At 65.2% G+C, this 57,671-nt stretch carries 29 protein-coding genes and 3 pseudogenes (1 of these 32 cut by a window edge); 8 read left to right on the forward strand and 24 right to left on the reverse strand.

Annotated elements, in window-relative coordinates; all coding sequences use genetic code 11:
- From AC1PK7_RS20805 to AC1PK7_RS20815, 3 genes are all read right to left on the reverse strand, one after another.
- A protein-coding gene (locus AC1PK7_RS20805) for a TonB-dependent receptor (protein WP_481099370.1) crosses the window boundary here: on the reverse strand, window positions 1–486 show its 5' end (the start). 2,226 nt of this gene lie to the left of the window's left edge; the window shows 486 of its 2,712 coding nt (coding positions 1–486); its start codon is at window positions 484–486; its stop codon lies beyond the left edge, outside the window.
- 323 nt (window positions 487–809) lie between these two features.
- Entirely contained in the window at window positions 810–2,666 is a 1,857-nt protein-coding gene (locus AC1PK7_RS20810; protein ID WP_481099371.1) for a sulfotransferase family protein, read from the reverse strand.
- Between the two features lie 120 nt (window positions 2,667–2,786).
- The gene (locus tag AC1PK7_RS20815; RefSeq protein ID WP_209030075.1) at window positions 2,787–6,218 is read right to left on the reverse strand and encodes a hybrid sensor histidine kinase/response regulator; all 3,432 of its coding nucleotides are present in this window, start codon (window positions 6,216–6,218) and stop codon (window positions 2,787–2,789) included.
- Between the two features lie 887 nt (window positions 6,219–7,105).
- Here AC1PK7_RS20815 and AC1PK7_RS20820 point away from each other — a divergent pair.
- Window positions 7,106–9,532 (forward strand): AAA family ATPase, encoded by a 2,427-nt coding sequence (locus AC1PK7_RS20820; protein WP_481099372.1) that lies wholly within the window; start codon window positions 7,106–7,108, stop codon window positions 9,530–9,532.
- Between the two features lie 214 nt (window positions 9,533–9,746).
- Window positions 9,747–10,292 carry a gluconokinase gene (locus tag AC1PK7_RS20825; protein WP_481099373.1) on the forward strand — a complete coding sequence of 182 codons (546 nt, stop codon included), beginning with the start codon at window positions 9,747–9,749 and terminating at the stop codon, window positions 10,290–10,292.
- 158 nt (window positions 10,293–10,450) lie between these two features.
- On the opposite strand, the gene AC1PK7_RS20830 is transcribed toward AC1PK7_RS20825, so the two are convergent.
- The 10 genes from AC1PK7_RS20830 to AC1PK7_RS20875 form a co-directional block, all read right to left on the reverse strand.
- Window positions 10,451–10,684: a DUF378 domain-containing protein gene (locus tag AC1PK7_RS20830; RefSeq protein ID WP_048492074.1), complete on the reverse strand. Its 234-nt coding sequence runs from the start codon at window positions 10,682–10,684 to the stop codon at window positions 10,451–10,453.
- Between the two features lie 631 nt (window positions 10,685–11,315).
- Window positions 11,316–11,930 (reverse strand): DNA-3-methyladenine glycosylase, encoded by a 615-nt coding sequence (locus tag AC1PK7_RS20835; protein ID WP_481099374.1) that lies wholly within the window; start codon window positions 11,928–11,930, stop codon window positions 11,316–11,318.
- Between the two features lie 337 nt (window positions 11,931–12,267).
- A complete protein-coding gene (locus AC1PK7_RS20840) occupies window positions 12,268–14,415 on the reverse strand; it encodes a S46 family peptidase (RefSeq protein WP_481099375.1) in 2,148 nt (715 codons plus the stop codon).
- Between the two features lie 273 nt (window positions 14,416–14,688).
- Window positions 14,689–15,126, reverse strand: coding sequence for a hypothetical protein (locus AC1PK7_RS20845; RefSeq protein WP_481099376.1), 438 nt, complete (start codon window positions 15,124–15,126; stop codon window positions 14,689–14,691).
- A gap of 23 nt (window positions 15,127–15,149) precedes the next feature.
- Window positions 15,150–16,052, reverse strand: a complete 903-nt coding sequence (locus AC1PK7_RS20850) for an RHS repeat domain-containing protein (protein ID WP_481099377.1) — start codon at window positions 16,050–16,052, stop codon at window positions 15,150–15,152.
- A gap of 143 nt (window positions 16,053–16,195) precedes the next feature.
- Window positions 16,196–16,432, reverse strand: a complete 237-nt coding sequence (locus AC1PK7_RS20855; protein ID WP_481099378.1) for a hypothetical protein — start codon at window positions 16,430–16,432, stop codon at window positions 16,196–16,198.
- A gap of 136 nt (window positions 16,433–16,568) precedes the next feature.
- Complete coding sequence (locus AC1PK7_RS20860; protein WP_420008331.1) at window positions 16,569–16,886, reverse strand: hypothetical protein; 318 nt, start codon at window positions 16,884–16,886, stop codon at window positions 16,569–16,571.
- Window positions 16,887–16,949: 63 nt separating this feature from the next.
- Window positions 16,950–21,101 carry an RHS repeat domain-containing protein gene (locus tag AC1PK7_RS20865; RefSeq protein WP_481099379.1) on the reverse strand — a complete coding sequence of 1,384 codons (4,152 nt, stop codon included), beginning with the start codon at window positions 21,099–21,101 and terminating at the stop codon, window positions 16,950–16,952.
- A gap of 578 nt (window positions 21,102–21,679) precedes the next feature.
- Window positions 21,680–25,519 carry a translocation/assembly module TamB domain-containing protein gene (locus AC1PK7_RS20870; protein ID WP_481099380.1) on the reverse strand — a complete coding sequence of 1,280 codons (3,840 nt, stop codon included), beginning with the start codon at window positions 25,517–25,519 and terminating at the stop codon, window positions 21,680–21,682.
- Window positions 25,516–27,297 (reverse strand): autotransporter assembly complex protein TamA, encoded by a 1,782-nt coding sequence (locus AC1PK7_RS20875; RefSeq protein WP_481099381.1) that lies wholly within the window; start codon window positions 27,295–27,297, stop codon window positions 25,516–25,518. Before AC1PK7_RS20875 ends, AC1PK7_RS20870 begins: the two co-directional genes overlap by 4 nt.
- Before the next feature lie 216 nt (window positions 27,298–27,513).
- Here AC1PK7_RS20875 and AC1PK7_RS20880 point away from each other — a divergent pair, with 216 nt between their 5' ends.
- Entirely contained in the window at window positions 27,514–28,050 is a 537-nt protein-coding gene (locus AC1PK7_RS20880; protein ID WP_481099382.1) for a GNAT family N-acetyltransferase, read from the forward strand.
- 2 nt (window positions 28,051–28,052) lie between these two features.
- The gene (locus tag AC1PK7_RS20885; protein WP_481099383.1) at window positions 28,053–28,595 is read left to right on the forward strand and encodes a DinB family protein; all 543 of its coding nucleotides are present in this window, start codon (window positions 28,053–28,055) and stop codon (window positions 28,593–28,595) included.
- Between the two features lie 222 nt (window positions 28,596–28,817).
- Here the strand turns inward: AC1PK7_RS20885 and AC1PK7_RS20890 are convergent, their stop codons facing one another.
- From AC1PK7_RS20890 to AC1PK7_RS20940, 11 genes and pseudogenes are all read right to left on the reverse strand, one after another.
- Window positions 28,818–29,468 (reverse strand): YceH family protein, encoded by a 651-nt coding sequence (locus tag AC1PK7_RS20890; protein WP_481099384.1) that lies wholly within the window; start codon window positions 29,466–29,468, stop codon window positions 28,818–28,820.
- Window positions 29,469–29,562: 94 nt separating this feature from the next.
- Window positions 29,563–29,790, reverse strand: a pseudogene (locus AC1PK7_RS20895) (hemagglutinin repeat-containing protein); the annotation flags it as partial.
- A 1,010-nt stretch (window positions 29,791–30,800) separates the two neighbouring features.
- Window positions 30,801–31,289 carry an integrase core domain-containing protein gene (locus tag AC1PK7_RS20900; protein WP_481099385.1) on the reverse strand — a complete coding sequence of 163 codons (489 nt, stop codon included), beginning with the start codon at window positions 31,287–31,289 and terminating at the stop codon, window positions 30,801–30,803.
- On the reverse strand, window positions 31,286–31,573 hold the full coding sequence (locus AC1PK7_RS20905) for a hypothetical protein (RefSeq protein ID WP_481099386.1): 288 nt from the start codon (window positions 31,571–31,573) through the stop codon (window positions 31,286–31,288). Before AC1PK7_RS20905 ends, AC1PK7_RS20900 begins: the two co-directional genes overlap by 4 nt.
- Before the next feature lie 78 nt (window positions 31,574–31,651).
- Window positions 31,652–32,008, reverse strand: a complete 357-nt coding sequence (locus AC1PK7_RS20910) for a hypothetical protein (RefSeq protein ID WP_481099387.1) — start codon at window positions 32,006–32,008, stop codon at window positions 31,652–31,654.
- The gene (locus AC1PK7_RS20915; protein WP_481100952.1) at window positions 32,005–33,018 is read right to left on the reverse strand and encodes a cysteine peptidase family C39 domain-containing protein; all 1,014 of its coding nucleotides are present in this window, start codon (window positions 33,016–33,018) and stop codon (window positions 32,005–32,007) included. The genes AC1PK7_RS20910 and AC1PK7_RS20915 overlap by 4 nt, the downstream gene beginning before the upstream one ends.
- A gap of 135 nt (window positions 33,019–33,153) precedes the next feature.
- Window positions 33,154–37,298, reverse strand: a pseudogene (locus AC1PK7_RS20920) (hemagglutinin repeat-containing protein); the annotation flags it as partial.
- A gap of 7 nt (window positions 37,299–37,305) precedes the next feature.
- A pseudogene (locus tag AC1PK7_RS20925) lies at window positions 37,306–37,440 on the reverse strand (S-layer family protein); the annotation flags it as partial.
- A gap of 88 nt (window positions 37,441–37,528) precedes the next feature.
- Window positions 37,529–38,050, reverse strand: coding sequence for a hypothetical protein (locus AC1PK7_RS20930; protein ID WP_481099388.1), 522 nt, complete (start codon window positions 38,048–38,050; stop codon window positions 37,529–37,531).
- Window positions 38,047–52,092, reverse strand: coding sequence for a hemagglutinin repeat-containing protein (locus AC1PK7_RS20935; protein WP_481099389.1), 14,046 nt, complete (start codon window positions 52,090–52,092; stop codon window positions 38,047–38,049). The genes AC1PK7_RS20930 and AC1PK7_RS20935 overlap by 4 nt, the downstream gene beginning before the upstream one ends.
- A gap of 79 nt (window positions 52,093–52,171) precedes the next feature.
- Window positions 52,172–53,812 carry a ShlB/FhaC/HecB family hemolysin secretion/activation protein gene (locus AC1PK7_RS20940; protein WP_481100953.1) on the reverse strand — a complete coding sequence of 547 codons (1,641 nt, stop codon included), beginning with the start codon at window positions 53,810–53,812 and terminating at the stop codon, window positions 52,172–52,174.
- A gap of 344 nt (window positions 53,813–54,156) precedes the next feature.
- On the opposite strand from AC1PK7_RS20940, the gene AC1PK7_RS20945 reads away from it, so the two are divergent.
- The 4 genes from AC1PK7_RS20945 (at window position 54,157) to AC1PK7_RS20960 (ending at window position 57,582) form a co-directional block, all read left to right on the forward strand.
- The gene (locus tag AC1PK7_RS20945) at window positions 54,157–54,780 is read left to right on the forward strand and encodes a hypothetical protein (RefSeq protein WP_481099390.1); all 624 of its coding nucleotides are present in this window, start codon (window positions 54,157–54,159) and stop codon (window positions 54,778–54,780) included.
- 95 nt (window positions 54,781–54,875) lie between these two features.
- Window positions 54,876–55,793 carry a 5'-nucleotidase, lipoprotein e(P4) family gene (locus tag AC1PK7_RS20950; RefSeq protein ID WP_481099391.1) on the forward strand — a complete coding sequence of 306 codons (918 nt, stop codon included), beginning with the start codon at window positions 54,876–54,878 and terminating at the stop codon, window positions 55,791–55,793.
- A complete protein-coding gene (gene pyrF, locus AC1PK7_RS20955) occupies window positions 55,790–56,524 on the forward strand; it encodes an orotidine-5'-phosphate decarboxylase (protein WP_481099392.1) in 735 nt (244 codons plus the stop codon). Before AC1PK7_RS20950 ends, pyrF begins: the two co-directional genes overlap by 4 nt.
- Window positions 56,525–57,042: 518 nt before the next feature.
- The gene (locus tag AC1PK7_RS20960) at window positions 57,043–57,582 is read left to right on the forward strand and encodes a hypothetical protein (RefSeq protein WP_371180977.1); all 540 of its coding nucleotides are present in this window, start codon (window positions 57,043–57,045) and stop codon (window positions 57,580–57,582) included.
- The last annotated feature ends 89 nt before the right edge of the window (window positions 57,583–57,671 follow it).

Below are 57,671 nucleotides of genomic sequence, written 5' to 3' on the forward strand. Positions count from 1 at the left end.
GACTTCGCCGCCTTCGAAATTCTTGCGCAGGATGAAGTTGACCACGCCGCCGATCGCGTCGGAGCCGTACATCGCCGAGGCGCCGACCTTCAGCACTTCGACGTGGTCGATCATGTTGGCCGGGATCGAGTTGACGTCGTTGTTCTGGATGCGGTGGCCGTCGATCAGGATCAGCGTGCGCTGGTCGCCGAGGCCGCGCAGGGAGATGGTCGAGGCGCCGTCGCCGCCGCCGTTGTTGACCTGCGGGTTGGTCGCGGCGCCGGCGATGCCGGGCAGCGCCTGCAGCAGGTCGCCCAGGGTCTGCTTGCCGCTCTGCTGGATCTGCTGGCGATCGACCACGGCGACCGGGCTGGCGGTCTCCACATCCACACGGCGCACCAGCGAACCGGTGACGGTGAGCTTGTCCAGCGTCACCGGCGCGTCGCCGGACGCGGACGCCGCCGGCGTGGCGCTCTGCGCATAGAGCGTGGCGGGAAGCGTCGCCATGGCCAGGCAAACGGCGTGAGCGAGTCTGTTCTTTGCTACGGACATCGGGAAGACCTCATGTGATGTGCGACAAGCGCCGGCTGCACGCAGGCGCGAACCATCCCGGGCGCCTCGACGGCGCGGCGGGTGAAATGGATGCCTCGGGCCTGCGGTTCATTACAGGACCGTCAGGCACTTGTTAGTTTTTTATAAGAAGGGTGTTGTTTCGGTGTGCCAGCGTGCGCCAGCGCCTGACAAAAACATCGCTTCAACCGCGGTACAGCGCGCGCGGCGTTTTGCCGTTCAACCCGCAGACGGGAACGGTTCAGACAAGCAGCACGCGCTCACGCGGCGCGATAGTCCCAGCGTTGCAGGAACGGTTGCAGCACCGGCAGCACCGGCGCGAACGCATCGCGATAGGCATGCCAGCGGTCCAGGGCCTTGCGGTTGATGCCTTCCACCACCTGCGCGTAGCTCGGCGTGCTGATGAAACCCTTGCCCTGCGCGTGCCGCTGGAACTCCAGCAGCCGCTCCGGCTGCTGCAGTTGCAGGAATTGCCCCAGCCGCGCCACCTGCGCCTGCGGGTCGGCCACCAGATCCTCGTAGCGCAACTCCAGCGTGCGCGGCTGCAGCAAGGTGGCGTGATACAGCCAGAAGTCCATCGCATCGGCATAGCCGCGCGCCAGCCGCGGCAGGCTGGCACACAGCAGGGCGAAGGCCGGCGAGCGGAACGCCTGCATGTAACAGCTCAGCAGCACGTCGCAGGGATGGCGCAGCGCCAGGATCACCGGCGCCTCCGGGAACAGGCGCCGGATCAGCGGCAGGCGCAGCAGGTTCAACGGGTTCTTGTCGACCAGGCGCTGGTCCGGCTGCAACTGCACCACCCCGCGCACCGCCTGCCAGTACTCGGCGCGCAGCGCGTCACAGGCGGCATCGTCGAGCTCGCCCAGTCCGTCCGGCCAGGCCACGCCGCGCGTCTCCAGGCGGTCGGCCAGCCCCTGCAGGAACGGCCGCTCGTCCATCGCCACCAGCTGCGGGTGGGCGTCGAGCATCTGTTCCAGCAAGGTGGTGCCCGAACGCGGGAAGCCGACCACGAAGATCGGCGAGTCCGCCATCGCCGGCGCGGTCACCGGCCGCGCCGCGGCGTGGCGCGCCGGATCCCAGCGGGCCTGCGCGACCGGCAATGGCGGTGCGTCCGCCGCCGCCAGTTCCGGCACCAATGCGGCCAGACCCTCGACCTGGCCGGCATGGCCCTGCGCGCAGGCGTCCAGCGCCTCGTCGTAACGGCCCAGGCGGTCGCAGACCCGCGCCAGGGCGAAGAACAGATTGCTCTGCTTGCGCCGGTCGACGGCGCTGCCGTCGGCCAGCAGCCCGCGCAGCAGCGCGTGCGCCTGCTGCCAGTGGCCCTCGCGCATGGCCAGCACCGCCAGCGCATTGGCGGCGTCCTGGCGCACGTCGGGGTCCTCGATCCGCTCCGGCGGCGGCAGCTGCGCGGCCGCGTCGCGCGCCTGCGGCAGGCGGTTGGCGCGTTCGAGCACCAGTACCAGCCGCGACCAGGCCCGCGCCGGCTGCGCCACCGGCCCCTCGGCGCAGGCGCGCAGCAGAGCGCAGGCGATGTCGGTCTCGCCGCCCTGCGACAGCAGCCAGGCCAGTTCCACGGTGGTGTCCGGATCCAGCGGCGGCCACTGCCGCCAGTCGGCGATCAGCGCCTGCACGCGCTGGAAGTCGCCGCATTCGTGGCAGGCCATCGCCGCATGCACGCACAGCGGCGGGGCCTGCGGCGCCAGCGCATGCGCGTCGAGCAGGTGTTCGCGGGCCGCGGCGTAGTCGCCGGCATCCATCGCCAGCAGGCCCAGGTTGTGGTGCGGCAGCGGATCGTCCGGCACCAGCGCGCGGGCGCGCAGATAGGCCTCGCCTGCCGGGCCGGGGTCGCCGGCCTCGCGCAGCGCCGTGCCGAGGTTGTTCCAGTGCGCCACCTCATGCGGCTCGCGCTCGGCGAGCCTGCGGTACACGGCGGCGGCCGGCGCCGGCTGGCCCTGCATCTGCAGGCTCATCGCCAGCAGGCTGCTGGCCAGGACATCGTCGGGGTGCTGCCGCAGGTAGGCGCGGGCACCGTGTTCGAGCGTCTGCGCCTGCCCGGCCTCCAGCGCCGCCAGCAGGTCCGGGAGCGAGGGCATCGCGGGGGTGTCCAGGGAGGTCATGCGCAGGCGGATCGTGGGGGCCCACCACCTTAGCCGCCCGCCCGCGCCGTGCGCCACGCCGGCCGCGCCGCGGCGTGCCACACGGCACATACATTGCCGTTACAAAGACGGGCGACGCCGCTAGATGGGATCGTGGTAGGCGGTGAGGAAGGCGCGCAGCGAGGCCGGCTTGACCGGCTTGGTCAGCAGCCGGTAGCCGCGCTCGCGCGCCTGCAGCTTCAATTCGTCGCGACCGTCGGCGGTGAGCAAGGCGCCGGCCACCGGCCCGGGCATCGCCGCACGCAGCGCATCCAGGGTCTCCAGGCCGTCGAGCCGGTCGTGCAGGTGGTAGTCGACCAGCATCACGTGCGGTGCGCAAGCGGCCTGCGCCAGCGCCGCGTCGACGGTGCTGGCGCAGATCACCTCCACCTGCCAGCGGCCGAGCAGCGCGCGCATGCCGTCGAGGATTTCCTGGTCGTTGTCCACGCACAGCACGCGCAGCCCGGCCAGCGAGTCGGCCGCCGCCGCCGCGCGCGGCGCGCGTTGCTGCGCCTGTGCCGGCGGCGCCGCCCGTGGCAGGGTGATGGAGAACATGCTGCCGTGGCCGACGCGGCTGCGCGCATCCAGGTCGTGGCCGAGCAGGCGCGAGATGCGCTGGCAGATCGACAGGCCCAGGCCCAGCCCCTGCTCGCCCCAGTCGAACGGCTGCTGGTAGCGCTGGAACTCGTCGAAGATCTGCTGCATGTGGTGCGGCGGGATGCCGGGGCCGGTGTCCCAGACCTGCAGTTCCAGCGCCGCACCGCGGCGGCGCATGCCGAGCACGATGCGGCCCTGGCGGGTATAGCGCAGCGCGTTGGCGAGGAAGTTCTGCAGCACGCGGCGCAGCAGGCGGCGATCGCTGCGCACCCACAGCGGCCGCGCGTACACGTGCAGGCGCAGGCCACGGCCGGCGGCGATCGGGCTGTACTGCGCGGCCAGTTCGCGCAGCAGCAGGCCGGCATCGATGTCCTCGATGGTCGGGCGCAGGCCACCGGCATCCAGCCGCGACACGTCTAGCAGGCCATCGAGCAGTTCCTCGGCCGCGCGCAACGAGGCGTCCACGCGCTCGGCCAGATGCCGCTGCTCCTCGTTCTGGTGCGCATCGCGCAAGGCCGAGGCGAACAGCCGCGCGGCGTTGAGCGGCTGCAGCACGTCGTGGCTGATCGCGGCCAGGAAGCGGGTCTTGGACTGCTGCGCGAGTTCCGCCTCGCGCGAACGCTCGGCCACGCGCTGCTCCAGGGTCTCGTTGGCCTCGAGCAGGGCCTGCTCGGCGCGCTTGTAGTCGGTGATGTCGTTGTAGCTGGTGACATAGCCGCCGCCCGGCAGCGGCTGGCCGCGCATCTCGATCACCTTGCCGTCGCTGCGGGTGCGTTCGAACACGTGCGGAGTGCCGGCGCGCATGTGCGCGATGCGGCGGGCGATCTGGTCTTCCACCTGGCCGCCACCCAGTTCGCCGCGCTCGGCGTTGTAGCGGATCAGGTCGGCGACCGGCCGGCCGACGTAGAGCATGCCGTCGGGATAGCCGAACATCTGCTGGTAGCGGCGGTTCCAGGCGGTCAGGCGCATCGCCGGATCGACCACGCTGACCCCGGCGCTGATGTTCTCCAGCGTGGTGGACAGGATCTCGCGGTTGAAGCGCAGTTCCTGCCCGGCCTCGTCGAGCACCGCCACCACCTCGCCCAGGTCCATGCCCGAGCCGCGCAGCAGGCTGGTCAGCACCAGGCGCGCGGAGGCCGCGCCGATCGAGGCGGCGAGCAGGCGTTCGGTGAACTGCACCCAGACGCGGTCGGCCACCGCGGTGGGCTGCGGCTCGCGGCCGAGCAATTGCGCCTGCTCGGCGAAGGCGCGGCGAGCGTGACGCTCGCCGACCATGCGCTCGGCCAGCGCCTGTAGGTCGACCACGCGTACCTGCCCAAGCCAGTCGCCGGCCACCGCCGGGCGCTGCGAGTACGGCTCCAGGAACGGCGCCGCGCGCAGGCGCTCGTCCAGGCCCGGGCGCCAGCGTGCCGACACCAGCATCATCGTGCCGACGTTGACCAGCAGCGACCAGAACGTGCCGTGCGCCAGCGGATCCCAGCCGCTCATGCCGAACAGCTGCTGCGGGCGCAGCCAGGAGATGCCGAACGGCCCGTCCAGCAGCCAGGCCGGCGCCAGCCAGCCGGCCTGGGTCAGCGCCGGCAGCAGCAGCGTGTAGATCCAGGTGGCGAAGCCCAGCACCATGCCGGTCTCCACGCCCTTGCGGCTGGCGCCGCGCCAGTACAGTCCACCGATCACGCCCGGTGCGAACTGCGCCACCGCGGCGAAGGCCATCAGCCCGTACGAGGCCAGCGTCGTGTCGTTGCTGCTGCTGCGGTAATAGCCGTAGGCGATCAGCGCCAGCAGCAGGATCGCCAGGCGGCGGATCCACAGCACCTTCGAGGCCACGTCGGCGCCGGCCGCCTGGTGCCCGCGGCGGCGCAGCAGCACCGGCATCACCAGGTCGTTGCTGATCATCGTCGCCAGCGCGATGCTGGAGACGATGACCATGCCGGTGGCGGCGGAGAACCCGCCCACATAGGCGACCAGCGCCAGCGCAGTGCGGCTTTCGGCCAGCGGCAGCGCCAGCACGATGCTGTCGTCGGCCACGTCGCCGCCGCCGAACAGCGCGATGCCGGCCGCGGCGATCGGCACCACCATCGCCGAGATCAGCACCAGGTACAGGCCGAACAGCCAGCGCGCCTTGCGGATGTCGCCGATGTCGCTGCATTCCACCACTGCCACGTGGAACTGCCGCGGCAGGCACACCAGCGCCAGGAAGCTGAGCAGGGTCTGCGAGATGAAGCCCACCGGCGGGGTGTTCTGGAACAGCGTGCGCGTGGACTGCAGCACCTGGCCGCCGTCGCGCGCGGACAGCCACACGTAGGCGAACACGCCCACCGCCACCATCGCCAGCAGCTTCACCACCGACTCCAGCGCGATCGCCAGCATCATGCCGTGGTGGTGCTCGGTGGCGTCGACCTGGCGGGTGCCGAACAGGGTGGCGAACAGCGCCATCCCCAAGGCCACGTACAGCGCCGGGTCGGCATAGAACGGCGCACCGGCACTGGACTGGCCGCTGAGCACCTGCAGGCTCATCGCCACCGCCTTGTACTGCAGCGCCAGGTACGGCACCACGCCGACCAGGGCGATCACCGCCACCAGCGCGGCCAGGCGCCGCGAGCGGCCGTAGCGCGAGGAGATGAAATCGGCGATGGACACGGTGTTCTCGCTGCGCGCGATCAGCGCCAGGCGCTCGACGATGCGCCAGCCGAACAGCAGCATCAGCAACGGGCCCAGGTAGATCGGCAGGTAGCCGGCGCCGTTGCGCACTGCGCTGCCGACCGCGCCATAGAACGTCCACGATGAGCAGTACACGGCCAGCGCCAGGCTGTACACCGCCGGCCTCAGCCACGGCCGCTCCGGGTACAGCGGACGGCGGTCGCCCCACCACGCCACCGCGAACAGCAGCGCCGCATAGCCGACCGATACCAGCAGCAGGATCCAACTGGAAACCAAAGGCGAGCTCCCTCGACGATGCGTGCAGTCTAGAGGGTGGGATGCGTTTCGGCGTAGTCGGGAGTTCGGCTCGCTGCGTCTCGCTTGGGCTGCGCGTGCACCGGGCTGGGCGTCGCGAGGCAGATGCGGCAACTGCGCCTACACGCAAGCGCTCCCCCCGCCGGCGAGCACGGCGCTTCTCGCCTCTTTTCCTGCGCCCCCCTTTGCACGCAGCCCAGTTAAGCAGAATCACCGCTCGGTTGCGGTGCGGCATCCAATGTCCGCGGCAGACGCAGGCATGCCGCAGGCTATGCTTCTGCTTTTGCTGGTGATTTGTAGGACCCTTTTGGCGCTGCAGCCACGGCAAGGCAAAGCTTTCGCCTTGCGGCGAGTTACTTTTCTTTGCTTGTGCAAAGAAAAGTAACCAAAAGAAATCACACCCTGCCTCGCGCCCTCCGCGCTGCGCGCTCCGGGTCCGCGTCCATCACGGGGATCCGCGGAAGGGGCATCCTGCCCCTGCCGCGGACGGCGTACATCCATGTACGCCGCCCTTCGGGTTTTTCCCCGCGCTGGCCGCCGCTTCGGAAGGGAACCCGATAAGGCAAAGGCAAGAACCAAAGCAACCGCAACCGCAACCGCAACCGCAACCGCAATAGCCATTATGGAACTGCAAGCCCCGCGTAGGAGCGGCTTCAGCCGCGACGAACGAAGCCGCGATGGTCGAAAGACCCGCCCTGCGCCTCGCGCCCTATCTTTCTCACAGATGCGTCCTCCCATCGCAGCAAACGCTGCACGCGCCTGCCCGCCGTGTCCAGCAAGGGCAACATCCAACCTGCCGCCACCCAAGGCAGCCCCGCCGGCGCTCGGGCTAAGATGCGCGCGGTGACTACCTGCGCCCGCTCCCGCTGATGTCCGGCATCCCGGCCGCCGTGCCGACGCCCCCACCGTCGCTGCAACAGCAGACGCAGCGCCTGCTCGCGCAGGTGCAGCAGGCGCAGTCGCGCCAGGCGCAGGCCGATGCGGATATCGAGCGGCATCTGCCGGCCGTGGAGCAGGCGGCGGCGGCAATCCGACACCGCTTCACCGCGCACGCCAGGCGGGCGGCGCGGACGGCGGTACGGCGCGAGCGTCGCCGCGCCTGGGGACCGGCGTTGCTGCTGCGGCCGCTGCTGCCGGACTGGCGCTGGCGCGCGGCCTTGATCGGCATGGTGGTGCTGGTCCTGCCGTGGACGAGCGCACACTGGCTGGGCGAGACGCGCAGCTTCCTCGTCTGGTGGCGCCAGATCGGCCTGCACGGCGATGGCGGCCTGTTGCTGCAAAGCCTGCTGCCCTCGTTGCTGGCGTACGGTCTGCTGGTCGCCGCCGGTGCGCAGTTGCTGGCGTGGCACCACAGTCATGCCGAACGGCGCGCACTGCAGGCGTTCGCACGCCTGCCGCTGGCGCTGGTGCAGGTGGCCGATGCCGCGCAGCACGATCCCGGGTCGACCTATCCGGTGACCCGTGCGCCCTGGCCGCAGCGCGCCCTGCACGGGCGCTGGTCGATTCCCGCCACGCATGGCGATCTGTCCGGTGCGCGGCTGCTGGCCTTGCACGACGGCAGCGAGGACCCGCGGCTGCAGGCGCTGATCATGCTGCCCGATGCCCGCCATGCAGCGGCCCTGATCCTCCTCGACGCCGACTTGGCCACCGACGCTGCGCCGTCGCTGCAATCGCTGGCGCTGGCACTGGCCGAAGACGCCGCCATCGATGTCGCGCCGATCGCCGCACTGCACGACCACGTGCAGGCCTGGGAGGTCGCGCGCGGCCAGCAACGCGCGCTGCAGCAGCGGCTGCAGAGCCTGGATGCGGTGCAACGGCACTGGGCCGACGTCGCCCTGCCCGACGCCACGCTCGACCAGATCCTGAAACTGGTGGACCTGTTCGTGTCCGGGCGCCAGCCGGCGCCGAAAGGCATGCTCCTGCACGGGCCGCCGGGTACCGGCAAGACCCTGATCGCGCGCAAGCTCGCGCGTCATGCCGGCTGTCATTTCGAGGCGCTGGGCGTGGCCGACCTGAAGGCCGCGCACGTCGGCCACACCGGCCCCAAGGTGCAGGCGATCTGGCAGCGCTGCCGCGAGCATGCACCGGCGATCCTGTTCATCGACGAATGCGAAAGCGTGTTCGCACGCCGCGGCGGCGCCGACAGCGACAGCTTCGGCGCCGAACTGGTGCAGACCTTTCTCGCCGAATGGGACGGCTTTCATGCCGCGCACGGCCAAGTGCTGGTGATCGGCGCGACCAACCGCCCGGCGCTGCTGGACGACGCGATCCTGTCGCGCTTCACCGCCAGCATCGCCATCGGCCTGCCCGACGCCGCGGCGCGCGCCCGCATCCTCGGCGCCGAGCTGCAGCGTGCCGGTTTCGCCCTGGCGCCGGACGCGCAGGTGATCGCCGACAGCACCGGCCTCTCCGGTCGCGACCTGCACACGCTGGTCGCGCGCGTCGCAGCCGAGTGCGTGGACGGCACGCTGGACAACGCCACCCTGCTCGCGCACCTGCGCGCGCTGCGTGGCAAAGGCTCCACCGCCGTCGCCACGCTCGGCTGGGACGACATCGTGCTGCCGACCGCCACGGTCGAGGAGTTCGTCGGCCTGGGCAAGGAACTGCGCAATGCCGAGACCCTGGCCACGCTCGGCGTGCCAGTGCCGCGCGGGATCCTGATGGTCGGCCCGCCGGGCACCGGCAAGACCCAGGTCGCACGCATCCTCGCCAGCCAATCGGGCCTGGCCTTCATCGCCCTGAGCAGCGCCGACCTCAAGGCCGGCTACCTCGGCCAGTCCGGCCAGCGCGTGCAGGCCGCGTTCGAGCGCGCGCGGGCGCAGGCGCCGTGCATCGTGTTCGTCGACGAACTGGACATCGTCGTGCCGGCGCGCGGTGCCGACGGCGACGACGCGTATACCCGCGAAATCGTCGGCCAACTGCTGCAGGAACTGGACGGCGTCGCCAGCCATGCGGGCCAGGTATTCCTGCTGGCCGCCAGCAACCATGCCACTGCGATCGACCCGGCGCTGCTGTCGCGGCTGGACCGGCAGATCACCATCGCCCTGCCCGACCACGCGGCGCGGACCGCCATCGTCGCGCGCCTGCTACGCGGCAAACCGCTGGATCTCGACGCCGACGCCGCGGCGGCCTGGGTCGCCGAGCGCAGCGACGGCCAGTCCGGCCGCGACCTGCACAACTGGATCAGCCGCGCCATGCGTCGCGCCGTTCGCCGCACCTTGCAGCACAGCGACGATGCGTCCGGCACGCGACTGCAGTGGGACGACCTGGTCGAAACGGCGAACGCGACGATGTAGAGGCCTCGCGGGAAGATGCAAGCGCGGGGTGCGGAACCAGGAGTGCCGGCTGGAGTCCCTGTGGGAGGGGCTTCAGCCCCGACGCCAGGATCCACACAGAACCCAGTTACCACGGCGCACATCTCAACAACAGCGCAAGACCCAGTACAAAGCGCTGACGTCCACACAACGCCCACGCTGGCATCATGCGAGCGACCCCACGGGACCGCAGTACGTGACCCACACCCCCTCATCCCCGCCGCCACGCGCTGAAGCCATCGTCGTGATGGGCGTATCCGGCAGCGGCAAGACCAGCGTCGCCCAGGCACTGGCCGCGCACTACGGACTCACCTTCCTGGACGCCGACGACTTCCACAGCGCCGCCGCCAAGGCGCAGATGGCGCACGGCATTCCGCTCAGCGACGCACAGCGCGCGCCCTGGGTCGCGGCCCTGGCGCAGCGCCTGCGCGCGTCGGTCGATGCCGGGCAGAGCGTCGTGCTCGCCTTTTCCGGCCTGCGCAAGGCGCACCGGCAGCAATTGCGCGACACCGGCGTGCCGATGCGTTTCGTGTTCCTGCACGCGGCCGCGCACGTGATCGCCGAACGCCTGGCCGCGCGCCATGGCCATTTCATGCCGCCGGCGCTGCTGCAGAGCCAACTCGACACGCTGGAACTTCCACTGGACGAGGCAGACGTGATCTCGGTGGACGTGGACGCACCGTTCGCCACGGTCGTGGCCGATGCCGTCGCGCAACTGGATGCTACCGTCGCGATCGCCTAGTCTGCGTCGTACCGACGCCACCTCAGCAGCGTAGCCGATGCCGGTTGCGATGGTGCCGTAGGATCGGACGCACCAGACAACGCCACCACGCGGCCACGCACAGCCACGGCAATCCCGACACCGCCGCATCGGGATCGCGCGCACCAGCCGCCTGCAACTCAGCGATGCGGCGCATGCTCGGCATGCCGCACCGGCTCATGGCGATTGGTGAACAACGGGACCAGTTGCCACAGCGCCGAGAGACCGACCAGCGCATAGACCACGCGCGACAGCGGCGCGTCCTGGCCGCCGAACAGCGCCGCGACCAGGTCGAACTGGAAAAGACCCACGAGCCCCCAGTTGAGCCCACCGACAATCAACAGAACCAGGGTGACGATGTTGAGCACTTTCATGGTGGCATCTCGGCTTGGGGAGAGGCTGCAGCCTGAGTCGCGCTGCATTCCCGTGATGCGAGTGCGGTGTGTGTGCGGCATGAATGCGTGCAATGCGCTGCTAATGCGTGGTCGGCGAATGCTGCATGCACTGTGCTGTGGCGGTGGCCGCGTGGACTCTTTCCAGTTTGAGTGAGTAGGGATGATGCCTGCTGCTGTGGGCACTGCTCTTCCCCAATCCGTGAATCGTCCTGGTCGGGGCGCATCGTCTTGGCACCAATGAGACAGCGCGTCGGGACTGAAGTCCCTCCCACAATGGCATGCCAGCTAGCCGTCACGCTGCGCTTCGCAAGCCACTTCGCTACGTCCAACGCCTACTGACAGGATGCGTCTCGCGACGATTCCCAGCACAGTGGCGCCGCGCGGAACCTAGCTCGTTTTTTGAGTGTTGCGGGTAGCACCACACAAGCATCCAACCGCTTTTCGTAGGAGCGGCTTCAGCCGCGACGAAAAAGAAGGAGATGCCTCAGCCGCGCTCCCGCATTCGACCGAAGCGGCTTCCCTCACGAGGCATGCACTGCGATTAGCTACGGCGACCGGCAAGGCGCTGATTTCGTGCAACTTGCAGAGCGACGATGCCCAACGCGCCGCACTACCCACGGCGCCTCGCCCGACCCACCACGAAGCGCGACACGTTCGGCTCGTCGGGCACATGCCAGCGCCACGGCGCGTCCATCGCCTTGCTGATGCCGATCCGTGTGGTGACGACTGGCGCAGCAGGCGGCGGCGTTCCGTCCTGCCCCAGCCACAGGCGCGACCGCCGCGGGGTCAGGTCCAGCCCGTTGTCCGCGCCCGTCACGCCCAGCGCCTTGGCCAGGCGCCCCGGCCCACGGGTGAGATCGGCGGCGCGCACCGCACCGCGGGCCAACTGCATCGCCTCGATCCCGGCCACCGGCGCCAGGGCGCGGATCAGCACCGCATGCCCCGGCGCGCCACCGCACACCGCATTGAGCGCCCAATGCATGCCGTAGATGAAGTACACGTACAGATGTCCGGGCGGGCCGAACATCACCCGCGTGCGCGGGGTCATGCCACGGAACGAGTGCGCCGCCGGATCCTCTGCACCGCAGTAGGCTTCCACCTCGACAATGCGCCCGCAGCGACCGTCGGCAGCGATGAGCAGCTTGTTCAACAGTTCCGGCGCCACCACGCGCGCATCGCGCGCATAGAACACGCGTGGCAGTGGCGTAGCGGCTAGAGGTTCCATCGGGTCAGTCTAAGCGCTGCATCGCAGTGGCGGAGTGAGCCGCGGCCGGCGCGGCCCACACCCATGACGTCGGTCTCCCGACAGCGGCGCATGATGCTCATTGTGGGAGGGACTTCAGTCCCGACGCATGAAGGTGTCCGGTATCGGGATCGTCTTTCTAATCTCCGACGGCACAATGCATCGAGGTGAGCGCTGACGGCTCACTCTTCCGAAGCAGCGGCGGACGGTGCCGCCGCCGCACGAGCGCGCAGGGCGCAGGGCGCAGGGCGCAGGGCGCAGGGCATGCGCTATTTCGCTAGAGACAATGTCAAGCGACATACGTCCCAACCCGCCCCACTCACTCCTGCGGAACGTTCAACTCCTTCAGCAGTTGCGGCGCCGGATACACCTTGGCCATCAACCAGCGCAGATAGCGCATGTCCACATGGATGGCGCGTTTGTAGCGCGGGTCGTACCACCAACTGGCGCTGACCGCCTCCCAGTTGCTGTCGAAGTTCAACCCGATCAACTCGCCGCGTGCATTGAGCACCGGCGAGCCGGAGTTGCCGCCGGTGGTGTCCAGGTTGGTCAGGAAGTTTACCGGCTGCGTCTTCGACTGCGGATCGACCGTGCTGCCGAAATCGCCCTTGGCGATCGCCGCCAGCAGCGGCTTGGGCGCATCGAACGGTTCCTTGCCGGTGTTCTTCTCGACGATGCCGGCCACCGTGGTCAGCGGCGCGAAGCTGACCGCATCGCGCGGCGCCAGCGGCTCGACGCGGCCATAGCTGATCCGCAGCGTACTGTTGGCATCCGGATACACCGCACGGCCCTGCTGCTTGCGCCAGGCGAACAGCGCACGCATGTAGGCCGGGCGCAGCCGCAACTGCTCGCCCTCGCGCGCCTTGCGCTCGTCGTCCAGCCGCAGCTGCGCCGGCACCAGCGTGGCGGCCAGCGTCAGTAATGGATCGGCCGCAGGCGCCTTGCCCTCGCGCGCGGCGGCGAAGCGCGACAGGCGCTCGGCCTCGGTGCCCAGCGCTGTGCCAGCGTAGGCCTTGTCCAGCGCCGCCTGCAGTTGCGCCGGGGTCCGCCCGAACGCCGCATCGAACTCCGGTACCCGCTGGGCATCCGGCAGTTGCTGGTAGCGGGTCAAGAGCGTCGTCAGCAGCGCCGTCTCCACGGTCGGCGAATAGCGCCGCTGCACCTGCTTGAGCATGCCCTCGATCAACGCCAGATCGCGCTGCTGATAGCCGCTCTCGCGCCGATCGTCCGGCTTGGCCGCTTCTAGTCGCAGCCGTTCCAGGGTCAGCGCCGAACGCAGCGCCTGGGTCTGCGTGGCGATCAAGCCCAGCAGCAGATCGCGCTCGCGCAGCGCCGACGCTTGGTCGAGCAGTTTCTGCAGCGCCGCGATGTCGCGCGCATCGCTGCCGCGGGTCGCGGCAAGCATGCCGCGCTCGTCCTCCGCACGCAGCCGCACCGCATCGCTGCGCTGCAGCCCTTCCAGTTCGCCGGCGGCGCGCTTGCGGTTGTTCTTCAGCGACTGCAGCTGCGACGCGTAGCGCGTGCGCGCTTCCGCGTCGGCCTTGCCCGATGCTTCGATCACCCCGATCAACTGATCCAGTACCGCTACCCGCTGCGGCAGCGTCGCCTCCACCTGCTCGGCGAACTCGGCCGCCGTACGATGACGGTAGGTGATGCCGGGATAGCCGGCCAGCATCGCGAAGTCGCCGGCCTTCGGCCCATCGGTGGCGATTTGCAGATGCGCCGGCGGCTGGTAGGGCACGTTATCGGCGCTGTAGTCCGCCGGCTTGCCGTCCTTGCCCACGTACGCGCGCAGCAAGGTGAAATCGCCGCTGTGGCGCGGCCACATGAAGTTGTCGATCTCGTCGCCGTAGTTGCCGATCGCCCGCGGCGGCGCATACACCAGGCGCACGTCGCGCAGTTCCAGCTGGCGAATCCGGTAGAAATCGGTGCCGTAGTACATGTTGGCCACGCTGCAGCGCACCCCGGCCTCGCGCTCGCAGTCGGCAACGATACGCTTGCTCGCCGCATCCACCGCATCGTAGTAGGCGCGCCCGGTCTTGCCCTTGGCCGACCCCAGCACCTGATCGGTGACCTTGTCGAAGCCCACCGTCACCAGCACCCGGAAGTCAGGATTGGCCGCCCGCTCGTCGGCGCGATCCCGCGCGATGAACCCGTCCTCGATCAGGTTCTCCTTCGCCGAGGTGTTGTATTGGATCACCCCGTAGGCGACATGGTGATTGGTCAACAACAACCCATCCCCGGACACGAACGACCCAGTGCCGCCCCCGACCTTCACCACCGCACTCAACGGCTGCTGGGTTACCTCGGCAAGCGTCTGTGGATCGCCCTGGAAGCCTGCTTCGCGAAGCGGCTTGGCCAGCTCCGGCATCTGCGCTGGCATCCACATGCCTTCGTCGGCTTGGGCGGTGGCGATGAGGGCGAGGATTAGGGCGAGAGAGGTGGCAAGGGAGTTGGGCAAGGGCATGCGGAAGTCGAGGTAAAGAACGTAACCACGACCTTAGCGGGCCGATGCGGTGGCAGCAACCAAGACGCCGATCCATTCATCGATGGATGTGATCTTCACCAGAGATCCAAAATGCTCCCAACAAAGAACTAGCGTAGGGTCAGCTCGCTTTTCTGTGGCCCTATACACAGATGCCTGCTATTGACTAAGTGAGTCTGACGCCATTAACCCGTGAAATTAGATATAACCGAAAAATTCACCTCAATGCACCTGAGACAAAATTCAGCATCTATCTTACCGCCTCTTTCCATCGGCAGCAACAGCCAAAAATCTTTCAATCTCCGAAAGCGCATTAGGATCCATTCGACATATCCCCTCACCTGGATCGACGTAAAATGCCACAGATGATGCCACAAATGTCCTGACTAAATTTCCTTTATTGTATTCAAAAACAGCTAAATGTGCGTCCACGTGGTCGCGTGACTTTTGACTTATCGGCTCACACGCCATTCGTGTAATGCCCATAATTTTGATTCCCTCGTCTCCTTGCTTGCTTAGTCTGAACCTAGTCTGCGCCTTATCCTTTAGATCTGACAAAGAATAACTTACCAAAGAAGTTTCATTGAAATCTCTATACACAACTTCAATATAATCCAGATTCTCTTTTTTTATAGCTTCAATAGGTTCAGACCGTTGACATCCTGACAACATGGCAAAAAGGATAGTCAACATTAAAAATCGTTGGTAACTAGTTCTCATGGGTGACATTCTTTTGTTGGGCAAGTATACTTTTCTATCCTACCGCCATGGCTATTCCTATCACCTTCGCCCAGTATTTTTGCTGCAGGCCGTTCATATCCTTCAATGACGTTTCTTTCTTCTTGGTTTTGATATTGTCCGTCATATGTGTGGCTATCACGTAAAAAACTAGCTTCATCGTACAATCGATTGGATACATGCTCAAACTCATGCGCCAACCCAAGAGCTGGGGAAAGATATCCCCTTCCATTTCCTGAAGCATTCGGAAAGCTGATTCCGCCCAGATCTGCCCAGGTTACGGTCATCCCATCTTTCGAAACAGATGTGTATTTCGCGTCAGTGCGGTCTGGTGCAGCTCTCAAAGTAATGGTTTTCTCGCTTTTCCACGCGTCTGCGATAGGCCCGGCGAGATTATTTTTGTTAAGATACTGAACAGCATTTGCAAAATTTCTAAGGAACTCCGGTGGAGATCCATCTTCGAATTTTATGACTCTACCATCGGGATCTTTATACTTATAAGGGTTGCCAGCAGCATAATTATATCTTGCCCAATTCCAGGCAGTGCTCACATCTACCGCGACTGGATCAACCGATAAAAACCGAGCCACCGAAGGATCGAAATATCGTTGCTGCATGTATGTCAGTCCGGTCGCTACATCCATGACGTGCCCCGTATAGCCAGGACCATCCTTCAGCGGACGACTCAACAAGCTTCCGTAAGGCTCATACTCGCTGCGCTCGATAATATTCCCATTTTTATCTGTCGTCAGCACAACCGAGCCCAGTCCATCCGTATGGACATACCGAACCGTCTGAGCCGTGGCGCCGAAGGCGACGAGCAATGAAAGGGCGACAGCCATCAGGCGCATTACCATACGAATCCCCTGGAAATTTGACATCACTCGTCCTTGCGAGTTGGACCATAGATACGCGATGTAGAATCGACTTTCTCATAGAAGTCGGATCGACAACGCTTTCCCTAGCAACATCAAGGTGCAACGTACCCAGCGAAATCTACGGTGCAGACTTCGCCGGAGCAGGCTTACTTCAAGTAGACCTCGACAATGTCGCAGTGCTTGGTCTGCACATCGATCTTTCGTTTGTTCACCAACGCCGTCATCAAGACGGCCAGCAATGCCTTGCCACCAGGTTGGTCTTCTTGAAAATGCAGCACGGCATTTCCGGTGGCCTTGCACTCTGCTGGCGTGTCTGACAGCCACACAAAATGGTCAGCATGGGCCTGATAAGTGCCCAATTGTACGACGTCGACGTTCTGCATCGACTCGTTTGCCGATACTGACCCACTCAGGCTGGCAAGCAGCAACAACGTTGCCCATGTCGTTCTCATAGCTCTTTGTTCTCTTCCGTTAATTGCTGGGCTTTCCAGATGGCTGGCTCGCTTGCGTCCTACCCAGTCAATCAACCATGTAGATGAACTTTCCGGTGCACGACGTATCGTTGTCGTCCATGATCAAGGTCACGCGCTTCCCACTGACGAATGCCGACATCAACATCGCGTAGATCGCCTTGGTGTTCTCCTGATCCTTTGCCCAATAGACCGGCTTTCCGGCGGGGCACGTGGCGTTTCCCTCGCTCAAGAGGAAAGGAATCTGGTTTGGCATGTATGTCGCCTCGATCTGCGTCACCTTGCCCGTAATGATCTGCAAGGCACTGGCCGAATCGCTGTAAGACATCCAGAACAGCGCACATCCCAACATCAAGATCCAACGCATAAAGTCCACCCATAAGAAATTAAAGATTAGGTTGCGGGTGCTGCTCTTCCGGCACTGCACCCCTCAACCGTTCAAAAGCAGCTGATACAGCAACGGCACGATATCCACCGCAGGCCGCTGGTCATGCGTCACGTTCGAAGCCACAGTGCAGTTTCCATCCGCTGTGCACGCAGTCACGCGGTACGAATAGGTCCCTGCCGGCCTAGCCAGTGAGGTCCAGTTGCCCTGGCTGCCGTCGTACACCGAGGTCCAGGTGAGGCCATCCACGCTCTCTTCCACCACATAGCGGGTCGCGCCAGAGACAGGGTTCCAGTTCACGTAGTCTTTGACCGAAGCGAGTTGCCCCAGCGGCCAATCGACTTCGGCGACCAGGCTGCCACCCAGCAGGATGTAGTCGGTGGAATTGGACTGGCGCTGGTTCTTCTGGAAACGCAATGCCCCGGACTGGTCGTACAGCGAGCCGATGTTGCCGGCGCTCTGCAGCGCCAGCGTCCGGCGGCCATTGCCGTCGTAACGATAGGTCTCCTTGCCGGTCGCCTGGCGCAGGCGATTGCCGTAGTCGAACACGAAGGCCTGGCCGTTCTTGTTGCTGAGGTTGCCTTGCGGGTCGTAGCTCATGCCGATCACCGTGCTGCCGCCGCAACTGCCGGTCTTGACGTTGGTGAGCTGCCAGGAGGCGTCATAGCAGTAGTAGTGATCCCGACCCGGCGCCACCACGTGAGTCAGGTTGTCCAACACGTCGTAGCTGTAGGTCGCAACGCTGAACATCGGGGACTCGGCCCTGACCAAGCGATCCAGACCGTCATAGACCATGTTGCGATTGCCACGGCCGCCCCGCCCGGTGGCGCCGTCGCTGATGCTGGCCACGTTGCCGTTGACGTCATACTTGTAGCTATCGCTGAGGAACGCGACGCCGTTATAGGCATCCTGGCTGGTGTCGGGCAGTTGGCGCGCATTCTGCGTCAGGGTATGGACAATACCGTTGCCGTAGGTGAACTGCTTGATCGCGCCATTCGGGTAGTAGCTTACGCCGGTGGCGTAGCTGCCCGCCTGGGTCGGCTGGCCCAGGGCATTGGGCGCGTAATCCACCGTCTGCCCGGACGGATAGCGATGCGCTGCCAGATGACCATCGGCGTTATAGCCGTAGCCTATCGCCCAGGTTTCGCCATCGGCCTGGCCCTGGCTTTCGGCGATCAGCAGGCGCCTCTTGTTGTAAGCGTAGCTGTTGTAGATGGCGATCCCGTTGTTAAGCGTGGTGATCTGCTTGACCGCGCCATCGGGCCAATAGCTCCAGGCCTGGTTGCCATTGCCATCAGGGAAGCTCAGCGCCTTGATTCGGTTGCGCGCATCGTAGCTGCGATCGACCCGGCGGCCTGAGGCAAAAGCGGCATCCGCATCGCAGGACGTGCTGCTGGGCAAGGAGAGGCCCGAAGCGCTCCACACCAGATTGCCAGCAGCGTCGTAGCCGTTTGCGGTGGCGCCGGTTTCCGGCTCCACCGTCTTGCACAGCTGCTGATAGCCGTCGTAGACATAGCTGCGGGTCACCGAGACAGTGCCATTGGCGTCGCGGCGGCGGATGGACAAAGGCTTGCCGAAGATGTTGCGGTTGATATCGGTGTAAGCGCCTTCCGGATGCTGGATCCAGATCGGTGCGCTGTAATCGGGCTTGTCGAAGACCTGATAGCCGGTCACCGTCTGATTGCCGCGCGGATCGGTGACACGAGTCTGATTGCCCTGCAAATACTCCGTCAGCGTTGTGAGCAATCCCTGCTCTGAATCCTGTGACACCGACACGGCACGACCCAATGCATCATAGGTTGTCCATTTACCGGCGGTCAGGTTATCTGACGAACCCGCATAGGAGGCGAAGATCTCCCTGCCATTCTGATCGTAAGCGAAGCGCTGGAACCGCTGTGTCGCGGCCGCACCGGCGTCGTATTCGAGCGTGACAATCGGACGCCAGAATGCATCGAAGTAGGTCTCCTTGCGCGCATTGCCTGTCGACACGGTTTGCTTCCAGTGACCTGGAGCAAGACCGTATTCCGTTGCATTGACTTGTGAGAGCGACAATGCGGTGGCGTTCCATGCCACATTGTCGCCAGAAGCATAGCCAATGTTCACTAGCCGACCGAGAGGATCGTAACTGTAGTTAGTGACATATCCATTTTCATCGGTGATAGAACTGATCCAGCCGCTATCATTAACAGCTGCAGTCCGGCTTACCCCATCGGCATAGGTAACCACTTGGGGAATACCCCGCTTCCAATTTTCGTATCTTGTCACATGGTCAGCACCATCTTTTGAAGTCTTTAGTACACCAAGCTGGCCAGATGTGGAATTATCATATGTGAAGATACGCTCTAGCTTTCCAAACTTCCGCACGGTTGTGGGCATCGCGTCGGAATTGTATTCAATTGAACTAACAACCATCCCATCCACGGAAGTGGTAGCTGGCTGGCTTATCACCCATTTTGCCAAATCATCATAGTATGTAAGACTTTCTGAGCGGCTTGCCCACGGGCTGTACTCTGTTAGAGCTGTGGGCCTGGCCAAATAGTCAAAACTTCTTACATTTTTATTATAATCCACATTGTCTTGGTTTATCGACGTATTGGCAATCGGCGTAATTCTGTTTTGTCGGTCGCTCCTCGTATTCACCCAAAACCCGAATTCATTTGGATACAAGTCATTCGAGTCATGTTTTTTGTATGTGTATGCTTCGGTGCGGAGCACAGCCCCGTTGGCCGTCATAATCTCCCTTTTAAGTAGGCGCCCCTCAAGATCCATATATTTTATGCCATAGGTATAGACGTCTATACCTTCAGGGCCAGTTACTTTTACAGACCGAGTCGTGACACAACCAGCGGAGCACTCGTTTTGCCAACTTCCCTCTGCCCTTCCGTAATCGAACCCCCACTTATACCCAGGCAGTCCCGGGCCAGTTATTTTCTTTTCTTTCAATCCAACTACAGCGTAGTACCTAGGGTAGACTGCAAACTCCACGCTTCCACTTCCAACGAGTGTCATGCAGCTTTTAGGAACCCCGGCTCTAGCCAGCATATTTACAGAAAAAGAGAATTCACCTATAGCGCCTGATGGGTGCTCAATTTTGGCGGTAGCATCAACCGCACCAGATGATTGTGCCGTGGCGTCACATGTGGCAATCGCTTGAGTATAGGGCTCGAGCTGCACGTTCGCGGCTGTGGCCATATCGTATTTCCACGTGCTGCCGTCAGGCAAAATAACTTGCGACATCATGCTGTTACCATAGCTATTATTAACATAGCTATAAGTCCAGGACCTTGATCCATCTGTGATACTAGAGACATGTCCCTGAGCATCGTAATTTAAGGACAATCGACGCCCATCATTTGCTTCAATAGAAACAAGCCGCATCGGATTTGCGGCGTCATAAGTATAAACGACCCAATTGCCAAAGCGATCTTCCACTCGAGTGGGGTATATAAAAACTTCAACGCGCGGCAGCGGGCGTTGCTGACCCTTCAGAATGCTAGTATCTCGAGTAATGATATGGTTGAACCAATATTTATGCCCATTTGGGGCATGAGCCAAAAAAGCTTCTCCAGGCACTCCGTTTTCAGTGGATGGAAGGCAACTAAAAAACCAATTATTTTTAGAGCCCCACGTGTAGGTTAAACCATCTTTTGGGCCATACTTTTCAGCATAGCTTCTTACATCGACCATCTCCACGTCGCCTTCACCTGGAAGATGTAACTGATTTCCAGACCAATAATCTTCTGCAGGATAAATGGAATTAAGATCAACTGCAATTTCCGGCGGGGCTTCAGGCACTGAACACCGCAAATTTCGTTGGTCTTGTGTATAGCCAGATACTTGCCAACCACCGGACCTAGCAAATACACCCGTGAGATAAGGAATATCTAGATCCCAGTCTGCGAATGGCCCCTTATTAAGGTAATTTCCTCTTTTTTTGACCTCAAAGCGCCTGCCAATTTGGACGGGTATGTTTGAGTTGCCCGATAGCGAAATGTCGACTACAGCAAACTCAGTAGCCCCTGTGTACAGATTTGTTTTGTCGCCAAACAAATCCGCGCCATATACGTTGGGTTGTTGGGCGCCTTTGATATAGTTGCCGTATTCGGCATTCATCTCAACCGTGCTTTGGGCCATGACTTGGCTTGATAGCAAGTAAAGAAAACTAAAAACAAAAACGCTTGTGGCTTTGATTTCCATCTCACCCTCTGCAATAATTTTCGAATAATCCCGGCTTTAGCCGTCCGCGAATCTTTGGATTAGCGGGTGCAGGTACCAACCTCACAGGTTTATAACTGCTATTCGTCAGTACCAAATCAAAACGAGTTGGGGTGTCAGTCACGCCGCATTTGCGCGCAGCCGGAGGAAAGTTGACACGTATCCATTGAGCAATCTTGAGACGAGCTTTCAGGTGACCAATAGTAAGACGCCAGCATGAAATAGGCTCTGCAGGCAAATGGCCAACCTCTAAATGTCGTTCGAACCGGACACGTCCCGGACGGACGCCAGTATCGGCCAAATAGAGCACTGGGAAGCAATCGAGAAGAGCTTTTAAAGTCTGTGACAGGCAAGTCGGTGCCGACGCGACAATCCATGTTTCCCCCTGGTTTCAGTATCGTGCCCTGGGGATCACGGCGCGCAGGCATGTCGGCGCGCAGCGCTGCCGAAATGCTGCACCTCTACCGCAGTCTGGATCCCCGGCGGAACTGTGATAGAACGCACCAGAGGCTGTCAAGGAGATTTTGCGGTTGCAGCATGCGCCGTGCTCGAACGGCGCACTACTTCTCCTTCCGCCAATTCACCGACCCACGGTTCTCCACCGTGCTCGATTCCACCTCGGCGTCGAAGCCGCGGCCCAGCAGATATTTCAGCGTCAAGACCGAGCCGCTGCCGATCAGCGACACGCCGTAGCTGACGTAGAGTTTCGGCGAGAGGTATTTGCCGAAGCCCACCACCGAGCCGCCGAGGGTGCGCGACTGGCTGACGCCGGCGTCGTCGAAGCCGAGCCTGGCGCCGAGTTGCGAGGCGAGCAGGCCGCTGCCGGCCGACAGCGCGCTGGCCGCGGCAGTGACCTGGTCGGCCTCGGCGCTGCTGGTGTTGCTGAGGCTGCGGCCCAGCACCAGGTAGGACATCGCTTCGGATTGCGACATCGACGGGTCCGACCACACGTCCGCATGCGGGGCGGTGGCGCGGCCGGTGACGTCGATGCCGGCGGTGACGTCGCCGACCTGGCGCTGCGCGCGGATGTTGATGCGCGGGTCGGAGACGATGTTGTTGCTCCAGGTGAGCTGGCCGCGGGTGATGGTCAGGTCCTGGCCGTACGCCTTGTACTTGCCGCTGACGTCCAGCCCGCCGGTGGCGGTGGTTTCGCGGCCCGGCCGCGAGCGCACCTGCATGGCGCCGGTCAGCGCGCCCTTGAGGCCGAAGCCGGCCATCTTGACCTGGTCGCCCAGGGTCACACGCAGGTCCATCTCCAGCGGCGAGGTCGGCGTGGCCTCGGGGTCGGCCGGATCCAGCACCACCACGTCCTCGGACAGCGAGGTGCCGCGGTCCAGCCGTTCCAGGTCGATGTCGGCCGAGGGCACGGTGACCTGGCCGCTCAGCATCATGGTCTTGTTGGCGATGCCGAACTGCAGGTCGGGATTGGCCACCGCGCGCAGTTCGGCTGTGTTGGAGACCAGCACGTTGGTACCGCGGATGTTCAACTGCAGCGGCGTGCGGTCGCCGTACCAGGACAGCCCGCCATTGACGTTGAGCGTGCCCTCGCCGGACTTCACCGAGGCAACGATGCGCGCCGAGCCGTCCGGCTGCGCGTCGAAGCGGCCCTTGCCCTCGCTCAGGGTCAGGCCCAGCGCCGGCAGTTCGCCGGTGAAGTTGCTCAACGTGGCGTCGCCGCCCATCGCCGGCTGCGAGCGGGTGCCGCGCAGGCTGACGTGGCCTTCGACCAGGCCCTTGGGCCGGACCAGATCGGGCGAGAACAGCTCCAGCCAGTACAGCCGCGCCATGTTCATGTAGATCTCGCCATTCAAAGGCGCGTACGCGTCCCAGCCGGTGTCGACGGTGGCGTCGACGAAGCCGTCGCCCTGGAAGCCGATGCCGAGCTTGGAATGGATGTGCTGGGCGCTGAAATCGGTGACGAAACTGAACTGGTCGTAGCGCAGCAGTTCGCCGCGGGCGTTGTCGCCCAGGCGCAGGCCGCCTTCGCGCGAGGCAAGGCGCAGCGAACCCTGCCAGGCGTTGCCGGCCGGCTTGAAGCTGCCGTCGATGGACAGGTCGCCGCGCAGGTACATCTTGCGGCCGTTGCTGGGCGGCAGCCACGGCTGCACCAGCGCCAGCGGCAGGGCGTCGCCGCGCAGGGTCAGGCCCTGCTTCGGCCAGTCGGCGGACACGCACAACGCGCCGCCGCTGCCCGGCGCCAGGCAGCTCTCGGACAGGCTGAAGGCGCTGCCGGCCACGCTGAAATTGGCCGCCTGCCGCAGTTGCCACGGTTCGCCCTTGGCCGGGGCGATGCGCAGCGTGTTCAGGGCGCCCTGCCAACGTGCGCCATCGCGGCGCACCTGCCCGGCCAGGGCCAATGCGCCCATGTCGTTCTCGGTCTTGGCGTCGAGTTGCAGATTCTCGACCGCGCCGCGCGCATCCACGCTCAGTGTCTGCAGCAACACGCCGGCATTGATCGCACTGCCGCGCAGGGCGAGTTCGCCGCCGTTGCCGCGCCAGGGCAGGCGCCCGCGCAGGCTGAGGCTGTCGGCGCTGTAGCTGTCCCACTTCAGGCCGCTGCCGGAGAGGTCGGCGGTGAGGTCGGGCGCGTCGCGGCGGCCCTTGAGCTGCACGCTGCCGCGCAGGCTGCCGGCGCCGCCGGGCAGCAGGTCGGCCAGTTGCAGCGGCTGCAGTTGCGCGTCCACGTCGAACTGGTCGCCGACCTTGCCCTGCGCCTGCAGGCGGCTGTCGCCCAGGCTCAGTTGCAGCTTGCCTTCGCCCTGGCTGCCCTGCAGGGCGAGCTTGGCGTTGGCGTCGAGCGCGCGGCTGCGCAGGCGTCCGTTCAAGCGCGGGATGTCGAGCGTGGCCTGGTAGCCGGCGGCGCTGCCATCCGGCCGCGCCGGCAACTGCTTGCCCTGCGAGGCGAAGGTGCCGGACAGCTTGCCGTCCCAGCCCGGTGCGAAGTAGCCGGGGTCGAAGCCGGCCAGCGTGCCTTGCACGTCCCAGTTCAACTCCGGCACCCAGGCCACGTTGCCGCCCAGGTCGAGGGTGCCGCTGGGCATGGTCGCGCGCACCTGCTTCAGTTGTGCCTGACGATCGTCGCCGCGCACGTCCAGTTGCAGGTTGGCACTGTCCTTGCCGCGGGCGACGGTGGCCTCGCCGTAGGTGGCCCATTGCTTGAGCGTGCCGGCCACGCCCAGGTTGGCCTCGACCAGCTTGATCGGCACCGCCGGTGCGTCCGGGGTGGACGGATCCGGCGCGGTGGCAAAGCTCATGCCGCTGGCGTTGACCGCAAAGCGCAGCTGCGCATTGTCCGGGTCGCGCAGATCGGCGGTGCCGCGCAGACGTAGTTGCCCGTCGAACGCGCGCAGCTGCAGCGGCGCCACGGTGAGCACCTGGTTGTCCAGGCTCAGGTGCGAGGGATCGAGTACCAGCTTCTGTCCGTCGCGCGACAGTTCGCCCTGCAGATCGGCGTTACCGCCCTTGCCCTTGGCATGCAGGTCGAAGGCCAGCGGCACGGACGCCGGCGCATCGTCGGCCGGCGGCACCAGCAGCGACGGATCCAGCGCCTTGCTGCTGGCGGCGAATTCCCACACCGGATCGTTGCGGCCGGTGAACACCAGCGTGGCGCGCAGCGGCGCCGGTGCGTTACCGGCAATGGCCACTTCCATCTTGTCCAGGTCGCCGCGCGCGACCAGGCCTAGGCGCGCCGGGGTGCGACCGCGTGCGGCAGGCAGCACCACGCTGGCGGTGAGGTCGGCGGTGTAGTCCTGGCCCGGCAGGTAATCGCCGTTGACGCGGAAATCGCCGCGGTCGCTGTTCACCACCACCTGGGTGGCGCGGAACTCGCCGTTAGCCACTTCCACGCCGCCGCGCAGCGTGCGGATGTCGATCATCGGCTGCTGCGCCTGGGTGATGCGCAGCCCGTCGATGGCGATGCGGTCGGCCTGCAGCGCCAGCGGCACTTCGATCTGCGGCAACGACTGCGGCCAGCGCGGCAGTTCGAACGGTTCGTCGCTCTTGGCCAGGTTGAGCGTGGCGTTGGTCAGTTCCAGCGCATCCAGTTGCAGCTTGCGCCCGAGCAGGGGGCGGATGTCCGGATCCAGGTAGGCGCGCTCGGCGGTGAAGTGGATTTCGTTGTAGCGGAAATCCAGGTTGTGCAGGATCAGCGGCCCGGCCAGCGGCCCTTCGGCGCGCTCCCAGGTGAGCGTGGAGCCGGCCGGCAGCCGCGCCACCACCTGCGCCAGCAGCACGTCGCGCCCGGCCACGGTCTGCAGCAGCCAGTACAGCGCGATCGCCGCCAGCAGTACCAGGCCGGCCACGGTCAGCGCCGAGCCCCACCAGAAGCGCTTGCGCCGGTAGAAGCGCGGGCGCCGGGGTGGCGGCGTGGCGGGCGACGTCGGCTCGATCGGCGCGCTCACAGATTGGCTCCGATGTTGAGATAGAGCTGGAACTGCGAGTCGGGATCGTTCAAGCCGTGGGCGATGTCCACCCGCACCGGGCCGACCGGCGAGCGCCAGCGCAGGCCGAAGCCGACGCCAGTGTGCCAGTCCGGCGTGTCGTCGAAGGCGCTGCCGCTGTCGACGAACACCGCGCCGCCCCACGGCCCGCCCTTGAAGTAGTGCTCGTACTCGGCGCTGCCGGTGAGCACGTGCTTGGCGCCGAGCGCGAAGCGGTCCGGCCGCGCCGTGCGCGGGCCGACCTCGCGGAAGGCATAACCGCGGATGCTGTTGTCGCCGCCGGCGAAGAAACGCAGGCTCGGCGGCATCGCCACCAGCGCGTCGGTCCAGGTGCTGCCGGCTTCGCCGCGCAGGATCAGGCGGTCGTTGTCGCCGATGCCGTGGAACCAGTTCACCCGCATGTGCGCCTGTACGAAGCTGGCGTCGGACCCCACACCCTCGGCGCCGCCGCGCAGGCTGATGTTGCCGCTGAAGCCCTTGCGCGGGAACACCTTGTCGTCGACGCCGACGTAATCGGCCTCGATCTGCGGATAGAACAGCGTCGAGGTCTGGTACAGCGCGCCGTCGAACACCTCGTCGGTGGCGTAGCGCCAGCGTTCGCGCAGCGCGTTGATCGAGGCGATCGCGGTCCAGTGCTCGTTGATCTGGCCGCTGCGGCTGCCGGTGAGCTTGACGTTGCGCAGGTCGATGTAGTCGGTCTGCTCGTCGTAGACGCGCAGCGAGGTGGTGTACCAACCGTCGAGCCAGCGGAACGCCGGGATCCGGTAGCTGGTGATGAAGCTCTTGCGCTTCTGCGCGTAATCCAGCTGCGTGCTGAGCTTGTGCCCGCGCGCGTTGACGTAGCGGCGGTCCACGCCCAGGCGCACACCGGCGCCGCTCTCGCTGCCGTAGCTGAGGCCGGCGGTGTAGATGCTGCGCTTGGCGCGGGTGAGGTTGACGTCCACCGGCACGTCGCCGTTGGCGTCGGCTTCTTCCGGCTTGGGCTGGATGTCGATGACGCTGAAGTAGTCGAGCTTGACCAGCGACTCGCGCAGGCGGTCGAGCTTGCCTTCGTGGTAGTAGCTGCCTTCCTTCCAGTACACCAGCGGATCGAACAGCTTCTGGTTGAAGTAGTCCTGATGGAAGCGGATCGGGCCCATGTTGTAGCGGCGGCCGCTGTCCCAGCTCAGGTCGATGTCGGCGGCGTGGTCGGCGCGGGTCACCTCGACCTTGCGCTGGGTGAAGTCGGCATCGAAGTAGCCGCGCTCGGCCAGGCGCCGGGTGATGGTGACCTTGCTGGTCTCGTAGACGCTGCTGACGAAGACGTCGCCCTGGCGCGGGCGGAAGTTCTTCAGGTCCTCGCCCAGGTAGCGGTCGTCCTCGGCCGGGCCGGTGATGCCCACATGAAAGTTGCGCACCCGCACCGGCTCGCCCTTGTTCACGTGCACCACCACGGTCAGCTTGTCGTCCTGGCGTGGCGCGTCGACGGTGATCTTGGGAGTGAAGTAGCCGAACGGCTCCAGCGCCTGCCGGGTCTGGCTTTCGGCCTGGCTCAGCAGATACTCCAGGCGCGACTCGCCCTGGTCCTTGCCGATGGCGTCGTATAGCGACAGCGAGACCTGGATGTTCTCGATCATCGCCGCGTCCTCGTCCTTGTTCAGGCCCTGGATCTGCACCTTTTCGATGACGCCGCGCGCCTCGGCGAGGCCGGCCAGGGAGAGCAGGGACAGGAAGGTGGCGAGACGGGGGATGGGTCGCATGGGCGTCAGAATACCGGCACCCCATGTGAAGCTGTTAACTAGACGTTTGTTACATGTGACCGGGATGTCGGGTGCGGCGGCCTTTGCGCGGGGACGTTTCGCGGTTCCAGACCCAAGGCAGCGATGCGTCTGCGTCACGAGTCGCCTGCCGAAGGCACCGCTTGCCAAGCCGCTGCCGCGGCGCCACGCTGGCCGCCCCACCCGCAGGAGCGCCGCATGTCCACCGTGATCGAGACCGCGCGCCTGCTGCTGCGCCGACTGGACCCCGAGCGCGACGCCGCGCCGATGCTGGCCCTGCTCAACGACCCCGGCTTCCTGGCGCACATCGGCGACCGCGGCGTGCGCGACGAAGCGCAGGCCAGCCGCTACCTCGCCGATGGCTCGGTGCGCAGCTACGCCGAGCACGGCTTCGGACTGTATGCCGTGGAGCGTCGCGACGACGGCGCCTGGCTTGGTGTGGCGGGACTGGTGCTGCGGCCGACCCTGCCCGCGCCCGACCTGGGCTATGCCCTGCTGCAACCCTACGCGGGCCAGGGCTACGCCAGCGAGGCGGCGCGCGCCGTGCTGGAGTACGCGCGCAGCGTGCTGGCGCTGCCGCGCGTCTACGCGATCGTATCCCCGGGCAACGCGCGCTCGCTGCGGCTGCTCGCCGCGCTGGAATTCGTCGCCCAGGGGCGCGTGCGCCTGAGCCCGGAAGCGGCCGAGGTCGAGCTCCATCTGTGCGAACTGCACGCGCCCCAGGAGCACGCCTGAGCATGGATACCTTGCACACACTGCGGCTATTCGCCGACTACAGCCAGTGGATGAACCAGCGTCTCTACGCCGCGGCCGCAACCCTGCCGGACACCGCCATCGCCGAGCCGCGCGGCGCCTTCTTCGGATCGCTGCTGGGCACGCTCAACCATTTGGTGGTGGCCGACACGATCTGGCTGCAGCGCTTTGCCCAACATCCGGCACGCCACCCGGCGCTGCAGGCCATCGCCGCCAAACCGGTCCCGGCCGCGCTGGACGTGCCGCAGGCCGACTGTCTGGCGGACCTGCGGGCACAGCGCGAGGCGCTGGATGCAACGATCGCCGCCTGGATGACGGAGCTGCAGCCGGACGACCTCGATGTGACGCTGCGCTATCGCAACACCCGCGGCGAGACGCATAACCGGCGCTTCGGCGATCTGCTGCTGCATTTCTTCAACCACCAGACCCACCATCGTGGTCAGGCCACCACCTTGCTCAGCCAGGCGGGTGCCGATGTCGGCGTGACAGATATGTTGGCGGTGATTCCGCAGGTGGAGACGGGGTGATCCTGCGATCGCGGGGCGCTGCGCTTGGTGAGTGCCTTGATGTTTAGGGTACCTGTAGTAACGCGCCTTGCCGCGGTTTTGCGGGGGGGCTGCCGTCGCGATTGTAGGAGCGGCTTCAGCCGCGACAAGCATCCCCTGTAGAGCGCATCGCGGCTGAAGCCGCTCCTACACGAGAGCCTCCGTGTATACAGGAGGCTCTCTCCAGAGGACACCCGCACCGCGTCACGCGGATCCGAGCTGCGCCTGCAACTGCACCACGATCTCGCGCAGCTCCGCCACCTCGGCCTCCAGCGCCTGCACCCGGCCTTCCAACTCGTCGTTCCCCGACGCCGCCGGCCGCGCCTTGAACGTGGCCGCCAACGCTTCCGCATCCACCGGACCGGTGAGCAGATGCATGTAGCGATCCTCGCGCTGCCCGCTGGCACGCGATAACTGCACCGCCAACTGGCGCTGTGCCAGCCGTTCCAACTGATGACGGACGTCGTCCGCATCGGCAAAGCGCGCCATGCGCTCAGCGCGTGTCAGCAACTCATTGACAGTCTGCGGACCGCGCAACAGCAGCAGGCCGAGCAAGGCCACCTGCTGCTGGGTCAGATCCAGCGCCGACGCCAGCCGATGCTCGTAGCGCTCGGCGCGCGAAGAGAACTGCTGCCGCACCAACCCACGCCCCTCCAGTTGCCGCAGCGCATGCTGGACATCGCCCGGACTCAAGGTCATCACCGGCTCGCGAGAGGTCTTCTGATTGGCCGCCACCACCGTCGCATTGACCGTGAGCGGATACGCATCCGGCGTGGTCGCCTCCTTCTCGATCAGACAGCCGAGGGCGCGGGCTTCGATGGTGGAGAGAACGGGGATGGTGGGGGTGTCGGTCATGGTATTGGCTTCTTGCTGGTCAGGGGCGAAGCATACTGCTTGAGAGTTTCGGCTCTGCGGGCTGCTGCCGTAATGATCTCGGTGCCATGTCCTTGCGCTTGCGCGTCTCCAGGGTGGTGCTGCTGTCGACCGTGGTCAGCGTGGTGCTGTTGAGGTCGTTGCCGGCAAACACGGCCAGGCCGTTGCCGGCGTCGAGCTTGGCGGCGGTCAGGTTGACGTCGTGGCCGGCGCTGAGCACCAGGTTGCCGCCGGCGGTGAGCGCCTGCTGGTCGATGTCCTGGGTGGTCGTGGTGGTGACGACCCTGGTCTTGCCCTGGCGGGTCTGGTCGGTGACGGTGCGGCTGTCGCCCAGCACCTCTAAAGCATTGCGCTACCCAAAACGGATAAGAAATCGATAACAGCGAGAATGCACGCGCGCATTGAAAAATGGACTTTTCGGCGCATCAAGACCTAAAGCAGTCAAAAACGAGGATAAATACGCCGATCTATCTTTATGTTAATCAGCCTCACCCGGATCCGTTGCGTGCACAGATACCTGCTAATCTGCGACAGTTACATCAAATATGCCATTGTCATTTTTAATTTTCGTAAGCATGTCTAAATGACCCATCCGGATAATATATGAGAAAACGCCCCGTGGTCATTTCAACATCCACGATGCAGTCCCCAATTACGGCCTCTGTTTCTAGAGCAATAGAAATGCGAGAGGCGAACTCACCTAATGACTTTCCATATAAATCAACGCAGGAGACACCATTGATTAACGTCTTGCAACCAATACCAGAGTATATAACCTCAAACCCAACTGAAACGTCCTGCTCCTCCAAAGAAAGAGAAAAAAAGAGTCATACTCGATCACGGATTCTACCCCCGCCTATGCAGGCCAGTATTGCGGACGCCACATCGGTAAAAATAAATTTTTCTTTTAGGGGGATTTCAAAAAAAGGAAGTGTTCATTTCTTAATCCCAAATAGTTCAACAAGCTTTTCTTCAGAAAATTCATCAACCCCTTTGTTTCCAGATTTCAAAAGGGCTCCCAAACGCCTGAGTGCATTTTTTCAATGCCACCACTTTAGTATACCTTTGTAAATTCCAACCTGTGCTCGCAATAATTGAATTAATCCGGGCCCGCCCTTAGACATATCGTTGAACTTCACGGATGAGTTCTATGCAAGCACCAAGAGGAAATTAAGACATCGCTATTTTCGAGCAACTTCGCCTTACCTACGCTCAGCGGCGGCGCCCCGTCGAGCAGCGCGCGGTACTGGGCCACGCCGTCGGCATAGTCGCCTAGGTAGCGGCGGCCAGTGAACTGGGTGATCTGGTCCAGCACTAGGTGTATAAGCTCACCACGTTGTTCGGTGGGATTCGGGAGATGGGAGGCTTGTAGCCGAGGCTGGCGTGTGCTCGATGCCAGTTGTAGTGATGCAGCCAGCCGGGGAAGGCGTTGGCGCGCCGCGTGGAGTCGATATAGGAGCGCGCATAAGCCAATTCTCGCAGGCTGGTCTGCGCCAGCCGTTCGGCCTTGCCATTGGTGCGTGGCGTGTAGGGTCGGATTCGCAGATGGCGCAGGCATAGCCGTCGGACAAGGCGTCGGAAGCGGCGTGATTTGTAGCAGGCGCCGTTGTCGGTCAACACGCGCTCCAAGCGCACGCCCAGGCTGCGGTAGTAGCGAACCGCCTGCATCAGGGCTCTGCAGGCACTGAGACTGCGCTCATCGGGCTCCATGGTGCTGAAGGCCACGCGGGAGTGATCGTCGATGGCCAGGTGGACGTACTCCCAGCCAATGCCACGGGAGGTGACCGTCCGATCATCGGTCACGCGGTGGCCGGGCTGGCGGAAACGGGCCAGCTTCTTGATGTCCGATGCTGCAGTTGGCCGGGTTGGGCGTACTCATAGCGATTGTGCGGCAGGGCCGGCTCCAGATCCGCCAGCTTGTGCAGGCCGGCGCGGCGCAGCAACGGGGCAATGGTGCTTGTTGCTACAGGAAGCTGCACGTCAATCTGGCGGTAGGTTTGCCGGCAGCGGCGCTGCTCAAAGACCTGATCCACGATGGACTGCGCAATAGCGTGCGGGCAATCACGTGGCCGCGAGGAGCGATCCATCAGCCCCGCCGTCCCTTCTTCCTTGAACCGCCTGAGCCACTTGAATCTTATAGCCATGCTAAATGCAATTAATCCACCTCATTCTTCATCCCAGAAATTACCAGGAGGCGTGTATTTTCCGTCAACAAACACATCACACCAACCAAAACGGGCATAAAACATACTTAAATATATAATTTCATAGGTATCATGCCCGACTTTTTTTAGTGTTACGAGACTATTAGCAAAATGAGTATATTCACCTCCGGCTCCAGCAACAGCTCTTCGCTCAAGCTCTTTTCGATCCCAATCAATAACAATGCCAGTTACATCTGGAACGGTGTCAGAAAATAAAATTTCAAATTTATTTGAAATTTTACAAATGCATGGTATTTTTTGCTTTTCAAGCAACATTTCACTAATCATATTTTTTGGAAAGGAAATTGCTAAATTCATTTAAATGCACTCCTTGGAACAATAACATCACCTGAAAAATGCTCTTTAAAAGTGGCAACAGGACTAAAGTATTGCTTTCCGTGCGGATCACGAATAGCCACAACTTCTACACCGTTTCTTTGCGTAACTCCATCTACGACAACAAAATGAGAGAAATTTGCGCCCGGTGTTTCGTCTATCACCCTTACAATCACTGGAGTTCCGCCCTGAGTATAACGCGCCAAGTCAGAAACGTTTCTCCTTCCATACACGCTGGCGTTCACACCACCGGATTTAAGTAAATCAGCAACATCATGATTTGAAATTCCGTTTCTTGACGGTGGAATCTTTTCAATAAGATTAGCTACATCAACCGGCTTTCCAAGTGTGTCAAGCACCATTCCACAAGAATTATGTCCGCAGGTTGGCACTCTACCTTGGTTTAACACGATGCGCTCACCATTTCTGGAAATACTATCTTCAAGCAATGGATTTTTAGTCCATCCCGCAGAAACATCAATCGCGTTGCCAGTCGATACATCAGCCGCGACGGTCGACTCATTAACGCCATCAAGAGAACGAAGAGCCGATTTTTCTTCAGTACTACCGGCTGCTTCGGCAACCTCTCTAAGCCCCGTTCGTCCGGCAGTGCTTGCGCCCGATGTCAGAAGGATCTCGGCGACAGTGGCAGCACCGAGGAATCGCTCATCGAATGCAGACGTGCCCGATACCGATGCACCAGTGAAGTAGTTAGTTGCCTGACCAGGCTTATAAAGATCTGTCCATGCGGCGACGGTGGTTCCGGTTTGATCCAGAATCCCTGGAAGCATCATCCCAAATATGCCCATGCCAGGCACGCCACCCGGAATTTTATCGAGTGCGTTGTAGAGCTTCTGCCCGTTCGTGGGGAATGTACGGGACACCGTGCTAGCGAAAATGGCATCCTCTGGATCTACACCGTTTGCCGCCCAGTAGTCCGCCATCAGTTGGTCGAACCGCTGCAGCGTGTGTTTTCCTCCTTCCTCATCCATCAATGCGTTGGCCAAATCCACGTTGATCGCGTAGTCGGCATCGCGTGCTTTATCTAGCTCGTTGATGGCATTGACGATCTCACAAGACCGCTTGTTCGCGGCGGCGCATTCCGCCTGCGCAACCTTTTTCAGTTCGTTCTCGTTCTCCTTCAACCAGTTGTTTTCCACTGCATTCCGCGCAACTGTGCTTCCCACCGCCGCATCGCTCACGCTGCCGCCCGTCATCCCGCCGACCAACGCACCGACCGCTTGCGACAACGCCAGGATCGTCTGCTTGTCCTGCTCGGACAGATCGCTCGGCTTGGTGTCGGCGCCGTAGAGCGTCTTGGTCAGGTACTGCGCCGCAGCTTCGCCACCCGCTCCAGTAAGTGCACCGCTTACGGCGGAACTTCCATTCGCCTCGGCCAACACCGCACCCAGCAGCGCGTGCGACAGCAACTGCAGCGACTTGTTCGGATCGCTGCCATGGTTGGCGTCGAAGGTCTGCCCGATCAGTTGCGCCGCATACGGTGCCAGCGCGTTGCTCGCCACCTGCGTGCCGCTCTGACCGGACACGCCACCGACCAGTGCAGTGGTCACTGCCTGCAGGGCACGGTTGTATTCGCCACCAGTGCCCCATTGCTTTTCTTTGGCGTAAGCGTCGCTGTAAGCCGTGCTCTGGCTAAGCAGCACGTTCTGCTGCGCCGTCGGATCCAGCTTTGCGAATGCCTCTTGCTCATCGCTATTGAGGCCTTTCAGGTAGGCATCGCGCGCCTCGGCAGTCTTCTTCGCCGCATTGGCGGCGATATCACCTGCCACCTGCCGACCGGTCTCCAGCACGGTCCCGGCGGCCGCACCCATCGCCTGCTGCTCGGCCAGTACCTTGCGCACGTCCGGCAACGTCGCCAACGCCTCGTTCGCCTTGCTGGCATCGGCGTTGATGCCAGTCTCCGCTGCCGTGGTGCGCTTGCCGCCGATCGTGATGTTGCCTTCGGTCAACGTGGCGCGAGTGGTCGTGCTGTCGTTGCCGCTCTGGGACATCGGCAGTCCGCCGCCCAGCCCGCCGCTGTTGGCTACGCCATAGTTCCCATTGGCGATGTTGCTGCCGATGTTCTTGGCTTGGTCGCCCGCGCTCACTGCCACCGGGTTGCCATTGGCATCGGTGGCCGGCGTGCCGCTGTAGCCGAAACCGCCCGCGAGGCTGCCGGAGCTGGCCGAGTAGCCCATCCGGTTCTGCAGGTCGCTGAAGGTCAGCGAGGTGGCGGTCAGGTCGCTGTTGTCCGCATTGGTGCTGGCGATGGCGCCGCCGATCAGGTTCACGTTGCCCGCGTCGACGTGGTAGCCGCCCTTGCCGGCGAACAGGCCCGACTGTTCGGTCACCCAGAGGAGTTGCCGTTGGCCTTGGCCGTGCTGGCGTAGCCGCTGGCGTCCCAGGCGGTGCCGAAGGACACCTGGATGCGGCCGCCATAGCCACTCTCCTTGGACTGGATGTTCGAGGTGTCCTGTAGCGACTCGATGGTCAGGTCGCCACCGGTCTGCACATCGATGCGGTCGGCCTTGGCTACTGCGCCGCGCAGTGTCGTGTCGCCCTTCGAGGTCAGGGCGATGTTCTGCGCGGCCAGCTCCGTGTTCTTCCACGTGGCGCTGTCGGCGGTGGAGGAATGGCTGCCGACGCTGGCCTGCGCATAGGCATAGACGCCGGTCTGCGCGCCGACCGAGGCGCCCACGCCCACTTCCAATCCGGCGTTGCTGCCCTTGCTCTGTTCCGAACCCGAGGACTTGCCTGCTTCCAGTACCAGGTCGCGTGCCGCGTCCAGGCTCAGGGTGTCGCCGGCCTTGAGGTTGCCCTGCACCACGTGCAGGTCGCCGCTGGTGCTGGTCAGACTGACGTTGCCGCCGCCGCTGATGGTCGAACCTTGCGCGGTCTGGCTGCCGGCCTTGTACTTCTCCGTGCTGGTGGCATAGCCCACGCCCGCTTCCACGCTGACCAGCGCGCCGCTGCCACCGTTTTGCGCGATGCTGCTGATCGCACTGGCGGTCTGATAGCCGTTGGCCACTGCCGCCATGCCCTGCATCGCCGACAGCCTGCCGTCGGAGTTGCGCGCCGCATCGACGTTGTTGATCAGGTCGATCAGTGGCGATTTCACCCGCGCGAACGCACCGATCTTGAGCGTGTCGTCCTGCGAGGACGCGGCGTGGCTGTCGTTGGCCGTGAGCAACTGGATCGACGCGGCAGTCACGTCCACATCCTTGGCCGCGACCACGTTGCTGGCGCTCTGCGTATAGGTGCCACCCGCACTCAGGTTGACGTTGCCGCCCAGGCTGCCGACGCTGCTGGCCACCTGCGTCACCGTGGCGTTGTCGTCGCGGTGCTTCTCGGTGTGATAACCGGAGAAGCGCTCGGTGTCGGAGATGACCACCGTGCCGATCGCCTTGTTGTCCGAGACGTTGGCGTTGCCGGCGGTGTCCTGCCCGCTCTGGATGGTCAGGTCGCCGGCGGCGTGCATGGTCACATCGCCCGTTGCCGCGATATTGCTGGCGGTCAGGGTGATGTCGCCCTTGGTCGTGCTCAGGTTGGCGTTGCCGCCCACCGACAGTTGCGTGCCGGTGATGGTGTCGGTCTGGCCGTTGCCGTTGCCCTTCTGGTTGTAGTTGCCGAACGGCAGGCCCGCCGCGTTGTTGAAGCTCCAGCCCTTGCCGCGGCTGTCGTTGCCGCTGGACTCGGTGGTATGCGCCACGCCCAGGTCGATGTTCTGGCTCGCCAGCAACAGCGCGTTGCCCTCGGCCGACAGTTGCGTGCCCTGGCTGGTGATCGAGCCGTCGCTGGCGAGCAGGGTCAGGTTGCCGCCGGCGCTGACTTGGCTCACCCGCGCAGTGTTGGTGCTGTCGTTCTGACCGGCAGTGGAACCGTGCGATCCGGCCTGGATCACCACCGGCGTGAGCGCGGCCGCGGTGCCGGCCGTATCGCCCTCGGCGCGCCGGCTGAGTTTGCCCATGGTCGAGCCGCTGTCGGGCATGTTGCTGGTCGCCGAATCGCGTGCGCTGCGATACGCCGCGGCAGGGTCGTAGGTCACGCCGATGGAGAAGCCGCTGGACTTGCTCGACTGGTTGGACTGGTTGTCCACCGTGTCCTGGGCCGCGAGCAGCGCGATGTCCTTGGCCGCCAGGGTCAGGTCCTTGCCTGCGGCCACGTCGGAAGCACCGATGGTCAGTTGATCGCCGGCACTGATCAGCAGATTCCCGTTCTTGGCACCGACTGCCGAGGCCACCTGGGTGGTGCTCTCGGTGCTGCTGTCGCTGCTGCTGCGCGACTTGCCGTAGCCGAGGCTGGCCACGCCGCCGGAGAAGCTGGCGCTGAAGCCGGACTTCTTCTGGGCGCTGCTGTGCGCCTCGCTGCTCTGATCCTGCACCGAGACGATGGCCACATCGTTGCCGGCCACCAGGCGCGCGTCCTGCTGGGCCAGCACGGTCGAGCCGACCACGGCGATGTCGTTGCCTGCCTTGATCTGCACGCTGCCTGCGTCCAGCGAGGTGCCGACGGCCAGGCTGTCGTGCCACTCGTCATGCGTGGTGGTGGTCTTGCTGGACAGGAAGCCCTTTTTCTTCTTCTGCATGTCCTGCACGGCGTCGTGCTGCTCCTGCTCGGCGAGCAGGTTGACGTCGTTGCCGGCGGACACCGCCAGCGCACCCTTGTCGGTGAACACGTTGGCCGCGGTCAGGTTCACGTCGTGGCCGGACTGCAGGGCGATGTCGCCGCCGGCGGTGAACTCGCTGCCGTGGACAGTCTCGTCGCGGGTGCTGGTGGTCTGCTTGAAGCGCTTGCGCGTCTCCTGGGTGGTGCTGCTGTCGACCGTGGTCAGCGTGGTGCTGTTGAGGTCATTACCGGCGACCACCGCGAGACCGTTGCCAGCATCGAGCTTGGCGGCGGTCAGGTTGACGTCGTGGCCGGCGCTGAGCACCAGGTTGCCGCCGGCGGTGAGGGCCTGCTGGTCGATGTCCTGGGTGGTCGTGGTGGTGACGACCTTGGTCTTGCCCTGGCGGGTCGCCTCTGTGACGGTGCGGCTGTCGCCCAGCACCGACGTGACATTGAGATCGTGCCCGGCCGCGGCGATCAGGTTGCCATCGGCCTTGACCTGCGCCTGGCGGATGGTGAGGTCGTTGCCGGCGGCCAGTTGCAGGCTGCCGCCGGTGACGATGCTGGTGCGCACCGTGGCCTTGCCGTTGGTGTCGGTGACCGGGGTCAGCGGCAGGTCGTGCCCGGCCTGCACGGTGGTGCCGGTCAGGCTGAGGTCGCGGCCGGCCCGTAGCGCCCATGCGGGTCTGGGTCCACTGCGGATCCACGCCGAGCTTGTCCAGCAGGTAGTCGCTACTGATGAAATTATTGTAGTCGACGAAGCGCGGATCGGTCTCGATCAAATAGTGGCTGCCGAGGATACCATTGCTCGCAAGTAAATAACGCTAGAACAGCAACTATAATAATGATTTATAAAATTAACCCCAGTCCATATCATTCGACAAACGATTGGAAAATTTAATTACCTAGAATTAACCGCGTTCCTACAGGCAAATTTCTGATTTGACGAGCTATTCCTCCCAAAATTGATGCATGCTTTACTCTTTCACAGACGTACATGTTATCGACACAAAATTCGCCACCTAAAGCCTCTTCTACTTTCAACGCATAATTTTCAAAATCATTTATTCTACCCAGCCGCAGCATAGCCTCTTCATACACGTTGTATCTAACTGTTGATATCGGATCAGATTCGATGGCACCAAAAAAACTATCAATATCGATTTCCAAAGAAGACTTGTCGCCTGAATCCAAACTAAAAACATAGACTTGACCAGAATCATCAACTGCGTAGACAGTCCCAAATGCGTCATAAGCAATTGCTTCCGACCAATCAAAATTTAGGCCACTGAAAGAAGACCAAGTTGAAGTCCAATTTTTATCAACTTCACGGAAATATCTAAGTAGTCCATTGAAACAAAAACCAGCGCCACTTCCAGGCAGCCGATCAAAATATTTCTCTATCTCGTAGCTATTCAATGGTCGTCCTCCAGTTTAACGTCAGTGTATTTTGTTCCAATAGGATCATCCTTAACTTGCCTACCGATTTTTGAACCCGCGGCCGTGTTCCTGCCACTTTCCAACCAGTTGCCATTGGTTTTAGCGCAATTTGCGCCACCTACACATAGCTCGACTCTGTGATCTGCATGATAACCCGGCCCAGGCGGAGGACCAACTTCATCTGTTAAGGCTTTTCTAAAGTTTCCTTTTCTCACATCTGCAGGGTTCACTCGTACGAGGGTGCCAGCATCGGCTTGCGCTTTATAGCTATCTAAAAATTCAGCTTTCTCCTTAGGAATAATTAGCGTCTTTGTTAGGTCGGAAGATCCCTCTTCCAAGGCGTTCTCGGCACTTTTTACCGCACCTGAAAACCCATCGCTACTTCTAATAATGCCGATCGCACCAGCTTTGGTGCCCAGTGCACCAATCGAAGATAGCAATGTATCCACGAGCATTGAGCTAGTTGCATGACTCGCAGGACGTACCGCTTGCTGATCGCTATCGGTCTCAGCGCCAAATGCGTTGGCGCCGATCAAAGGCGTCAGCGGATTGACCAGATACTGCTCTTTCTTTTCCTGGAGATACCCCGCCATCGGCGTTGCCGCCCACAGTGTGCTGCCCAAGGTCTTCACCGGGCCACCCGCCGCTGCCATCAAGACCAGCGCGGCAGTCTCTGCATTGTCTTCGCCCAGCCAATTTTTAAACTGCTCTACCTTCTTTCCACCTGCGATGGCAAGGTTGGAGACAACCGTTGCTCCCTTCAGTCTGAAATTTTCATCCTGAGATTGCGGCGAGCCCGCTGTTCCCTGAGAGCTTTCAAATACCTCACTGTCTGAAGAAGCTGCGCTATCCGCATGAGTACTTCCCACGGCCCCAACGGCGACAGTCCCAATCGAACCAACGTCGACCTCCCCCGTCGGAATGTGGTTAATAACATCTTTGCGCTGCTGTTCGTCCAGCTCATTGAATCCCTTGCCGTAGCGCTGGAAGGCAATGCTTTCAGGTTGCGCGAGCTCTCGCAGCGTTGACGCTGCATCCGGCGATTTGAGCAACAGCACCAGCTTGTCCGGATCGCAGCCAAGCTTTACGCAGTTGTCGAGAAGTGCATTGACACCGGCAACTTCATTGGGATCGGTAATCCCGACATTTTTCAGCGCCTCGGCAGCCATCGCCTGTCGCTGCGAACGTCCTTCGCGATAGTCGTAGTAGCCATAGGTCTGGACGGCATTACCCGAGGCTGCGCCTGCCTGCGCATCGCCGCCCAAGAGACCGCCTGCGGCGCCGAGCAGGGCTCCGAGGCCACTCATCAATGTGGCCTCGGCACCGCTTCCCGGCTGTATCCCGCCCTTCTGCAGTGCGTCAGCGAACTTCGGCAACAACGTCTCGTTCATCAACACGCCACCGGCCGCGCTCAGAACGTTGCCGCCCGAGACTGCAGCAGCCAATGCGCCCGCCGTCACTTGCGTGATCTGCTTTGCCGCTCCCGCGTCGTTCCACTTCGCAAGCTGGTCGTTGGCTGCGTTCAACCGTGCCTTCGCGGCTGCCGTCGCATCCGGATCGCCCTTGGCCGCTTCCAGATCTGCCATAGCTTGTTCTGCTTCTGCAGCCGCTTGCTCCCTCTTGTAGTAAATCAGCTCCTTAGCCGACCTAAACGCCACCTCACCGGCGACTTGGGCAAGCTCCTGCTGTTCCGCAACCTTCTTCTCGTCGAATATCTGCTTCAGCCCGCTCTGCTGCAGTTCCGTAGCGCTTCGATCCAAACTGGCCAGAGCGGTTGTGTCGCCATTGCGCACCTCGACACTGCCCGCGGCAATATCGCTCTTGGTCGTACTGCCACTACTTCCTGTCTGATTACCCGCCAGACTCAAGGCGGCACCGGCCGCCGCGGACGCCCAGTCCCCCGTACCGGCGCCAAAACCGCCTGCCTTGTACTCGGCCTTGTTCTGCAAATCCTCCACCGTCAGGCTGTCGGTGGATAGGCGGTTCAACGCTGCATCGGCCGTGCTGGCGATAGCGCCGCCAATCAGGTGGGTATTGCCGCCAACGGTCACGTCGAAGCCACCGTTGCCTGCCTGGATGCCGCTCTGCTCCTTGACGCTGGTGTAGCTGCTGTCGGTCTTCTGCTGGCTGTAGCTGGCGCTGCTACCGCTGAAGCCGTATACCAGGGTGGCACCGGCCTGCTGCTGCTTGCTCTTGTAGTCGTTGGTGTCCTGCTCGCTCTGGATCAGCAGGTCGCCGCCGACCTTGGCCAGCACGGTGTCGCCGATCGCCTGCGCACCCTTGATCGTGGTGTCGTTGCCGCTGGCCAAGGTCAGCGTGTCCTTGGCCGTGACCACGCTTTCGGTGTGCAGTTCGCTGTTGCCCTTGGCACTGCCCTTGCCGGCGTAGGCGGTCAGGTAGACGCCCGTGGTGGTGCCAACGCTCACGCCGATTTCGCCGCCAGCGTTCTTGTTGCTCGACTTTTCGGTGTTGGTTTCCTGCTGGCTCAGCAAACTAAGGTTGTTGGCCGCGGCCAGCGCAACGTTCTGACCATCGATCTTGCTGCCGATTACGTCGAGGTCGCCACCCGTGGCGGCGATGGTCACATTGCCGTCGCTGAGAATGCGGCTGCCGCCAGTCGTTTCTTCGTGGGTGACGGTCTTGCTGGACGCGCTGCTAGCACCGATACCGATGCGCAGGCTGACTCCGCCCATCTGTGCGCCTTGTGCCGTAGCGGCTTGGTACGCGTCGACGCTGTCTTTCACTGCGTAACCGGCCTTGGCCGCATACAGCGCTTGCAGTCGGCTATCCTCGACTTCGCTGCCGCGCTTGGTTGCGCCATATGCCGCTTCGGCCGCCTGTACCACCGCGCCGGTCAGGCCCAAGGTGATCCCCGCACTCTGCTGCTTGGACGTCTGCACCGTATCCACACGGTTCTCGACCGCGGCGATTGTCACGTCCTTGCCGACGATGGCGGTGCCGGCCTTGCTCAGCACGTCGCTGCCGGTGATCGCCACGGCATTGCCGGCGGTGAGGGTAACGGACCCATCGGTACTGCCCACCAGGCTACCGCTCTGGCTTACCTCGGTGGTGTCGAGCGTGTTGGTCTGCTTGCTCGCGCCCAGGGTGACGCTGAAGCCGCCGCCGCTGTACAGACCGGTCTTCTTGACCTTCTTGTCGTGCTCCTCGCTATGCGTGTTCTGCGCCGTCTCCAGCGTCAGATCGTTGCCGGCTGCCACCACCACGTTGCCGGTGCCGGCGACCTGCGCGCCTTGTGAGAGCAGGTCGTGGCCCGCGGCGATCTGCACGGTGTCGCCGCTGAGCGTGGTCGCCACCGCGGTGCTGTCGTGCCACTCGTCATGCGTGGTCGTGGTCTTGCTGGACAGGAAGCCCTTTTTCTTCTTCTGCATGTCCTGCACGGCATCGTGCTGCTCCTGCTCGGCGAGCAGGTTGACGTCGTTGCCGGCGGACACGGCCAGCGCGCCCTTGTCGGTGAACACGTTGGCCGCGGTCAGGTTCACGTCGTGGCCGGCGCTGAGCACCAGGTTGCCGCCGGCGGTGAGCGCCTGCTGGTCGATGTCCTGGGTCGTGGTGGTCGTGACGACCCTGGTCTTGCCCTGGCGGGTCTGGTCGGTGACGGTGCGGCTGTCCTCCAGTACCGAGGTCACGTTGAGATCGTGCCCGGCCGCGGCGATCAGGTTGCCATCGGCCTTCACTTGGGCCTGGCGGATGGTGAGGTCGTTGCCGGCGGCCAGTTGCAGGCTGCCGCCGGTGGCGATGCTGGTGCGCACCGTGGCCTTGCCGTTGGCGTCGGTGACCGGGGTCAGCGACAGGTCGTGCCCGGCCTGCAGGGCGGCGTCGCCGCCGGCGGCGATCGCCACGCCGTGCAGCTGCAGGTCGTTGCCGGCCTGCAGGGACAGATTGTTGCCGACGGTCAGGCTGGTGGCATCGCCGCCGCGCATCAGGCCGGACTCGTTGCGCAGAGCGGTCGGCTGCAGGACCAGGTTGTTGCCCGCCAGCAGCGCGGCACTGTTGCCGGCCTGCACTGTGGTGCCGGTCAGGCCGAGGTCGCGGCCGGCCTGCAGCAGCAGGTTGTTGCCGGCCGTGATGCCCGACCGCAGGTCGCCACCGGCGACGGCGTCGCGGGTGGTGCTGGTGAGGTCGCGACCGGCACTGAGCAGCACGTCGCGGCCGGCGATCTGGCCGCCGAGGTTGAGCAGGTCCTGATTGGCCTGCAACTGCACGGTGCCGCTGGACACGATGCGGCCCTGGTTGAGCAGGTTGCCGACGTTGGCGCTGACATTGGCGCCGCTGATGGTGCCGGTGTTGCTCAGGCCGGCCGTGGCGTTGAGCGAGACGTCGCCGTTGTCGCTGGCCAGCAATGCGCCGTCGCTGCGCAGGGTCAGCGCGGTCTTCGACGACAGGTACACCACCGGCACCAGCACCTTCTGGCCCTGATACTCCTGTTCGACCATCCACACGATGTCGTGGGTCAGCGCGGCGACCTGGTCGGCGGTCAGCGCCACGCCCACGCTCAGGTGCAGCGTGCCGGCCTCGGCCACGCCGCCATCGAGCAGGGCGCGGTACTGGGCCACGCCGTCGGCGTAGTTGCCCAGGTAGCGGCGGCCGGTGAGCTGGGTGATCTGGTCCAGCACCAGACGCTGTTCGTAGAAGCCATCGCCCAAGCGGGTCTGGGTCCACTGCGGATCCACGCCGAGCTTGTCGAGCAGGTAATCGCTGCTGATGAAGTTGTTGTAGTCGACGAAACGCGGATCGGTCTCGATCAGGTAGCGGCGGCCAGGCGCGCTGGTGTTGGCCTTGACCCCGCCCAGGCCGTTGGCAGCCCGACCCAGCGTGTTGACGCTGGCGCCGTTGCTGCCGACCAGGCGGTACAGCCCGCCCATCGGCAGCACGATGTTGCCCAGCGGCGCGCCGACGCCGCCGACCACCTGCGGCACCTGGCCGGTACCTGGGTCGATCTGCTGGTACTGGCCGGGCACGCTGCCGGCGGTCAGCACCGCCTGCGCGGTGCCGGCCTGGACCTGGCTGCGGCTGCCGCTGCCGGCGCCGCCGAGCTGGGCCTGCACGCCGCTGGCCCGGACCTGGGACGCAGTGGCACTGCCGCCATTGGACAGGGTGGCCTGGCCGTCGTCGATGCGGATGGCACCCAGGCTGGCGGTGGCGATATGGTTGCCCACGTTGGCCTTGGTCGGCGTCGCAGCGGTCTGCGCCTGCACGGCGATACCGCCGGCGCCGTCGGCGCTCATCGTGCCGTACCGGTTCAGTGCCCCGCCCTGGGTGGCGTTGAAGGACGCGCCGCCGATACTGCGGCCGTCGCTGCCGACCGCGCCGTTGCGGATGGTGGCGCCACTGATCGAAACGCCCTGTCCGCCGGTCATGTTGGCGGCGAGGGCGATGTAGCTGGAGTCGACCGTCGTCGAGGAAATCGGCTTTTCTTCGGTGTCGTAGTAACACACCATGCGCTTGCCGTTGGAAGTCTGCGCGCAGTCGTCGACCACGCCTTTGACGACGTACTCCACGTCCGACTGCTTCACCACCTGCTTGAGCGCCAGCGCCTGGTTCGCCACGGACTCGCCGCCCGTGATCATGCCGTCGGCCATGCCGCCGACACCGCGCTGATTGACCATCAGCGCACCTGCAGCGGCGATGGTCGACACGTTGTTGGTCACGCTGCCGGACAGGGCGATATTGCCGCCTGCCACGATGCGACTCTCGGCGCTGGCGGCGAGCAGACTTTCGCGCTCCTCCACCGAATACTCGCGATAGACGCCCGGCTGCTTGCCCTGGTACGGGAAACGCGCCGAGGTATTGGCCGGCATCTTGATGCTGCGCGCTTCGATCAACTCGCTCGGCATCGCCGCATTGGCCGCGGCCTTGTCCGCATCCGACAGCGGGCCGGTCTTGGTATTGAGCACCCGCCGCCGATTGTTGATCTGATTGGCCGCAATCAGGATGCTGCCATCGGCTTCGATGCTGCCGGAGACGTTGTCCAGCGTGCCGGTGCGCGCGGTGAGGGTGCCGTTACCGTCGCGCGCGGCGCCGATGGCGATGTTGCCGAGGCTGAAGATCTTCGCATCGCGGTTGACCAACTGGTCGCGCACCAGCAGGGTCATGCCGCTGGTGGCGCCGATCAGCGCACTGCCATAGGCGGCGTTGTCGGTGGCCCCGCCCAGGTCGGCGCCGTTGACCAGGGTGCCGGTGTCCACCAGCACGTTGCCGCCGACCAAGCTGCCGGTGTTGGACACCGACCCGGCAGTGACCTGCAGGTTGCCGCTGGCGGAGAGGTCGCCGGCATTGGTGACGCTGCCGCCGGTGTTCAACTGCAGGTTGCCCGAGCGCATGCTGGCGCCGGCCACATTGTTGATGCTGCTGGCATTGATGCCCAGGCTGCGTCCGGCCTGCAGCGCCGAAGCGTTGACGAAGTTGCCGCCCACCGCCAGGCGGAAGTCGCCGTTGCTGGTGATGTCGGCACCGGCGCGATGGGTGTAATCGCTGCGGATGGTCAGGTCGAGCAGGTTCTGGCCGAGGATGCTGCCGCCGCCGTCAAAGCCGGCGGTGTCGATGACCACGTCGCCCGCGCCGCCGGTGCTGCTGCCGGCGCCGATCTGGCCGCCGCTGTTGCTCAGGCTCTGCAGGCTCAGGCGCACCGCCTGTTCGGCCTTGATCTTGCCGCTGCGGTTGTCCAGCGTGGCGCCGCTCCGCTGCAACAGCATGCTGGCGCCGGCGTAGACGCTGCCGCTCTGGTTGTCGAGCGCATTGGTGTTGGCGATCAGGTCGCCGCCGGCCACCAGTTGCCCGCTGCCGTTGGCGATGCTGGCGGCGTCGAGCACCACGCTGCCGCGCCCGCCCAGGCTGCCGCCGACGTTGCGCAACTCGCCGCCGGTGGTGAGCCGGGTCAGGCCGCCGCCGTTGTTGACGATGCTGCCCTGGCTGTTGTCGATGCGGCCGCCGGACAGGGTCATGGCGTTGCCGCTGTCGAGCTGGCCGCCGCTGTTGAGCAACGCGCCGGTGACGGCGAGGCTGAGGTCGCGGGCGGCGCCGATGCGACCGCTCTGGTGGTTGTCGAGCTGGCCGCGCGCGGTCAGCGCCAGGTCGCGCCCGGCCTGCAAGGTCCCGCCGCTGTTGCTCGCGTTCTCCGCGTTCACGGTCAGATCGGTGCTGGCGCCGATCACGCCCGCGTCGTTGTTCAACGTATGCGCCAGATCCACGCGCAGGTCGCCACCCGCACCGCCGCTGCTCAGCGCCTGCATCGTGCCGCCGCGGTTTTCGAGATTGTCGGCGCGCAGCACCAGGCTGCCGCCGGTGGCCTGCACCACGCCGAGACGGTTGTCGAGCGCGCCGCTGCCCAGTTGCACATTCAAGCCGCGTGCGGACACGCTGCCGCCGATGTTGCCCAGGCCGGCCGCGGTGACGCTGGCATCGCCGGCCGCGGCGATGGCGCCGCCCTGGTTGTCGAGCGTGTTGCCGGTGCTGAGCTGCAGCTGGCCCTGGGTCAGGATGCGACCGCCGGCATTGCCGAGGGCGCCGCTGCTGCTGACCGTGAGCGTGCCGCTACCGGCGTGTTCGATGCGCCCTTGCGCGTTGTTGATCGACGCCGCGCCCAGTTGCAGGTCACTGCCGTTGCTGACCAGGCGGCCGCCGCCGTTGTCGAACGCACCGGTGACGGCGATGCGGGTGATACCGCTGCCGCTCTGCACCAGGCTGCCGCTGCCGTTGCGCAGCGTCGCCGCGCCCAGGTCCAGGCCCGCCGCCTGCAGCGTGCCGCCGACGCCGTTGAGCGCGCTGTTGTCCAGCGCGCCACCGGCGCGCACGGCGAGCAGGCCGCCGGCGAGCAGATCGGCGCCGCGGTGGTCCACGTCGCCGCTGGCGGTGAGGGCGACGTCGCCGCCGACGCGGGCGCTGCTGCCGGCCAGCGACAGTTGCGCGGCATCGGCGGCGAGGGTGCCGGCGGCGATCAGACGGCCGCTGGCGCTGAGCGTGCCGTCGGCATGCAGGGTCAACGCGCCGCTGTTGCCGAGGCTGCCGTCGCTGCGCACGCCCGCCGCGGCCACGCCGCCGATGGCGACGTTGCCGCCGCTCAGGCGCAGATTGCCGCTGGACAGCGTCTGCCCGGCGTTGTCGATGCGCTGGCCCTGCAGCGCGATATCCGCGCCACTGACGGTGCCTTGCTGCAGCACGCCGGCGTCGCTGCCGAGCACGACCTGGTTGGCGTTGAGGGTACCGGCCACGGTCAGGTCGCCGTGCGATTGCAGTTGCAGCGTGGTCGCGGCGCTGAGGGCGCCGCTCTGGGTCAGCGCACCGCCGGCCTGTGCGCTGAAGGCGCCGGCCGAGGCCAGGGTGCCGCCGAGAGTCAGATCGCCCTGGCTGACCAGGGCCACGTCGCCGGTCTCGCTGCCGAGCTGGCCGCTGCTGGCGACGCTGGCCGCCTGCACGCGCAGGGCGCTGCCGGCGATCAGGTCGCCACGGTTGTCGACGGCGCCATTGGCAGTCAGCGCCAGGCGCTGCACGCCGTAGCTGCGTCCGGTCTGCTGCAGCGAGCCGACGTCCAGTTGCAGGCGCTGGCGCGCGCGCAGCGCGCCGGCGTTGTTGAGCAGACCGCTCACGGTGAAGGTGCCGTTGCCCAGGGCGGCGAGCAGGCCGCTGCCGCTGTTGGTGGCACTGGCGGCGGTGAGGCTCAGGTCGCTGCCGGCGACCACCTGGGCGGCGTTGTCGAGCGCGCCGGTGGCGCGCAGGTCGATGGTCGATGCGGCCTGCACCAGACCGCCGAGGGCGAGAGCGCCCGTGCTGGTCATCGCCAGCGTGGTGCCGGCGTCGACGGTGCCCTGGCTGTCGATGGCCGCGCCGTTCAATTGCAGCGCGCCGGCGCTGTGCAGCACGCTCTGGCTGCCGCTGCGCAGGGTGCCGCCGGCCTGCAGGGTGGCGCCCTGGCCGGCGCTGACGCTGCCATCCAGTTGCAGGTCGCGCTGCGCCTGTGCCTGCACTCCCTGCGTGGTGGCGAGTTGGCCGCCCAGCGACAGGTCGCGCCCTGCGCGCAGGTCCAGCGCCTGTGCGCTGAGCGTGCCGGTCTGCAGCAGATCGCCCTGCGCCTGCGCGCTGAGTGCGCTGGCGGCGGCGACAGTGCCGCCCAATGTCAGATCACCCTGGCTGGTCAGCGCCACCTGGCCGCTCTGGCTGCCGAGCTGGCCGGTGCTGGCGATGCGCGCGGCATCGAGTTGCAGGTCGCGCTTGGCGATCAACTCGCCCTGGCTGTCGATGGCGCCGCTGGCGCGCAGGCTCAGCGTGTCGCCGGCGTAGGCCTGGCCGCTGTGCTGCAGATCGCCGACCTGCAGGGTCATGGCCTGGCCGGACTGCAAGCTGCCGGCGTTGGCGAGGGTGCCGGCGGTGGTCAGGGCCAGCGCGCCCTTCGCGGCGAGGCTGCCGCCTTGGGCATTGCCGATGCCGGCGGCGGCGACGCTGAGGTCGCGGCCGGCCAGCACCTGCGCGGCATTGGTCAGCTGGGTGCCAGCGGCGAGCGCGACGTCGCGCCCGGCCTGGGCGACGCCGGCCACGGCCAGGGCGCCATCGCTGCGCAGGGCCAGATCGGTGGCGGCGTCGAGCGTGCCGCGGCTGTCGAGGCTGCCGCCTTGCAGGGTGATGGCGCCGGCCGCGCTCTGCAGCACCGCCGCGTTGCCGGTGGCGACGCTGGCGCCTTGCAGCTGCAGATCGCTGATGGTCAAGGCCTGGCCATCGATGCGCAGCGCGCGTTGCGCCTGCAGCGTGGCGTTGGTCGCGCTCTGCAACCCACCGGCGACGCCGACATCGCGCCCGCTCAGGGCGATCGCGCGCGCCTTGGCCACGCCATCCAGGCGCAGGTCGCCCAGCGCGGTGGCGTTCAGTGCCTGCGCGGCGATCACGCTGCCGCCCAATTGCAGGTCGCCCTGGCTGGTGAGCGTGACCTGTCCGTTCTGGCTGCCGAGCTGGCCGCTGTTGCTGAGGCTGCCCACGTCCACCAGCAGGTCGCCACCGGCGATCACGTTGCCGCGGTTGTCCATCGCGCCGCTGCTGCGCAGCGTCAGCGCCTGGCCGGTGGACAGCGTGCCGCTGTGCTGCACGCTGCCGGCCTGCAGCGTCAGCGTCTGCTCGCCGCGCAGCAGGCCGGCGTTGTCGAGCAAGCCATCGACGTGCAGATCCAGCCCACGGCCGGCGGCGAGCGTGCCGGCGGCGCGGTTGACCGCGTTGCCCGCCTGCACCTGCAGATCGCGCCCGGCCACCACGCGGGCGCTGTTGTCGAACGCACCGGCGGCGGTCAGCCGCACGTCGTTGCCGCCCTGGGCGATGCCGGCCAGGCGCAACGCGTCCTGGCTGTGCAGGGTCAGGTCGGTGCCGGCGTCGAGCGCACCCTGGCTGTCGATGCTGCCGCCGTCCACGGCGATGGCCGCGGTGCTCTGCAGCACGGCGGCGCTGCCGGTGCCGACGCTGGCGCCGCGCAGCTGTACGTTGCCGCCGGCCAGCGCCTGCCCGTCCAGCTGCAGCGCGCGTTGCGCCTGCGCCTGCAGGGTCGATGCACTTTGCACCGTGCCGGCCATGCTCAGATCGCGCCCCGCCTCCAGCTGCACGGACTGCGCCTTGCTGGTGCCGGCGTGCTGCAGATCGCCCGCCGCCTGCAGGCGCAGCGCGGCGCCGGCGATCTGGGTGCCGGTCACTTGCAGATCGCCGGCGCTGACGACGCCGAGCTGTCCATCCTGGCTGCCGAGCTGGCCGCTGCTGGCCACGCTGCCGGCGACGATCGCCACATCGTGCTTGCCGATCAGGTCGCCGCTGTTGGTCAGTGCGGTGGCTGCCTGCACGGTCAAGGTGTCGCCGGCATAGGTGCGGCCACTCTGCTGCAGGCTGCCCACGGTCAAGGTCGCGGCCTGGCCGGCCTGTACCAGACCGGCGTTGTCGAAGGTGCCCTGCACGCTGGCGTCGAGCGTCGTCTGCGCGAGCCACTGGCCTTGCGCCTGGTTGCTGGCACTGGCGGCGGTGAGCTGCAGTGCGCGGCCGGCGAACACCTTGGCCTGGTTGTCGAGGGTGCCGTCGGCCAGCACCGCGACGTCGCGCCCGGCCTGGGCGAGGCCGGCCAGGTGCATGTCGCCCGTGCTGTGCAGGCGCAGATCGGTGCCTGCGTCCAGCGTGCCCTGGCTGTCCAGTGCGGCGGTGTCCACCTGCAGGACGGTCGCGCTCTGCAGGATGGCGCCGCTGCCCAGTGCGACGCTGGCGGCGTTGACGCCGACCGCGCCGCTCGCACTGGCCTGGCCGTCCACGCGCAGCGCACGTTGCGCCTGCAGTTGCAGGACGTCGGTGCTCCGCACGGTGCCGGCCACGCCCAGGTCGCCCGCAGCGGCGAGCTGCACGCCAGCCGCACGCAGGCTGCCGCGCTGCTGCAGATCGCCCAACGCCTGCGCGTTCAAGGCGCCGGCGGCCACGACCACGCCATCGAGTTGCACGTCGCCGCGGCTGTTCAGCACGACCTGGCCACGCTGGCTGCCGAGCTGGCCGCTGCTGACCAGGCTGCCGGCGTCGATCTGCACATCGTCACCACCGACCAGGTCGCCCTGGTTGGCGACGGCGCCATCGACGGTCAGCGTCAGCGTCGTGCCGGCATTGGCCGACCCGGTCTGCGCGAGGCTGCCGGCGCGCAGGCCGAGCGCGCCACCGGCGTACAGGTGGCCGTCGTTGGACAGCACGGTCGCGCTGCTCAGGCTGGCATCGCCCAGGGCCGACAGGCTGGCGCCGGCGGCGTTGCTCAGACCGCCGGCGCTGGCGGCGAGCGCGCCGCCGGCCACGACCTGGGCCTGGTTCTGCAGCACCCCGGCGCTGCTCAGCGCGACGTCGCCACGCGATTGCACGGTGCCGGCCAGCGACAGGTCGCCGGCGCTGCGCAGCGCCAGGGTCGTGCCGGCATCGAGCACCCCGGCCTGGGCGATGCTGGCGCCGTCCAGCGCCAGTGCGCCGCCGGTCTGCACCTGCCCGCTCTGCAGCAACGCGCCCTGCGCATGCAGCGTGGCGTTGCCGCCGGCCGCCAGGGTGGCGCTGCTGCGCAACTGGCCATCGGCGCTCAACTGCAGATCGCCATCGGTGCGGACCACACCGTCCAGCGTGGCGTCGCCCGCCGCCTGCAGTTGCGCGCTGCCTGCGCCCAGGGTGCCCGATTGCAGCAAGGCGCCGCCGGCCTGCGCGGTCAGCGCGCCCTTTGCCGCGACCTGCCCGGTCAGGGCCAGGTCGCCGCGGCTGCGCAGGGTGACATCGCCACCCTGGCTGCCGAGTTCGCCGCTGCTGCGCAGTTGCGCCGCGTCCACGCTCAGCGCCGCGCCGGCCACCAGGCTGCCGCTGTTGCTCAGCGCCGCAGTGCTGGCGAGCGTGGCGTTGCGCCCGGCGTAGCTGCCGCCGGAGTTGCCGACGCTGGCCGCGTCGATGCGCAGGTCGCGCCCGGCATACAGAGTGCCGGCGTTGTCGAGCGCGCCCGGCGTCGCCAGCGCGATGTCGCCACCGGCCGAGACCACCGCCCCGGCCGCATTGCCGATCGCCGCCGCGCCCAGGTCCAGGCGCCCGCCGGCGCTGAGCTGGCCGAGCGTGTCCAGGCGTCCACCGGCCTGCACGCTGGCGTCCTGCCAGGATTGGGCAAGGCCGGACAGGCGCATGTCGACATCGCTGCGCAGGCTCAGGCCGGCACCGGCGTCGAGCACGCCAGCGGCCTCGATCCGCGCCGCCTGCACCGCCAGGCTGCCGGCGCTCTGCACGGTGCCGCTGCGCTGCAGCCAGGCCGCGCCAGCCTGCAGTTGCGCCGCGCCGCCGGCGTAGGCGCTGCCGCTGCTGCGCAACTCGCCGCTGGCGCTCAGCGCCAGATCGCCGCCGCTGTAGAGGCTGCCGCCGGCGTCCATTTCCGAACCGAACAGGGTGATGGCGCCGGCGCTGCTGCGCCCGCTGTGCGCCAGCGCGCCGCTGGCGGCGGCGTCGAGCAGGCCATGGGCGATGGTGTCGCCGCTCAGCGCCAGTTGCGTGGCGCGCAGGCGCACGCCGGCCTGCTGCGAGCCGAGCACGCCCTGCTGGCTCAGCGCGCCGGCCGCGCGCAGGTCGACGTCGTCGCGGGCCACCGCGGTGCCGGCCAGGCTGAGCTGGCCGGCGCTGTCGATCTGCAGGCTGCCGCTCTGCGCGGACAGGGTGCCGCGGCTGACCACGCCCACACCGGCCTCGGTGGCGATCAGGCGGATGCGGTCGGCGTACATGCCGCCCAGGTACGCCACATCGATGCCGATCGCCGGCGGTGCGCCGTCGCTGCCCGGCAGCACCTCCAGCAGCATGCCGTCGTAACCGATGCGCTGCGCACCGGCGCTGGCCAGCAGGTCCTTGGCCCACACCGCGCCGTTCACGCTCAACTGCCGCGACAGCAGGTCCAGACGGTCGACGTTGTAGGCGTCCAGACCGTTGCTGCCGATACTCAGCGCACCGCCGGTGATGGAGAAGCCGTTCAAGGCGCCGTCGGCGCCGAGCAGCGGGGTGCCGGTGGCCAGGGTGACGCGCGAGGTGTTGAGGAAGCCGCAGCCGTCGCAGACGATGCCGTTGGGGTTGGCGATCACCAGTTGCGCCTTGGCGCCGGCGATTTCGGTATAGCCCTGCAGGCGGCTGGTGGTGGAGGTGACTTCGTTGAGGATCAGCGTGGCCGCACCGCTGTTCTTCAGGTTGTCGTTGCCGGCGATGTAGCCGCCCAGCTCGGTCTTGGAGATCTGCGCGCTGTTGTTGAGGATCAGGCCGTTGCTGCCGACGTCGAAGCGCGAATAGCGGTTGTGCGAGACGCCGCGCGCGTTGGGGGCAACGATGTCGACCACAGGCACGCCGTTGGCGGCGGCCTGCTGGCCGGGCTGGCGTCCGTCCGGATTGGCGACCGGGGCCACCTGCGCGTACAGCGGCAGCGAGGTCCAGGTGACGGTGCAGCACAACAGCGCGGCGAGGCCGCGCTTGAGCGGCTTGAGCAGGCGGTGGCGGCGGTCGTCGGTACGGTCCATGTGCATCGTCGTCTCTCTCGTGCCGCGCACCGCGGCAAAACCATCGCGTTGCCTGCCGCCGGCCGGCGGCAGGGACGTGTCAGAACTGGTAGATCAGGCGCACGCCGTAGGCCGGCTGCGCGCTGTGGAAGTCGCGCGGCGCGTGCAGGTCCCAGCCGGCGAAGCCATCCCAACTGAGCCCGCCATGCGCACCGCGCACGCCGACGAAGCCGCCGACCAGGCTGCGCCCGGCCAGGCCGGCGGCGCTGGGCCCGGCGATGCGGCCGGCATCCACGCCCAGGTACGGGGTGATGCCCAGGCGCTGCACCGGCAGGTTGAGGCTGTTGCGCCAGTACGCGCCGCGCTCGGCGCCGAGGGTGCGTTCGCCGTCGAAGCCGCGCACGCTGTAGCGCCCGCCCAGGGTGATGAATTCCGAACCCAGCAGCAGCTGCGAGGACGTCTGCGCATGCAGGCTGCTGTCCCAGCTCATCGCCACCGGGCCCAGCGCGAATGGCAGGCCGGCGCTGACATCCAGGGTGGTGACGCCGTAGCGGTAGCCGGGGAAGCCCACCGCCGGGTCGTAGCCGGTCCACTGCCCGTCGAACCACGGCGTGCCGCGGCGGTGGCCCAGGCGCGTGTCCACTTGCAGCTTGCCCAGGTAATGGCGATGGCTGAGATAGAGCTCGGCGCTGGTGGTGTGGCGGCGCTGGATGCCGATCTCCACGCCGTCCAGGTAGCTGCGTGCCGCCCGCTTGGCCACCACCATGCCCAGCGTGGTCTTGCTGGTGCCGGTGCGGTGGATCACCCGCTGCAGATCCAGTTGCGCGCTGTCGGAGCTGCCGCTGGACTGGAAGCTCTGGCGGAACCCGTCCACCTGCTGGTGATAGCGGTAGGACGACAGCGACAGCGAGAACGTCCACCAGCCCCACGGCACGCTGTAGGACAGGCTGTTGCCGCGGGTGCCGCGGGCGGCGCCGTCGTCCACCAGATCGTGGTTGTAGCCGATCGAGAGCAGATCGTTGATGCCCAGCGGCGCATCCAGGGCGAAATCGACGCCGCCCTGGTAGCGGCCGGTCGCCTGCACGCCGGAGTCGTCGGCGTTGAGCACCGCGCGCCAGCGCTTGCTGCGCTGCACGGTGATCAGCAGGTCCGACTCGCCCGGCTGCTCGCCCGGGGCGATGTCGATCTTGGCGTCCTGCGACGGCACCCGCTTGAACTGCTCCACGCCCTGCTCGATCGCACGCAGGTCCAGCACGTCGCCCGGCCGCAGCGGCAGCGCACCGCGCCAGAACACACGGCCGTCCGCCGACTGCACGCGCACCTGGCGCAGGCGCCCGGGCAGCAGTTCGAAGCGCAGCTCACCGCGGGACAGGTCCTGCGCCGGCACACCGAGGCGGGTGGTGACGAAGCCACGCGCGACCAGTTGGTCCAGCGCGCGGCGGCGGATCAGGTCGATGCCGGCCGTGCCGATGCAGCGGCCTTCGTAGCGACGCAGCGACTGCCACAGCCAGGAAAAACGCGCCGCGTCCGGGCCACCGCCGTTGAGGCGGACGCGCTGGATCGGGAAGCACAGGGCTTCGGTCGGCAGGCTGGTGCTGCGCATGTCCGCCGGCGCTTCGGCCTCGCGCGGGCCCACGAACGGCGCCTGCCGATCCTGCTCTTGCTGCCGCTGCACCTGCTCGGCCTGGCGCAGCTGTTCCTGGCGGTCGAGCGTGCTCGGCGGTTCCTGCGCCTGCGCCATGGGCACGCCGGCAAGCAGGCACGCAGCCAGCACAATGCGAGAAACTCCTTTTCTCCAGCGATCCACTGCAACGTCCCCTGTGACGCTTCCGGCGTTTGCCTGCAGGTGCAGGCGCGATCGCGCTGCAGCGCACCAGGCGCCGCGTCGCGCGGTTTTCCGTACTGCGAAGTGTGGTGCAAACCACAGCGCAGCGGCATCCGGAGGCTCCCGACATGCTGTCGGGAAATTCCCTGCAAAACAGGCACTTACGTGAATCACGTCACTTTCACAAAGGATGTATGTCACAACTGGTGCGCGAGCCGCGGTGGCTGCCACACTCATGGCTCACACCGCGAAGGCCCCGCATGCTGCCGCTCACCCTCCTGCTGGCCCTGGCCGCGCCCGCTGCGCCCAGCGCCGTGCCAATCCACACCGCCGCGCCCCCGACGCCGACGGACTGCGGCGCGGCATCGGCCACGCTGGCCGAGACCGAGGTCTGCGATCCACGCCGCGGCGTCCTGCATCTGGCCTATCGCGCCGGCCGCGTCGTGCTGCAGGTGCCGGGGCGCGCACCGACCGTGCTGGAAACCATCCCGCGCGCCTACGCACCGGAACTGATCGGCACCGTGCGCGCCATCCGCCTGCTGCCGACCCGGCTGCAGCCGTATCTGGCGCGCGACCGCCTGCTGTACCTGTCGGTGCGCCGTTCCTCGCCCGGGGACGGACATGGCTATTGCGGCGCCGGTGCGGAGATGGCGCTGACCGTGGTCGATCTGCACGGGGCGCCGTCGATCCTGGCCCGGGTGCCGGTGTCCAGTTGCCTGGACAACATCGATCTGGACGCGCCCGACCTCGACGACCTGACGCCCTACGCCGTGCGTGATGGCCGCCTGCGCATCCGCTTCAGCACCTATGCCGGCCACGACAGCGCTAACCCTGTCGAGGCGGTGCTCGCCCCGGATCTGCGTGCGCTGACGTTCGCGCCCTGAGCGCGGCGGCCTGCCTGCGCCGCTGCGCGCTGCGCCGCGCCGGTCATCGCAACCGGCTAAAATCCGTGGTTCATTTGCCCAGGTTCCCACGCCCGATGACGCCGATCGCCCGCACCGCACTGGCCTGCGCCGTGCTCGCCCTGTCTGCCTGCAAGCCGCAGGCGCAGGTCGCCGACCCCGCCGCCAAGCCGGCGGCTACCGCCACTGCCGCGTCGACCGCGTCCGCTGCCGCCCCGGGCGCGGCCGACGACAACCTCAATGCGGTGCTGTGGATGCAGCGCTCGGCCGAGTACCAGGCCCTGACCGAGCAGACCTATCGCGCCGCCGCCGACCGCCTGGATGCGGCGCTGAAGGAGCCGAACTGGGATGCGCTGGTGCCGGAGGAACGCGGCAACGCCGCCACCGGGCTGAAGCCGGCGGTGGTGATGGACGTGGACGAAACCGTGCTGGACAACTCGCCGTACCAGGCGCGGCTGATCCGCAACGGCAAGGAATACGACGAGGTCACCTGGGACCAGTGGGTCGCCGAGAAGAAGGCCAAGCCGATTCCCGGCGTGGTCGATTTCGCCAAGGCCGCCACCGCCAAGGGCATCACCGTGCTGTACGTGACCAACCGCGCCGTGCACCTGACCGACGCGACCCTGGCCAACCTGCGCAGCGCCGGCCTGCCGGTCGCCGACAACAGCGTGCTGCTGGGCCTGGGCACGGTGGTCAAGGATTGCGAGCAGAACGGCTCGGAGAAGAACTGCCGGCGCAAGCTGGTCGGCCAGCAGTACCGCGTGCTGATGCAGTTCGGCGACCAACTCGGCGACTTTGCGCAGGTGGTGGCCAACACCCCGGAAGGCCGCGCGCAGTTGCTGCAGCAGTACCACGACTGGTTCGGCGAGCGCTGGTGGATGCTGCCCAACCCCAGCTACGGCTCCTGGGAACCGGCGCTGTTCAACAACGACTTCACCCAGTCGCGCGCCGCCCGCCACCAGGCCAAGGTGCAGGCGCTGGAGCTGGCGCAGTGAGCCGCGCGCCGCTGGCGCTGGCGCCGCACGAGCGCCTGATCTTCGCCCTCGACGTGCCCGGGCGCAGCGAGGCGCTGGAGTGGATCGAGCGGCTCGGCGATGCGGTGGCGTTCTACAAGATCGGCATGGAACTGCTGGCTTCCGGCGAGTACTTCGACGTGCTGGACACGCTGGCCGGGCGCGGCAAGCGCGTGTTCGTGGACCTGAAGTTCTTCGACATCCCGGCCACGGTGGGCGGGGTGATCCGGCGGCTGTCGCAGTGGCCGGTGGACTACTGCACCATCCACGGCTGGCACCCGGCGATGATGCAGGCCGCGGCCGAGGCCAACGGCAGCGACATGCGCCTGCTGGCGGTGACCGTGCTGACCTCGATGGGCCGCGCCGACCTGGCGTCGATGGGCATCGACCGCGCGCCGGAAGACGTGGTGGTGGAGCGCGCGCTGGCCGCGCAGGCGGCCGGCATCGACGGCGTGATCGCCTCCGGCCAGGAAGCGGCGCCGATCCGCCGCGCCACCGGCGCCGGCTTCTCCATCGTCTGCCCGGGCATCCGTCCGGGCGGCCCGGTCGGCGACGACCAGCAGCGCACCGTGGGCGTGGCCCAGGCCTTCGCCGACGGCGCCGATGCGATCGTGGTCGGCCGGCCGATCCGCCGGGCCGCCGATCCGCGTGCGGCGGCCGAGGCGATCCAGCAGGAGATCGCGGCGACACTGGCTGGCCACCCCGGTCATTGATTTTAAATCAATTACTTAGAAGATAAATTCTAAAGTGTTGCTTTAACTTCGGCGTGCCGGTAGCATGCCCAGCGTCCGGCTCTGCCGGAGATGTGCCATACCGTTCTCCGGCTTCGGTCGGATTTGAAGAGGCCCGCGCCTGGTGCGCGTGGCCTCTTTTTTTTCGCGTATTAGAGCTTCAAGAACTGTTGTCTTTGTAGACTCATACCAACTGCACACCGCCCACCTGGATCACAAAAACCGTCTGCACCTAAAGGCTTGCCATTAGCTGGACCTCAACGTCGGCACATTCGGCGGAAGCCCAGTTGAACCGCCATGTACGGCTATCTTTAGCGCACATCCTCAGAACCGCTCTGGATTCGCTCGACACACACTCACTTGGATTGCGTTAAGCCGGTTGCCGTACCGCGGGCACAACCATGCAAAAAAAATAGATAGAAATCACAGTAAAAATGGAGTGGCAGCTTGAGTTCATGCTAAGTTCCAAGAACTAGTCTGTCTTACGATAAGGAAATCGCATGACTAAGCGCTGCTACTGTCGCCCATCTATTAGCGTTCAGGTAGATCCTAAAGTGCATTGGACACTTAGTCATGGATTTCGGATTTCGTTTTATAGCGCTGCAATATTTTTCTGTTTTTTTATAAATCCTTTGTTTGCAGCCGAAGTCAATTCGGCCAGCTCAGATTCGTCGATCACCTCTTATAGAATCGCAGACATCAAGGCCAATACTAATGGCTATATGCCATGGATTGTGGCTATAAATTTCCTCGCGAAACCCATCACCATTTCCAGCATTGTCCAGCTTTCAGATAAAACTCCTGAACGCTTTGTTTGCATATCTGACCTCTATCTAGATCGATCAACCGGGCTAGTAGAAGGCTATGAGTCTGTAGAGGCACCTAGTATTGAGGTCTCGCGGATGGTTAGAGACATGACTTCACAATGGAAGCTAATTCCCGAGGAGGTGAACGAAAATAAATTCATAAAAATTACGGTTGCAGTGTATTTCAAAAAGCTACCCACTAAAGGAAAATTTTTGGTGACAGTAGCTCACTGACATCTAAGCAATTATTACCACCAATGTAGGAGGCAGCATGAAAAGTAACGGAAAAAAGATCCTGTTAGGAGCGCTTTCCGCAGTTGGCA

The organism is Xanthomonas sp. NCPPB 3174, from assembly GCF_056725205.1.

Excerpts from the sequence above, each read along its gene's own strand:
- AC1PK7_RS20860 (WP_420008331.1), bottom strand. The coding sequence starts at position 16,886 with ATGCGTTGGATCTTGATGTTGGGATGTGCGCTGTTCTGGATGTCTTAC.
- AC1PK7_RS20885 (WP_481099383.1), top strand. The coding sequence starts at position 28,053 with ATGGATACCTTGCACACACTGCGGCTATTCGCCGACTACAGCCAGTGG.
- AC1PK7_RS20820 (WP_481099372.1), top strand. The coding sequence starts at position 7,106 with ATGTCCGGCATCCCGGCCGCCGTGCCGACGCCCCCACCGTCGCTGCAA.
- AC1PK7_RS20875 (WP_481099381.1), bottom strand. The coding sequence starts at position 27,297 with ATGCGACCCATCCCCCGTCTCGCCACCTTCCTGTCCCTGCTCTCCCTG.
- AC1PK7_RS20940 (WP_481100953.1), bottom strand. The coding sequence starts at position 53,812 with ATGGCGCAGGCGCAGGAACCGCCGAGCACGCTCGACCGCCAGGAACAG.
- AC1PK7_RS20850 (WP_481099377.1), bottom strand. The coding sequence starts at position 16,052 with ATGTCAAATTTCCAGGGGATTCGTATGGTAATGCGCCTGATGGCTGTC.
- AC1PK7_RS20880 (WP_481099382.1), top strand. The coding sequence starts at position 27,514 with ATGTCCACCGTGATCGAGACCGCGCGCCTGCTGCTGCGCCGACTGGAC.
- AC1PK7_RS20950 (WP_481099391.1), top strand. The coding sequence starts at position 54,876 with ATGACGCCGATCGCCCGCACCGCACTGGCCTGCGCCGTGCTCGCCCTG.
- AC1PK7_RS20840 (WP_481099375.1), bottom strand. The coding sequence starts at position 14,415 with ATGCCCTTGCCCAACTCCCTTGCCACCTCTCTCGCCCTAATCCTCGCC.
- AC1PK7_RS20960 (WP_371180977.1), top strand. The coding sequence starts at position 57,043 with ATGACTAAGCGCTGCTACTGTCGCCCATCTATTAGCGTTCAGGTAGAT.
- AC1PK7_RS20810 (WP_481099371.1), bottom strand. The coding sequence starts at position 2,666 with ATGACCTCCCTGGACACCCCCGCGATGCCCTCGCTCCCGGACCTGCTG.
- AC1PK7_RS20865 (WP_481099379.1), bottom strand. The coding sequence starts at position 21,101 with ATGGAAATCAAAGCCACAAGCGTTTTTGTTTTTAGTTTTCTTTACTTG.
- AC1PK7_RS20945 (WP_481099390.1), top strand. The coding sequence starts at position 54,157 with ATGCTGCCGCTCACCCTCCTGCTGGCCCTGGCCGCGCCCGCTGCGCCC.
- AC1PK7_RS20890 (WP_481099384.1), bottom strand. The coding sequence starts at position 29,468 with ATGACCGACACCCCCACCATCCCCGTTCTCTCCACCATCGAAGCCCGC.
- AC1PK7_RS20910 (WP_481099387.1), bottom strand. The coding sequence starts at position 32,008 with ATGAATTTAGCAATTTCCTTTCCAAAAAATATGATTAGTGAAATGTTG.
- AC1PK7_RS20830 (WP_048492074.1), bottom strand. The coding sequence starts at position 10,684 with ATGAAAGTGCTCAACATCGTCACCCTGGTTCTGTTGATTGTCGGTGGG.
- AC1PK7_RS20855 (WP_481099378.1), bottom strand. The coding sequence starts at position 16,432 with ATGCAGAACGTCGACGTCGTACAATTGGGCACTTATCAGGCCCATGCT.
- AC1PK7_RS20905 (WP_481099386.1), bottom strand. The coding sequence starts at position 31,573 with ATGGATCGCTCCTCGCGGCCACGTGATTGCCCGCACGCTATTGCGCAG.
- AC1PK7_RS20935 (WP_481099389.1), bottom strand. The coding sequence starts at position 52,092 with ATGGACCGTACCGACGACCGCCGCCACCGCCTGCTCAAGCCGCTCAAG.
- AC1PK7_RS20835 (WP_481099374.1), bottom strand. The coding sequence starts at position 11,930 with ATGGAACCTCTAGCCGCTACGCCACTGCCACGCGTGTTCTATGCGCGC.
- AC1PK7_RS20915 (WP_481100952.1), bottom strand. The coding sequence starts at position 33,018 with ATGGATGAGGAAGGAGGAAAACACACGCTGCAGCGGTTCGACCAACTG.
- AC1PK7_RS20845 (WP_481099376.1), bottom strand. The coding sequence starts at position 15,126 with ATGTTGACTATCCTTTTTGCCATGTTGTCAGGATGTCAACGGTCTGAA.